57 protein-coding genes and 1 pseudogene (2 of these 58 running past the window's edge) are annotated in these 57,671 nt (G+C 33.7%); 21 read left to right on the forward strand and 37 right to left on the reverse strand.

Translation table 11 applies throughout. The annotated features are described in order from the left end of the window. The 12 genes from ribB to folE form a co-directional block, all read right to left on the reverse strand. Positions 1-563, reverse strand: partial view of a 3,4-dihydroxy-2-butanone-4-phosphate synthase gene (gene ribB / locus FQU21_RS04285; protein WP_394348395.1) — the beginning only. The gene continues 598 nt to the left of window position 1, outside the view; only the first 563 of its 1,161 coding nucleotides appear in the window; the start codon lies at positions 561-563; the stop codon falls past the left edge of the window. Between the two features lie 14 nt (positions 564-577). Next, positions 578-2,548, reverse strand: coding sequence for an LptF/LptG family permease (locus FQU21_RS04290; RefSeq protein WP_147676754.1), 1,971 nt, complete (start codon positions 2,546-2,548; stop codon positions 578-580). A gap of 8 nt (positions 2,549-2,556) precedes the next feature. Continuing rightward, positions 2,557-3,192, reverse strand: a complete 636-nt coding sequence (locus tag FQU21_RS04295; RefSeq protein ID WP_147676755.1) for an outer membrane lipoprotein periplasmic chaperone LolA1 — start codon at positions 3,190-3,192, stop codon at positions 2,557-2,559. 18 nt (positions 3,193-3,210) lie between these two features. Next, positions 3,211-5,631 carry an FtsK/SpoIIIE family DNA translocase gene (locus FQU21_RS04300; RefSeq protein ID WP_147676756.1) on the reverse strand — a complete coding sequence of 807 codons (2,421 nt, stop codon included), beginning with the start codon at positions 5,629-5,631 and terminating at the stop codon, positions 3,211-3,213. A 157-nt stretch (positions 5,632-5,788) separates the two neighbouring features. After that, the gene (locus tag FQU21_RS04305) at positions 5,789-6,160 is read right to left on the reverse strand and encodes a diacylglycerol kinase (protein ID WP_147676757.1); all 372 of its coding nucleotides are present in this window, start codon (positions 6,158-6,160) and stop codon (positions 5,789-5,791) included. Beyond that, positions 6,153-6,659 carry a thiol peroxidase gene (tpx, locus tag FQU21_RS04310; RefSeq protein ID WP_147676758.1) on the reverse strand — a complete coding sequence of 169 codons (507 nt, stop codon included), beginning with the start codon at positions 6,657-6,659 and terminating at the stop codon, positions 6,153-6,155. Before tpx ends, FQU21_RS04305 begins: the two co-directional genes overlap by 8 nt. Positions 6,660-6,909: 250 nt before the next feature. Then, complete coding sequence (locus tag FQU21_RS04315) at positions 6,910-7,725, reverse strand: mechanosensitive ion channel family protein (protein ID WP_147676759.1); 816 nt, start codon at positions 7,723-7,725, stop codon at positions 6,910-6,912. An 18-nt stretch (positions 7,726-7,743) separates the two neighbouring features. After that, the gene (locus FQU21_RS17390) at positions 7,744-7,917 is read right to left on the reverse strand and encodes a hypothetical protein (protein ID WP_187269320.1); all 174 of its coding nucleotides are present in this window, start codon (positions 7,915-7,917) and stop codon (positions 7,744-7,746) included. Beyond that, positions 7,917-8,501 (reverse strand): RNA polymerase sigma factor, encoded by a 585-nt coding sequence (locus FQU21_RS04320; protein WP_147676760.1) that lies wholly within the window; start codon positions 8,499-8,501, stop codon positions 7,917-7,919. The genes FQU21_RS17390 and FQU21_RS04320 overlap by 1 nt, the downstream gene beginning before the upstream one ends. Before the next feature lie 266 nt (positions 8,502-8,767). Next, positions 8,768-10,168 carry a dihydrolipoyl dehydrogenase gene (lpdA, locus tag FQU21_RS04325; RefSeq protein ID WP_147676761.1) on the reverse strand — a complete coding sequence of 467 codons (1,401 nt, stop codon included), beginning with the start codon at positions 10,166-10,168 and terminating at the stop codon, positions 8,768-8,770. A 136-nt stretch (positions 10,169-10,304) separates the two neighbouring features. Then, positions 10,305-10,589, reverse strand: coding sequence for a hypothetical protein (locus FQU21_RS04330; RefSeq protein ID WP_147676762.1), 285 nt, complete (start codon positions 10,587-10,589; stop codon positions 10,305-10,307). A gap of 47 nt (positions 10,590-10,636) precedes the next feature. Beyond that, on the reverse strand, positions 10,637-11,224 hold the full coding sequence (gene folE, locus FQU21_RS04335) for a GTP cyclohydrolase I FolE (protein WP_147676763.1): 588 nt from the start codon (positions 11,222-11,224) through the stop codon (positions 10,637-10,639). A 126-nt stretch (positions 11,225-11,350) separates the two neighbouring features. On the opposite strand from folE, the gene FQU21_RS04340 reads away from it, so the two are divergent. Then, positions 11,351-12,013 carry an ABC transporter ATP-binding protein gene (locus FQU21_RS04340; protein ID WP_147676764.1) on the forward strand — a complete coding sequence of 221 codons (663 nt, stop codon included), beginning with the start codon at positions 11,351-11,353 and terminating at the stop codon, positions 12,011-12,013. Here the strand turns inward: FQU21_RS04340 and FQU21_RS04345 are convergent. Further along, positions 12,010-13,176 carry an MFS transporter gene (locus tag FQU21_RS04345; RefSeq protein WP_147676765.1) on the reverse strand — a complete coding sequence of 389 codons (1,167 nt, stop codon included), beginning with the start codon at positions 13,174-13,176 and terminating at the stop codon, positions 12,010-12,012. The two genes, FQU21_RS04340 and FQU21_RS04345, sit on opposite strands and share 4 nt — an antisense overlap. Positions 13,177-13,282: 106 nt before the next feature. Here FQU21_RS04345 and FQU21_RS04350 point away from each other — a divergent pair, with 106 nt between their 5' ends. Further along, entirely contained in the window at positions 13,283-14,047 is a 765-nt protein-coding gene (locus FQU21_RS04350; RefSeq protein WP_147676941.1) for a TIGR02757 family protein, read from the forward strand. 101 nt (positions 14,048-14,148) lie between these two features. On the opposite strand, the gene FQU21_RS04355 is transcribed toward FQU21_RS04350, so the two are convergent. The 10 genes from FQU21_RS04355 to FQU21_RS04400 all read right to left on the reverse strand — a co-directional run bounded on the left by FQU21_RS04355 (position 14,149) and on the right by FQU21_RS04400 (position 24,817). Then, positions 14,149-15,135, reverse strand: coding sequence for a Gfo/Idh/MocA family protein (locus FQU21_RS04355; protein ID WP_147676766.1), 987 nt, complete (start codon positions 15,133-15,135; stop codon positions 14,149-14,151). Beyond that, on the reverse strand, positions 15,113-16,825 hold the full coding sequence (locus tag FQU21_RS04360) for a sodium:solute symporter family protein (protein ID WP_147676767.1): 1,713 nt from the start codon (positions 16,823-16,825) through the stop codon (positions 15,113-15,115). The genes FQU21_RS04355 and FQU21_RS04360 overlap by 23 nt, the downstream gene beginning before the upstream one ends. A 116-nt stretch (positions 16,826-16,941) precedes the next feature. Then, on the reverse strand, positions 16,942-19,467 hold the full coding sequence (locus tag FQU21_RS04365) for a PIG-L family deacetylase (RefSeq protein ID WP_147676768.1): 2,526 nt from the start codon (positions 19,465-19,467) through the stop codon (positions 16,942-16,944). A gap of 122 nt (positions 19,468-19,589) precedes the next feature. Next, positions 19,590-20,657 (reverse strand): magnesium/cobalt transporter CorA, encoded by a 1,068-nt coding sequence (gene corA, locus FQU21_RS04370; protein WP_147676769.1) that lies wholly within the window; start codon positions 20,655-20,657, stop codon positions 19,590-19,592. A gap of 47 nt (positions 20,658-20,704) precedes the next feature. Beyond that, positions 20,705-21,250, reverse strand: coding sequence for a mechanosensitive ion channel domain-containing protein (locus FQU21_RS04375; RefSeq protein WP_147676770.1), 546 nt, complete (start codon positions 21,248-21,250; stop codon positions 20,705-20,707). Positions 21,251-21,311: 61 nt separating this feature from the next. After that, the gene (locus tag FQU21_RS04380; RefSeq protein WP_147676771.1) at positions 21,312-21,908 is read right to left on the reverse strand and encodes a Maf-like protein; all 597 of its coding nucleotides are present in this window, start codon (positions 21,906-21,908) and stop codon (positions 21,312-21,314) included. A 141-nt stretch (positions 21,909-22,049) separates the two neighbouring features. Next, positions 22,050-22,964, reverse strand: a complete 915-nt coding sequence (locus FQU21_RS04385) for a geranylgeranylglycerol-phosphate geranylgeranyltransferase (protein ID WP_147676772.1) — start codon at positions 22,962-22,964, stop codon at positions 22,050-22,052. Between the two features lie 51 nt (positions 22,965-23,015). Continuing rightward, on the reverse strand, positions 23,016-23,546 hold the full coding sequence (locus tag FQU21_RS04390; RefSeq protein ID WP_147676773.1) for a KdsC family phosphatase: 531 nt from the start codon (positions 23,544-23,546) through the stop codon (positions 23,016-23,018). Next, positions 23,527-24,297, reverse strand: coding sequence for a Rossmann-like and DUF2520 domain-containing protein (locus FQU21_RS04395; RefSeq protein WP_147676774.1), 771 nt, complete (start codon positions 24,295-24,297; stop codon positions 23,527-23,529). The genes FQU21_RS04390 and FQU21_RS04395 overlap by 20 nt, the downstream gene beginning before the upstream one ends. A 178-nt stretch (positions 24,298-24,475) precedes the next feature. After that, on the reverse strand, positions 24,476-24,817 hold the full coding sequence (locus FQU21_RS04400; protein ID WP_147676775.1) for a DUF4377 domain-containing protein: 342 nt from the start codon (positions 24,815-24,817) through the stop codon (positions 24,476-24,478). A 118-nt stretch (positions 24,818-24,935) separates the two neighbouring features. Here FQU21_RS04400 and FQU21_RS04405 point away from each other — a divergent pair, with 118 nt between their 5' ends. From FQU21_RS04405 to FQU21_RS04430, 6 genes are all read left to right on the forward strand, one after another. Continuing rightward, positions 24,936-26,165, forward strand: coding sequence for a class I SAM-dependent rRNA methyltransferase (locus FQU21_RS04405; RefSeq protein ID WP_147676776.1), 1,230 nt, complete (start codon positions 24,936-24,938; stop codon positions 26,163-26,165). 125 nt (positions 26,166-26,290) lie between these two features. Then, a complete protein-coding gene (locus FQU21_RS04410) occupies positions 26,291-27,238 on the forward strand; it encodes an NAD(P)H-dependent flavin oxidoreductase (RefSeq protein ID WP_147676777.1) in 948 nt (315 codons plus the stop codon). A gap of 283 nt (positions 27,239-27,521) precedes the next feature. Then, positions 27,522-27,974, forward strand: a complete 453-nt coding sequence (locus FQU21_RS04415; protein ID WP_147676778.1) for a cold-shock protein — start codon at positions 27,522-27,524, stop codon at positions 27,972-27,974. A 115-nt stretch (positions 27,975-28,089) separates the two neighbouring features. Beyond that, on the forward strand, positions 28,090-29,004 hold the full coding sequence (locus FQU21_RS04420; RefSeq protein WP_147676779.1) for an EamA family transporter: 915 nt from the start codon (positions 28,090-28,092) through the stop codon (positions 29,002-29,004). Then, positions 28,994-29,839: a DMT family transporter gene (locus FQU21_RS04425; protein ID WP_147676780.1), complete on the forward strand. Its 846-nt coding sequence runs from the start codon at positions 28,994-28,996 to the stop codon at positions 29,837-29,839. Before FQU21_RS04420 ends, FQU21_RS04425 begins: the two co-directional genes overlap by 11 nt. Before the next feature lie 65 nt (positions 29,840-29,904). Continuing rightward, a complete protein-coding gene (locus tag FQU21_RS04430; RefSeq protein WP_147676781.1) occupies positions 29,905-30,969 on the forward strand; it encodes a glycosyltransferase family 9 protein in 1,065 nt (354 codons plus the stop codon). Here FQU21_RS04430 and FQU21_RS17675 read toward each other — a convergent pair. Both FQU21_RS17675 and FQU21_RS04440 read right to left on the reverse strand, forming a co-directional pair. Further along, a pseudogene (locus FQU21_RS17675) lies at positions 30,957-31,721 on the reverse strand (M15 family metallopeptidase). The gene FQU21_RS04430 and the pseudogene FQU21_RS17675 sit on opposite strands and share 13 nt — an antisense overlap. A 10-nt stretch (positions 31,722-31,731) precedes the next feature. Beyond that, positions 31,732-34,116: a TonB-dependent receptor gene (locus FQU21_RS04440; RefSeq protein WP_147676782.1), complete on the reverse strand. Its 2,385-nt coding sequence runs from the start codon at positions 34,114-34,116 to the stop codon at positions 31,732-31,734. Positions 34,117-34,280: 164 nt separating this feature from the next. Between FQU21_RS04440 and FQU21_RS04445 the strand changes: the two genes are divergently transcribed. From FQU21_RS04445 to FQU21_RS04465, 5 genes are all read left to right on the forward strand, one after another. Next, positions 34,281-35,219 (forward strand): YHYH protein, encoded by a 939-nt coding sequence (locus FQU21_RS04445; protein WP_147676783.1) that lies wholly within the window; start codon positions 34,281-34,283, stop codon positions 35,217-35,219. A gap of 327 nt (positions 35,220-35,546) precedes the next feature. Then, on the forward strand, positions 35,547-35,855 hold the full coding sequence (locus FQU21_RS04450; protein ID WP_147676784.1) for a 2Fe-2S iron-sulfur cluster-binding protein: 309 nt from the start codon (positions 35,547-35,549) through the stop codon (positions 35,853-35,855). A 39-nt stretch (positions 35,856-35,894) separates the two neighbouring features. Continuing rightward, entirely contained in the window at positions 35,895-36,236 is a 342-nt protein-coding gene (locus tag FQU21_RS04455; protein ID WP_147676785.1) for a cupin domain-containing protein, read from the forward strand. Between the two features lie 24 nt (positions 36,237-36,260). Continuing rightward, positions 36,261-38,483 carry a nitric-oxide reductase large subunit gene (locus FQU21_RS04460; protein ID WP_147676786.1) on the forward strand — a complete coding sequence of 741 codons (2,223 nt, stop codon included), beginning with the start codon at positions 36,261-36,263 and terminating at the stop codon, positions 38,481-38,483. Between the two features lie 9 nt (positions 38,484-38,492). Further along, positions 38,493-38,882, forward strand: coding sequence for a group III truncated hemoglobin (locus FQU21_RS04465; RefSeq protein ID WP_147676788.1), 390 nt, complete (start codon positions 38,493-38,495; stop codon positions 38,880-38,882). A 451-nt stretch (positions 38,883-39,333) separates the two neighbouring features. Here the strand turns inward: FQU21_RS04465 and moaA are convergent, their stop codons facing one another. From moaA to FQU21_RS04520, 11 genes are all read right to left on the reverse strand, one after another. After that, positions 39,334-40,341, reverse strand: coding sequence for a GTP 3',8-cyclase MoaA (moaA, locus tag FQU21_RS04470; protein ID WP_147676789.1), 1,008 nt, complete (start codon positions 40,339-40,341; stop codon positions 39,334-39,336). Between the two features lie 72 nt (positions 40,342-40,413). Next, positions 40,414-41,325, reverse strand: coding sequence for a bifunctional molybdenum cofactor biosynthesis protein MoaC/MoaB (moaCB, locus tag FQU21_RS04475; RefSeq protein WP_147676791.1), 912 nt, complete (start codon positions 41,323-41,325; stop codon positions 40,414-40,416). Between the two features lie 338 nt (positions 41,326-41,663). Continuing rightward, complete coding sequence (locus tag FQU21_RS04480) at positions 41,664-42,029, reverse strand: four helix bundle protein (protein WP_147676792.1); 366 nt, start codon at positions 42,027-42,029, stop codon at positions 41,664-41,666. Positions 42,030-42,135: 106 nt separating this feature from the next. Then, the gene (locus FQU21_RS04485) at positions 42,136-42,579 is read right to left on the reverse strand and encodes a molybdenum cofactor biosynthesis protein MoaE (protein ID WP_147676793.1); all 444 of its coding nucleotides are present in this window, start codon (positions 42,577-42,579) and stop codon (positions 42,136-42,138) included. An 11-nt stretch (positions 42,580-42,590) separates the two neighbouring features. Beyond that, a complete protein-coding gene (gene moeB / locus FQU21_RS04490; protein ID WP_246124758.1) occupies positions 42,591-43,703 on the reverse strand; it encodes a HesA/MoeB/ThiF family protein in 1,113 nt (370 codons plus the stop codon). A 147-nt stretch (positions 43,704-43,850) separates the two neighbouring features. Continuing rightward, a complete protein-coding gene (locus FQU21_RS04495; protein ID WP_147676794.1) occupies positions 43,851-44,084 on the reverse strand; it encodes a MoaD/ThiS family protein in 234 nt (77 codons plus the stop codon). Beyond that, positions 44,075-44,653: a molybdenum cofactor guanylyltransferase gene (gene mobA / locus FQU21_RS04500; RefSeq protein WP_147676795.1), complete on the reverse strand. Its 579-nt coding sequence runs from the start codon at positions 44,651-44,653 to the stop codon at positions 44,075-44,077. Before mobA ends, FQU21_RS04495 begins: the two co-directional genes overlap by 10 nt. Before the next feature lies 1 nt (position 44,654). After that, entirely contained in the window at positions 44,655-45,395 is a 741-nt protein-coding gene (locus FQU21_RS04505) for a sulfite exporter TauE/SafE family protein (RefSeq protein WP_147676796.1), read from the reverse strand. Between the two features lie 35 nt (positions 45,396-45,430). After that, entirely contained in the window at positions 45,431-45,784 is a 354-nt protein-coding gene (locus tag FQU21_RS04510; protein WP_147676797.1) for a four helix bundle protein, read from the reverse strand. A 44-nt stretch (positions 45,785-45,828) separates the two neighbouring features. Beyond that, the gene (locus tag FQU21_RS04515; protein WP_147676798.1) at positions 45,829-46,167 is read right to left on the reverse strand and encodes a winged helix-turn-helix domain-containing protein; all 339 of its coding nucleotides are present in this window, start codon (positions 46,165-46,167) and stop codon (positions 45,829-45,831) included. Position 46,168: 1 nt separating this feature from the next. Continuing rightward, the gene (locus tag FQU21_RS04520; RefSeq protein WP_147676799.1) at positions 46,169-47,347 is read right to left on the reverse strand and encodes a molybdopterin molybdotransferase MoeA; all 1,179 of its coding nucleotides are present in this window, start codon (positions 47,345-47,347) and stop codon (positions 46,169-46,171) included. A gap of 304 nt (positions 47,348-47,651) precedes the next feature. Between FQU21_RS04520 and FQU21_RS04525 the strand changes: the two genes are divergently transcribed. The 7 genes from FQU21_RS04525 (at position 47,652) to FQU21_RS04555 (ending at position 56,648) form a co-directional block, all read left to right on the forward strand. After that, positions 47,652-48,326 carry a Crp/Fnr family transcriptional regulator gene (locus FQU21_RS04525; protein WP_147676800.1) on the forward strand — a complete coding sequence of 225 codons (675 nt, stop codon included), beginning with the start codon at positions 47,652-47,654 and terminating at the stop codon, positions 48,324-48,326. 353 nt (positions 48,327-48,679) lie between these two features. Further along, positions 48,680-50,074, forward strand: a complete 1,395-nt coding sequence (locus tag FQU21_RS04530) for a CmpA/NrtA family ABC transporter substrate-binding protein (RefSeq protein WP_147676801.1) — start codon at positions 48,680-48,682, stop codon at positions 50,072-50,074. 27 nt (positions 50,075-50,101) lie between these two features. Then, complete coding sequence (locus FQU21_RS04535; RefSeq protein WP_147676802.1) at positions 50,102-51,208, forward strand: ABC transporter permease; 1,107 nt, start codon at positions 50,102-50,104, stop codon at positions 51,206-51,208. A 536-nt stretch (positions 51,209-51,744) separates the two neighbouring features. Then, on the forward strand, positions 51,745-52,590 hold the full coding sequence (locus FQU21_RS04540) for an ABC transporter ATP-binding protein (protein ID WP_147676803.1): 846 nt from the start codon (positions 51,745-51,747) through the stop codon (positions 52,588-52,590). 11 nt (positions 52,591-52,601) lie between these two features. Further along, positions 52,602-53,429, forward strand: coding sequence for an ABC transporter ATP-binding protein (locus FQU21_RS04545; protein ID WP_147676804.1), 828 nt, complete (start codon positions 52,602-52,604; stop codon positions 53,427-53,429). Between the two features lie 146 nt (positions 53,430-53,575). Then, on the forward strand, positions 53,576-54,832 hold the full coding sequence (locus tag FQU21_RS04550) for an alginate export family protein (RefSeq protein ID WP_147676805.1): 1,257 nt from the start codon (positions 53,576-53,578) through the stop codon (positions 54,830-54,832). Between the two features lie 280 nt (positions 54,833-55,112). Next, complete coding sequence (locus tag FQU21_RS04555) at positions 55,113-56,648, forward strand: YifB family Mg chelatase-like AAA ATPase (RefSeq protein ID WP_147676806.1); 1,536 nt, start codon at positions 55,113-55,115, stop codon at positions 56,646-56,648. Positions 56,649-56,785: 137 nt separating this feature from the next. Here the strand turns inward: FQU21_RS04555 and FQU21_RS04560 are convergent, their stop codons facing one another. Then, on the reverse strand, positions 56,786-57,001 hold the full coding sequence (locus FQU21_RS04560) for a hypothetical protein (protein WP_147676807.1): 216 nt from the start codon (positions 56,999-57,001) through the stop codon (positions 56,786-56,788). 350 nt (positions 57,002-57,351) lie between these two features. Between FQU21_RS04560 and FQU21_RS04565 the strand changes: the two genes are divergently transcribed. After that, positions 57,352-57,671 carry the start of a DUF2911 domain-containing protein gene (locus FQU21_RS04565; RefSeq protein ID WP_147676808.1) on the forward strand. The gene runs 532 nt beyond the window's last position, so the window shows 320 of its 852 coding nt (coding positions 1-320); its start codon is at positions 57,352-57,354; its stop codon lies off the right edge, out of view.

A 57,671-nucleotide genomic window follows, 5' to 3' on the forward strand; every position in this document is an offset into this window, starting at 1 on the left:
CGTGCCATGCTACCGTCTTCATTCATTATTTCAACAATAACACCTGCGGGTTGTAAACCTGCTAAGCGTGCAAAATCTATGGCGGCTTCGGTGTGGCCTGTTCGTCTTAAAACACCACCTTCTTTTGCTATTAAAGGAAATATATGTCCTGGACGTGCCAAATCGTGAGGTTTAATGTTAGAATCAATGAGTGCTTTTACTGTTTTAGCTCGGTCACCAGCAGAAATACCTGTAGTTACACCATGGCCACGTAAATCTACCGATACGGTAAAAGCGGTTTCCATAGGGTCGGTATTATTCCTCACCATCATGTTTAAGTCAATTTCTTTACAGCGTGTTTCTGTTAAGGGCGCGCATATTAATCCGCGGCCATGTGTTGCCATAAAGTTTATCATTTCTGGTGTTACTTTTTCGGCGGCAGCCAGAAAATCACCTTCATTCTCTCTGTTTTCATCATCGACCACAATAATTATTTTACCATTTCTAATGTCTTCAATGGCATCGTGAATGGTATTTAATTTAGTGTCTGGGTTGGATACGGGGCTCATAGGTTCTAAAATCATCTATTAAAAATGTGTTATTTCAAAGAATCTAAACAAAATTGTTTTAAATCTTCTTTCAATTTAACGTTTAATAAAGGGTAAGTCATCATATAAAATGGCAACCCTAAAATGAGTAATCCTAAACTAGGACGTTTTGTTTTTTTATTGATATAGGCATAAAAGCTATTCAAATTAATTATAGACTTTATATAGTAAATTATATAAAGAAGAAAGGATACAATACTTAATTGAATAGAAGCTGTAGCTAGTGGTAATAGTTTATTATTTTTAAATACAAAAAATAGGATTAATAATACGGCGCCTGTGGCATACAAAGAAATTGCAAATGTGGAGTGCTCTTTATAATGTTTAGCAATTTTTTCGGAAGCTTCAAATTGCGAATCTATAATCAAGCCTTGCGATTCTTGTAAATCTTGAATGCTATGTCCACGTTCCTTTAATAGGTTTAGCGCTTCAAATCGGCAGTTTTCATCGTGTCCTAGGGTTTCATAATTTTTAATAACATCAACGAGTTCATTCGTTTTATAAGCAGTTAAAAATTTATAATCAACAGCGTTTTTTTCTTTTATTTTGAATATTTTTTTAAGCGGCTCCATAAGGTTTCCTACTTCAAATATACCTTTATCTGCTGTGGCACGTTTTGTTAAATAAATACCTAATGGTAACATGACGAGCGTAGAAAACCAGCTGGCTAAAACGGGATTGAAATTACCTGTTTTCGCAGAGTTTGTTGCAAAAATACCAATAAAGTGATAGGTTAAAAAGAGTAAAATAGCGATGACCATTGGGAGTCCAATACCACCTTTTCTAATTAACGCACCTAAAGGAGCTCCAACAAAGAATAAAATAATACAAGCTACTCCTAATGCGAATTTTTCATGAAATGAAATAACGTGTCGGTTAAATGTTGAATTTGTAATTTTAGATGAAGCTATTTTCTGAGTAATAGTTTGCTTGTTACTGCTAGTTGCTTTTAAAGTAAGCTCTATTAATTCTATTTTTTGCTTAGTATTAAAGACATTTAAAATTGGACCGTTATATAAGGAGTTCTTTTTGGTTTTAGTATTTCTATATATTTTATTAACACTAGACCTGTTAATTAAGTTTTTAGCAAGTCCTTCTTTCTCGTTATATTGTTTTTTTATTAGAGAATCCATAGCCGTATTTAAATCTACTACATCTAGCATGCTGTATTTATCGGTTTGAGATTGCTCATCGATATCAACCTTATTCAGGTCTGATAAATCAATATTAATCGTGTATTTTTCGAATGTACTTTTGGCAAAAGGTTTTCTTGCTTTCTTTTTTCTATCTTTTTCATTAATATCGTGATAGTAATTGCCGTTGAACAATATAAGTTTTAAAACATTAGAATCTTTTTCACTCGCTAACTCACCAGTTTTTGCTTTTATTATGGTAGCGTTTGTTCGTCCATTGACGGCTTTTAAATGAATAGTAACATTCTCTAAATACTGACCATTTTCACCACTTTTCTTTTCAACTTTTATATTGTAGGGAGTGCCTTCAATCGGGTTAAATTGACCTTCAGCAATAGCCATGGCAGGTTTAATTTTCGCAATATTACGTCTAAGGTTATACGAGTTTACTTCCGCCCAAGGAATGACGTTATTGGCAAAGAAAAAGGTAATGATACCAAGGGCTACAATAAAAATACTTAAACCAGACATGGCACGTTGTAATGAAATACCAGTGGATTTCATTGCTGCAAATTCATAATTTTCAGCAAAACTACCAAAAACCATTATTGATGAGAGTAGTATGGTAAGTGGCACAACCAGCGGCATTAGTTTTGGCATAATATAAATTAAGAACTTAGCGATAATATCTATTTCTAAATCTTTACCTGCAAGTTCTTTTATGTAGAGCCAAATGGTTTGTAAAACAAAAATCAGCACAAGTATAATAAATACGCTGAAAAATGTTTTAAAGTAGGTTGTTAGTATGTAGCGGTCTAATATTTTCAAAGGAATACCTAATCTAGTTTGTTGATGTAATAGTCTTGATACTTGTCCGCATCAAAGGTAAATAAGGTTTTCGATAAAGTCTCGTTTGTTTTAAAAGAATTTACGGTAAGTGTGGTTTTTGTATTGTTTTTACCAACTTGAATTAAATTGTAAATATTTTTTGTTTTAGCATCGATACCTAATAAAAGGGTTTTAATTTCAGAATCAGAATCAATAGGTGTTAGTTTTACATATTGAATTTTTCTCCCATTAATATTTTGCTCAATATCAAGGGCGTAGGTGTAGCCGTCTTCATAAAAAGATAACATTTTACTTGGTGTAATGGCATCACTTTCATTATCATTTTCTGAAGAAATAGTCACTTCCTCATCTTCTGGACTAATGCTATACATGGTTTTGCCATCGAAAAGACGCGTAATACCTAGAATATTTAATTTGTATTTTTCTCCTTGTAGTACAATATCTCCTTTAGTCACTTGTTTTAGATTTTCAGCAGTGTTTTCAAGTACATACTTAAAATCTATTGAAATGTTATTGTAACTTTTTACCTTTTTGGAAACTTCATTTAATAATGTTTTTCCTTTATTTTGAGCAAAGGTGTTTACGGAAAGGGTTATTAATAAAAGTGCAATAATTTTTTTCATTATTATGTTCATTTTAAATTATATTTCATTTTCTAAATGCTGATCTAAGGCTATTAAATCTGGAATTAAAACTTGTCTGGCTTTACTTCCTTCAAAAGGGCCAACAATGCCAGCCGCTTCTAATTGATCTATAATTCTACCTGCGCGATTGTAACCTAATTTTAATTTACGTTGCAAAAGCGACGCAGAACCTTGTTGAGCCGTTACAATTACTATAGCTGCATCTTTAAAGAGTTTATCTCTATCGGATATATCTATATCAAGACTTGTGCCACTTTCCTCACCAACAAACTCTGGCAACAGGTAAGCTTCTGGATAAGCTTTTTGTGCGCCAATAAAATCGACAATACGTTCTACTTCTGGCGTATCTACAAAGGCACATTGAATACGAATTAAATCGTTACCTTGAGTATAAAGCATATCACCGCGACCAATAAGTTGATCGGCTCCCGAACCATCTAAAATAGTACGTGAATCTATTTTTGAGGTTACTCTAAAAGCTATTCTTGCGGGGAAATTGGCTTTAATAATACCGGTTATGACGTTTACCGATGGACGCTGTGTAGCAATAATTAAGTGGATACCAATGGCACGGGCAAGTTGTGCTAAACGGGCAATTGGGGTTTCAACTTCTTTACCGGCCGTCATAATTAAATCAGCAAACTCATCGACCACCAAAACAATGTATGGTAAAAATTGGTGCCCATCGTTCGGGTTTAATTTTCTAGCTTTAAATTTAACGTTGTATTCGGCAATGTTTCTACAAAGGGCATTTTTAAGCAACTCGTAGCGGTTATCCATTTCAATACAAAGCGAATTTAAGGTGTTAATTACCTTCGTATTGTCGGTTATAATAGCTTCTTCACTGTCAGGAAGTTTGGCTAAATAATGACGTTCAATTTTATTGAAAAGCGTAAGTTCTACTTTTTTAGGATCTACTAAAATAAATTTAACTTCTGCTGGATGTTTTTTATAAAGTAAAGAGGTTAAAACGGCATTTAATCCAACCGATTTCCCTTGTCCTGTAGCACCAGCCATAAGCAAGTGTGGCATTTTGGCTAAGTCGACCACAAGAGTTTCATTACTAATGGTTTTTCCTAATGCTATAGGAAGTTGCATTTCGGATTTTTGGAATTTCTGCGAAGCAATAGCCGATCGCATAGAAACAATAGTTGAATCTTTATTAGGAACCTCGATACCAATTGTGCCTTTTCCAGGAATAGGGGCAATGATACGGATACCTAATGCGGCTAAAGACAAGGCAATATCATCTTCTAAATTTTTAATTTTTGAAATACGAACACCAGCATCGGGTACAATTTCGTAAAGGGTTACCGTTGGTCCAATGGTAGCTTTAATACTAGCTATACCAATTTTATAGTTGTTTAAAGTTTCTACAATTTTATTTTTATTGCTTTCTAATTCTTCTTGATTTATGGTAATTCCTCCGGTATCATATTGTTTTAAAAGATCTAATGGAGGGAATTGGTAATTTCCAAGCTCTAGAGTTGGGTCGAATAGTCCAAAATCCTCAACAAGTTTGTTTGCTAAATTATCGGTTTCAGAGCGTTCTTCGGGAACTTCAATGATTTTCATTTCTAGATCTTCTTCAAGAACTTCCTCTTCAGCAATTTTAACTTCAAGTGGTGTTTTATCTTCAATAACTACTTTTTCTACTTTGGGTTTTTCGGGAGTTTTATCTTTTTGTAATGATGTTTCTATAGGTTTTTCATCATCTTTAGGAATGTTGAAAGCGGCTTTGATATCTTCGGCTTCTTCTGATAAATTATTATCTAAAGGCACACTTATATCATCTTTCATATCCGATAATTCACTTTTTAAATTACGTTTAGCCGATTTAAATTGATTTGAAATATTTTCAAAAGTAAGCTTGAACCTAATCGCTAAATAGGTAATTAACGCAAATAAGAGTAAAAGTGAAATGCCTATTTTTCCTATATAATCTTGTAAGTAAGTATTAATTTCAAAACCAATAGTACCTCCTAAAATAGCATTCGTTTTTCCGAAGAAACCAAAAAGAATGGATAACCAAATAATGATTAAAATACCCCAGAACCAATGGGTTCTCAATTTTGTTTTGTTTCTGTTTGTTAAAACATAAATACCTGATAGGGACATGAGTCCAGAAAATATAATTGAAGATACACCAAACCCACGTTGAATAAATAAATCACTCAACCAAGCTCCAGATTTACTTAACCAATTTTCGGTTTCAATCTCACGATTGGTAAAGCTTGATAAACTGCTTTGGTCGGCTTCTCCTGTAAAAAAGAAGGAAATAAAAGCAATGAATAATACAAGCCCGAAAATAATTAAAAAGCTACCTAATACTAGTTTTTGTTGATTGGACAATTTAAAACTAGGTTTGATAGTTTTTTTGTTGGGTGCTTTTTGGGTTTTTGTTTTACTTTTCGCCATTAATGCGTTTAGATTTCAAATTGAGATCTTGAATTGAGTTCAAGAATATATTGTTTTTTTAACGACACAAAAATACAAATTACTAACGTTAACGAATCTTTATTTTAAAAAATTGCATTGGAAACTTGTAATTCATTTGATTTGAAAATTTGTGGGTCTAGAAAATTTTAGGAATATAAATAATAAGCCCTATAATAGAAGTGAAAATGGCGGCAATAAATACGGCGCCAGCGGCAATATCTTTAATTAAACCTATTTTTTGATGGTGTTCTGGATGAATAAAATCGGCCATAGCTTCAATGGCTGTATTAACGCCTTCGGCACACATAACTAGTGCTATAGCCAAAATTTGGATAAGCCATTCGGTTGTAGATATATTAAAGTAAAATCCTGCAATGGTTACTATAACACCTAGTGTAAATTGAATTTTAATGCTGGCTTCGGTTTTAAGGAGTAGGATAGCACCTTTAAACGCAAAGCCAACACTTTTTAATCTATTTACTAAAAAAGATTCTTTTTTGTTATGCATTTAACAGCGCTTCTAAAGCTGCTTTGTAATTTGGTTCGTTTACCGTTTCAGCAACTTGTTCTGTGTATATTACATTTGCATTTTCGTCTAAAACAACTACGCTTCTAGAGTGTAAACCTTCTAAAGGACCATCGATAAAATCTAATCCATAAGCTTTTCCGAAGCTTCCTGTTTTAAAATCGGATAAACTCACTACATCATTTAAACCTTCAGCACCACAAAAACGAGCATGTGCAAATGGTAAATCGCGAGAAATACATAATACTTTGGTGTTTTCTAGAGTACTGGCTTCTTTGTTAAACTGACGAACAGAAGCTGCGCAAGTTCCTGTGTCTACACTTGGAAAAATATTTAAAACAACCTTGCTACCAGCAAAATCATTTAATTTTTTTGTAGATAAATCGTTTGCGGTTAAAGCAAAATCTGGAGCTTTTGTGCCTGTTTCAGGAAGATTTCCTGATGTATTTATTGTATTTCCTTTTAATGTTACTGTTGCCATTGTTTTATATTTTTAATTGTGTTGTAAAAATAGGTATTCTATTATTAATATGGTAATAGGCTTATTAATTTAATTTTTATTTGTGATAACTTTATTTCGGTTTGTAATTCTTTAAAAGAAACAGATTAGTTTAATGTTTGAAGTTCTTTATATATAAAAAAACCCTTCTCAAATGAATGAGAAGGGATGAATAGAAAGTGTTTCGGAATACAAAAATAGTAACCAACCAAATTTTAACCCTAACTTAAAATTAATTTTGCATTCTTACTTGACTCTCTACTATGTCTTTAATTGGAATAACCATTTTTCCTGTTTCTGTTTTTAAGGTAACAGATATACCATTAATAGATTCTATTTCTCCTTTAATATCATTAAACTCTATTATTTGACCGACTTCATAAATTTTTCTTGTATAGAAGGTTTTAAATAAATCTCCAACTACTTTTTGTGCACCTAATCCAATCGCTAATGCAAATGCCAATAAAAATGCCGCCAAAACCATGGTTATATTACTGGTAATGATTTCGGTATCAACGCCTGCTTGATTTAATGCGGTTATAGTAATAAATACTAAAATTAGCATAAATACGGCTTGACTAATCATTTTTCCGCCAGACATATCCATAGATTCGAAAAAAGATTGTAGCGATTTTTTCACAAAATTACCAAATAATAAACCTAGAACAAATATGGCCAAAGCAGATATTATTTTCGGTAAATAGCTAATAATACTTTTTATGCCTTCTGATACCATGCTTAGGTTTAGGATATCTGTAATAATCATTATTAAGATGATATAAAGCATCCATTTAATGAATTTTGCAATAATATCTATAACGTTGAAGTTAATTTTTTTATCTCCAAATAAATCAATTTCATTTAGTTTATCATCTAATTTATCGGCCTTGAGAAACCGTAAGGTTTTCTTTATTATTGAAACAACAATTTTGATAATTAAAATACCAATTAATATACCAATAATAGCGCCTGCAATAGTGGGTAAAACATCAATTACGCTTATCCAAATGGTATTTAAGGATTCTTTTAAACTGTCAACAAGGTTCATAATATTAGGGTATTTTGGTTACTTATTTCTACTTTTTATAGTGAGTTCTATTACACTCGATAAATTGTATGAAAACAATTCGGCTAGTTCCATTATGAGCTTAGCCATGGCAATATCACTCATAACCTTGGCCTTAAGTTCTTGTGGAACTTCTTTTAATGGCTTATCTATGTTTAAAAACGGGTTTTCCATTATCCAAGGTTATTATTATAAACGGTTACTAATTTATCTTTAGCCCGTTTAATTCTCATTTTTACAGCACTTTCTCCTAATTCTAAAACGTCTTCTATTTCTTTTATGGTTAAGTGGTCTTGATATTTTAAAAGCAAAATCATTTTTTCCTCTGGAGAAATCAATTCTAATGCAATTTTTAATTTATCAACCTTCATGGCAAGAAAACTGCTGTCATCATCTTCTTCCTCATAAAGGCCTCCTACATTTTCAATATCGGTATAATCTACCGATTGTTTTTCTATTTTTTTCGCGGTATTTCTTGTTACATAATTTACACAATGGTTATAGGTAAAAGCGTATAACCATGTTGAAAATTTCGATTTCCCTTTAAAGCTTGCTAATTTAACAAATAACTTTAAGAAAACATCTTGTGTTAAATCTTTAGCTTCATCTATATCTTTAGCAAACCCCAAACATTTATTATAAACTAGGTTGGCATACCTATCATATAGAATTTCAAAGAGCAAAGTGTCGTTGTTTAGCACAATACTTTTTATCAAATCCTCATCTGATTCGTTTTGTATTTTTGGTATGGTTTTCAAGTTTAGCTCGCGCTAGTTTTAAGGTTATAGAAATTTAGACACCGATTCATTTATAAAGTCACATTGTTTTTTAATTATTTTTTAAGCCGTCTTTGTTTTATGTGAAATGTGCTATTTATAAATTATATATAATGAAAGAATATCCCTGTTAAAGATAAGGGATTTTAATATAAATTGTTCGAAAAAAATTGTTTTTTAAATAATATATATTAAAAAAGGCTGCTAACAAATTGTTAGACAGCCTATAGATAAAAAATTACTTTTATTTAAATGTGTAAAGCTCTATTTTCTGTTGCGGCTAAAGCGGCTTCTTTAATAGCTTCAGTAAATGTTGGGTGGGCATGCGACATACGAGATACATCTTCCGCAGAAGCACGATATTCCATAGCCACAACCGCTTCAGCAATCATATCGGCAGCACGAGCGCCAACCATATGTACGCCTAAAATTTCATCGGTAGTTTCATCGGCTAAAACTTTAACAAAACCATCTAAATCCATGCTGGCACGACTTCGTCCTAACGCACGCATTGGAAATTGTCCTATTTTGTATGCCACTCCTGCTTCTTTTAATTGTGCTTCTGTTTTACCAACGGTAGCAACTTCTGGCCATGTGTAAACCACACCAGGAATTAAATTATAATCGATATGTGGTTTTTGTCCTGCAATAGTTTCGGCTACAAAAGTACCTTCTTCTTCTGCTTTATGCGCTAGCATGGCTCCTTTAATAACATCTCCAATAGCATAAATATTTGGTGTACTTGTTTGTAAATGCTCGTTAACATCTACCAAACCTCGATCTGTTAATTTAACACCTGCTGCTTCTGCATTTAAACCTGCAGTATAAGCATGGCGCCCAACAGATACTAAGCAGTAATCGCCTTTAAATTCTACTTCTTCTCCTTTTTTATTATCGGCTTTAACGATAATTTCATCTCCAACGCGTTCCACAGATTTTACTTTGTGTGATGCGTTTATTTTGAATTTTTGTTTCTTTAAAACTTTATTAAGCTCTTTTGATAAACCGGCATCCATGGTTGGAATAATACGATCCATATATTCGATAACTGAAACTTCGGCCCCAAGACGTTTGTAAACTTGTCCTAATTCTAACCCAATAACACCGCCACCAATTACGATTAAGTGTTTTGGAATTTCTTTAAGTTTTAAAGCTTCGGTAGAAGTGATAACACGTTCTTTATCCAATGTGATAAATGGTAGGGTAGATGGTTTACTTCCGGTAGCTATAATGGTATTTTTAGCTTCAATTTCGGTAGTTTCTTCTCCCGTAATTTTAATATGTGTAGCGTCTATAAAACTGCCTAACCCTTGAAAAACATCAATGTTGTTTTTCTTCATTAAAAAATCAATTCCGCCGGTTGTTTGATCGACAACAGCTTGTTTGCGGTTTATCATTTTTTCTAAATTCACTTTAATATCTCCAGGGATTTCAATACCGTGTTCTTCAAAATGTTTAACGGCATCCTCATAATGGTGAGAAGAATCTAAAAGGGCTTTACTCGGGATACAGCCAACATTTAAACAGGTCCCTCCAAGGGTACTGTATTTTTCAATAATTGCAGTTTTCATTCCTAATTGTGCACAGCGAATGGCTGCTACATAGCCTCCTGGACCTGAGCCTATAATGGCTACATCGTATGAATTCATAATATATTTTTGAAATTTATCATTGTGATTTGAAAATCAAAAATACGAATGTTTTATGGGAAGTCAATAAAAAAAACTATATAAAAGTAGAAGAGCTATTTAAGTGTTTTGTGTGTTTTATTTTTTTTAATATGTGTTAATTGATGTCCTTAAAAATACTTTTCTTAGAGTTGAAAATGTAGGTGTATAACCACATCAATGTAAAGGTTGGAATAATGTCTAAACCAGGAGCAGCTTCTTCAACTAATGAGATTACGGCGGCAATTTTACCTGTTTTTCCTTTGTATAACTTAGTCATTAACCATGCCGATACAGGAGCCCAAACGATATCTGTAAATTCTCCAAAACCTGGAATGGTAAAAGAAATTAGTCCAACAGCATCTAAGAGTATACTTAAGCCTAATTTTTTGTATTTGTTCATTTAATTTGTTTTTGTTAACTACATTAAAACAATAAACATACCAAAAATTATTTTCCTATTAGTTTTAGAAATTCGTTACGTGTTTCAATTTTCTCAAATTGTCCTCTAAACCCAGACGTTGTAGTAATGGAGTTTTGTTTTTGCACACCACGCATCATCATACACATGTGCGATGCCTCTATTACCACAGCAACCCCTTGTGGTTTTAAAGTATCATTTATACAGTCTAAAATTTGTTTAGTTAAACGTTCTTGAACTTGCAAACGGCGAGCAAATACATCAACAATGCGAGGTAGTTTACTTAAACCAACAATATGCCCATTTGGAATATAAGCAATGTGTACCTTTCCGAAAAAAGGTAAAATATGATGCTCGCAAAGGGAATATAATTCGATGTCTTTTACAATAACCATTTCATTATAAGATTCCTTAAACATAGCACCTTTTAAAATTTTAACAGGATCTTGATCGTAGCCTTGGGTTAAAAACTGCATGGCTTTTGCAGCGCGTTCTGGGGTTTTTTGAAGTCCTTCGCGCTGCGTGTCTTCCCCTAATTCTTCTATAATACTTTTGTATTTATTTGTGACGTCTTGGGTTGTTTTTGTACTATATTCTTCAAAGTTATTATAGGCCATCCTTTAGGTTTTTCTATTATTTATCAAAAATAAATATAATTTTTAGAAAAACGTCAATAATAAATTAGGAATCAAAATTGTACAACACAACATAAAGCAGTAAATTCACGGCTATATTTTAATGAGATGATTAGAGCAAAAAATATTCAGAAGTTTTACAGCGATTTACAAGTTTTAAAAGGTGTGGATCTGCATATAAAACCAAGTGAAATTGTTTCTATAGTAGGGGCGTCTGGGGCTGGAAAAACTACACTACTGCAAATTTTAGGGACGTTAGATAAAGCATCATCCAAAGATGATTTTGAATTAATAATAAACAACATCAATATTGGAGGCCTTAATGATAAAGGTTTAGCTAAATTTAGAAACGAACATATTGGTTTTATTTTTCAGTTTCACCAATTATTACCCGAGTTTACGGCTATTGAAAACGTATGTTTACCCGCATTTATAAAAGGAACCAGTAGAAAAGATGCTGAAAAACGCGCAAAAGAATTATTAGATTTCTTAGGATTATCTCATCGTTACACTCATAAACCTAATGAATTATCGGGTGGAGAACAACAGCGTGTTGCCGTTGCGAGAGCTTTAATTAATAGTCCGGATTTAATTTTTGCAGATGAACCTTCGGGGAATTTAGACAGTGAATCTGCCGAAAATTTACACAGTCTATTTTTTAAATTACGTGACGAATTTGGACAAACGTTTGTAATTGTTACGCACAACGAAGAGCTTGCAAATCTAGCCGATAGAAAACTAACTATGGTAGATGGTAAAATTGTAAACTAATTTTTATTCAAAAGCCCAACAAGACCTAATATTGGGCCTATTGCTATACTTAAAAATAGATATTTTATAGCAATTACATCTATTATTATATTGGCAATTTGAATGCTAATAATGGTTGTTGTAAAACCGATAGAATTGACAATTGTTAATGCGGTTCCTTTATGTTTTGGGCTAACATTTTTTGCTATTAATGTTGAAAACAGGGGAGAATCGGCAACAACTACCATACCCCAAAACACTAAAAATAATATAAAAATAGTTTCGGTTGTGATGCTGAAAAATATTGGAGACACTAAACAGCAAAGTCCTGAAAGCATTAATGCTATAGCTCCTATTTTTTTAGAACCATAAATTTGAGATAAATATCCAGAAATAACACAAGCTAAACCTCCCGATGCTATGATTACAAAACTAAGCATGGATATATTAAAGTTGGCCTGAGGATGCAGCTCTAAATAAGCGCTTAATATTATAGGAACAAAAGCCCAAAAGGTATATAATTCCCACATGTGACCAAAATAACCAAAAGCAGCTTTTCTGAAATTTGAAACTTTAAAAACGTTGAAAAACACAGCGCTGTCGAACGCTGTAACCGGTTTTCTATAAGGCCCATCGGGAACTAATAGTACCATGATGGCGCCACCAAACATGGCTAAAGCTGTGGTGGTATAAATAATAAGTTGCCAAGAAAAGGAACCACCGACACCTTTTAAAACATGAGGAAAAGCGGTTCCTAGAACTAATGCGCCCACCAAATACCCCAAAGATTTCCCTAAACCTTTATCGAAATAATCGGCGGCAATTTTCATGCCCACTGGATAAATGCCAGCAAGAAAAAAACCTGTTCCAAAACGAAGAATTAATAAACTTATAATATTGTGGTTTTCTAAAACAATGCCTAGATTAAACAGAGCAGCTATAATTGCACTAGCAAAAAAAACTTTGGATGGTGAAAAGCGATCGGTAATGGTTAAAAGTGCAAAAAAAAACGTACCAATTATAAAACCAAATTGTACGGCAGAGGATAAATGACCTAAAGCCGAGTGATTTAAAGTAAAGTTGTTGACCAAATCTTCAATAATACCATTAGTAGCGAACCATAATGAGGTACAACAAAATTGGGAAAAAACAATAATGAGTAAAATAGACTTGGTTTGCTTCATATGGAAATATAAGTTCTAAATTTAAGCTTTAATTAGAGATTAAGACGCAGGTTAAGTCAATTTATTACAATAGCTTTGTGTTATTATGAAAAATCAATCAAAAGCATTGTCTCAATCGGAGCTTAAAGAATTTTTAGACGCTAAAGTTTACGAGTTTAACAGCCCGGAATTTATTGATAGTGATCCTATTCAAATTCCGCATCAATTTTCGAAAAAGGAAGATATTGAAATCGCTGGATTTTTAGCTGCGACGATTGCTTGGGGAAACCGGAAAAGTATTATTAATAATGCGAATAAGTTGATGAATTTATTGGATAATACGCCTCACGATTTTGTTTTAAATCATACAAAAGCCGATTTAGAAAAACTACTACCTTTTGTGCATAGAACCTTTAATGGCAACGATTGTGTACAGTTTATAAAGTCGTTACAACATATTTATAAAAATCATAACGGACTAGAAGCTGTTTTTGCTAAACATGCCGATGCAGATTTTTTACAAAATTCAATTTCCGAATTTAAACGTACTTTTTTTGAAATAGATCATTTAAAACGCACCGAAAAACATGTGAGCGATCCGTTACGAAAATCGGCAGCGAAACGGATTAATATGTACCTGAGATGGATGATACGTAAAGATAACACTGGGGTGGATTTTGGTATTTGGGAAAGCCTGTCGCCCGCACAATTATCTTGTCCGTTGGATGTGCATTCTGGAAATGTAGCACGAAAATTGGGGTTATTACACCGAAAGCAAAACGATGCCAAAGCACTTCTAGAATTAGATACCAGTTTAAGAACTCTGGATAAAACCGATCCTGTAAAGTACGATTTTGCACTTTTCGGTTTAGGCGTTTTTGAAGGGTTTTAGAAAATAAGAAGTTATAAATGTATTTAAAATAAAAAGTGTTTCAAAAGATTCGTTTACAGAAACACTTTGAAACACTTTTTATTAATTATCGTTTGTACGATTTAATAGTCTAATTTAATAAGCTTTCTTACGGCATCTAAGGTTTTAATCAGTTTCTCGCTAAAATCAAAAGTCATGATATCACTTTCGGTTTTACCGTTTCTAATTAAGTCATTAAAATGAATGGCTTCATAATTATAGCCAATAGTTTTGTAGCCAAAATCTAATGTTTTTTCTTCGCTGTTTGTCGTAACTGTAACGGTTGTTGGCATGTGGAACATGGTATTTACTTTTATCGTTCCGTTTTCACAATAAAAAATAGCTTCGGTTGGCGTATCTTCCAAAAGCGTACTTTTTAGTTTGGCTGTTTCACCTGTTTTATAAGTAAAGGTCATCTCGCAAGTAGAATCAGCGCCATTGTCGAAAAATGTAGCATCGGCTTCCATATTTTCAGGAAGTCCTAAAGTCGATAATGTTGCAAAAATGGGGTAGATGCCAATATCGAGTAAACTACCACCACCAAGGGATTTGTTGAATAATCGGGCTGAATTATCAAAATCGCGATGGAAACCAAAATCGGCTTCCACTTTTAATAGTTTGCCGTAAGTTTCATTTTTCAATTCATTTAAAACAAATTGGTAATGCGGTAAGAAATACGTCCATAACGCTTCCATTAAAAGCACGTTTTTTTCTTTAGACATCGCTATCATATCGCTCACTTCTTGAGAATTCATGGCGAATGGTTTTTCACATAAAACAGCAATGCCATGCTCTAAACAAAGTAAGGTGTTTTCCTTGTGTAAAGCGTGTGGTGTGGCAATGTAAACGGCGTCTATATTGTCGTCTTTTACTAAGGCTTCATAACTATCGTACGCTTTGGTTGCACTATATTTATCGGCAAAAGCATCGGCTTTATCTTGCGATCGAGATGCTACGGCGTATAGCTTGGCGTCTGGAATAGTTAATAAATCGGTAGCAAATTTGTTAGCAATACTTCCTAGGCCAATAATGCCCCAGTTTATGATTTTAATTTCTGATGGATTTTTCATTTGGTATAAGTATTTGAATGATACATGAAATGGCGATTACAATAGCACAGCCCACAAAATTTAACCATAAAAACGGTAAATTAATAACGTTGTTTAGGTTTAAAAAATAGAGAGCAATGACAATAAATTGTGTAATAATAGCACCGATAAATACGGCATTTCCTTTTACAAATTTAAAGAAAAAGGCTAACAAAAACACTCCTAAAACGTTACCATAAAAAATAGAACCAATAATATTTACAAGTTGAATTAAATTTTCTGCCAAATTAGCTACGCAAGCCACACCAATGGCAATGATGCCCCAGCCAAACGTAAACCAACGAGAGGCTTTTACCATCTCTTCTTCGGTTTTTTCACTGGTGTTTCTTTTGTATAAATCAATGGTGGTTGTAGAACCTAAAGCGTTTAATTCACTAGCTGTACTGGACATCGCGGCACTCAAAATTACGGCCAATAGTAGTCCGATTAATCCGCGAGGTAAATTATTCAGAATAAAATGAATAAATACATAATCTTTATCGTTGCTTTCTATTTTTATATTTTCACTTTCGGAAGCTTTGTCAATTAAATCCCGAGCTTCTTTTCGTAAGTCGTCATTGGCTTCATTTGCTGTGGCAATATATTTTGCTGCTTCCGGATTATCAGAATTTATAAAAGATTCAATGATGTTCTGCTTATCATTAAAAATAGAGGTTTGTTCCTTTTGAAGAGTTTTATAGGCTTCAGCATATTGCGAGTTTAAAACAACTTCCGTGGCTGTTGGATTAAAGTTTACCGGTGCTTCATTAAATTGATAAAACACAAAAACCATAACACCAACTAATAAAATGAAGAATTGCATGGGAATTTTTAAAAGGCCGTTAAAAATTAAACCCAATTGCATTTCTTTAACCGATTTCCCCGAAAGGTAACGTTGTACTTGACTTTGGTCGGTTCCAAAATAGGATAGCATTAAAAATGTACCGCCAATAATACCACTCCAAAAGGTGTAACGATTATTCAAGTTGAATGAAAAATCTAAGACCTCCATTTTACCGCTAGCCCCTGCAATATCTAATGCTTTGCTAAAAGTAATATCTTGAGGTAGTTTATCAACAATTAGGAAAAAGGCGACTAGCATACCAATAAAAATAACAATCATTTGATGCTTTTGGGTCACGTTTACAGCACGAGTTCCTCCCGAAACCGTGTAAATAATCACCAAAAGACCGATAACAATATTAAGTGTTAATAAATCCCAGCCTAAAACCACCGATAGAATAATGGCAGGTGCAAAAATGGTAATGCCTGCTGCTAAGCCCCGTTGAATTAAAAACAAAATAGCGGTTAATGTTCGGGTTTTTAAATCGAAGCGTTTTTCTAAAAATTCGTAGGCCGTATAGACTTTTAATCGGTGGTATAACGGAATAAAAACCATACAAATAACGACCATGGCAATAGGTAATCCAAAGTAAAACTGAACAAATCCCATCCCGTCGTTAAAGGCTTGCCCCGGTGTTGAAAGAAAAGTGATGGCACTGGCTTGGGTTGCCATTACAGAAAGCCCAATGGTCCACCATTTTGAGGTGTTTCCACCTTTTAAATAATCTTGTACATTCCGGCTGCCTCGTGTTTGGTATGTGCCGTAAGCTACTATCGCTATTAGGGTGACACAAAGTACAACCCAGTCGATCCAATTTAAAGTTTGCATAAATTAAAAGGCTTTGGTTATAAAATAAAACAGAACGAAATAGATGGCGTTTGCAATTAAAACTAAAGAATATAGTTTGAGCCAAACATATTTTTTGGGTTGTTTTTCTTCCATAATTAATCGTTTATTTTGGCGTCTAATTTTAAATCCTCTTTCCCGATAGAAAGCATGTTGGCAAACAATCGATATGCTCCTGAAACCCCAGCAGGAAACTCTCTAAAAAAGCTTAAACCGGTGTAAATAAAATAACCTTTGCCATGTTTAGCAACCAATAAACTTCCTTTTTTAGCAGATTCTCCTTTATCGTGCATTGATAAAATAGGCGTGAAGGCTGGTGCCCATTTATTTGGAAAGTAAAGCCCACGTTCTTGTGTCCAGCCTTCAAAATCGTGTTGGGTAATTTTATTTGGGTAATTTAAAATGGGATGTTCTGGAGTTATAAATTTTACTTCGGCCGTTTCATCCGTAACTCGATCACGAGAAAGCTCCAACTCAAATGGTGCTAAATTGCTAACTTTTAAACCACGATTTGTGTTGTATTGGACAATCATATTTCCGCCTTGAGCGACAAAATCGAAGAGTAAGTCTTGTTTAAATTTTAAATCTTCAACGGTATTATAAGCTCTAATACCAACAACAACCGCATCAAAATAACTTAAGGTTTCGGCATTGATTTCTTCGGGTTTTAGGATACGGACGTTATATCCTATTTGTTGTAAACTTTCGGGAACCACATCGCCAGCGCCTTGAATATATGCAATGTTCTCGCCTTTCTTTTTAATATCCAAACGCACAATTTTACTTTCACTTGGTAGTAAAACGGTTTGCGCTGGAATATGATCGTAATTAATTTCGATTAATTCTTTCGTGTAATCTTTATCTCCAACATGCACAACGGGATTAATAATACCTTCGCTTTGTGTTTTTGGTGGAATAACTGTAAATATTAAGGTTTGTTCTTCGCCTTTGTTTTTAATAGAAATTTTTTGATTTTTCGGGTAAATGTTCCAATCGCTAGGGTGATTAATTTCTACCGATCCTTCTAAATTATCACGGCCTGCTTTTACAACTACAGAAATATCGTGTTGGTCATCGGAATTTAAAATAATAACCTTTTCTGTAATTTTTGCTGAAACTTCAGGGATAATTTCAAAAGGACGATACAATTCGCCTTTGTCTGGTTTAGAAAAACGATAGACCACGTTTTTAGTAAAGGTAATGGGCGTGTTATTGATAAGAAGATTGAAATCTACTTTGTAAACTCGTGGCGTCTCGGGTAAACCAATTAAACGTGTATCATCCACTTGATACATACCTAAAGTTCCTTTTTTTGTAAGCCAATAAGGTGATGAGGGTTGTTGGTGACTCCCAACTTTAAAGGTTTCTTTGAAGTTAAATTTTGTGTTTTCTTTTAAATTAATATGTTTTGAGATATCTACAGCATTCGCATTTTTAATACTTTCTAAACTGATGTTTTGATTGCTTCGGTTTAAAACTTCAATATTTAAAGTAACCATGTCGTTTTGAGTAGCCCAATAGGTTTTTGCCGATACTTCTAAATACAAACCGGCACACATTTCTATAACCGTTTTTAACTCTTTTGTTTTTAGAGTTTTCCAATGGTCGTCTTCAATATTTTGAAGTAATTGATAGGCTTCCATTAATTTTGGAATATGGACTGATGGATTAGTGAAATTGAAATGATGTTCGACGTCATTTAAAATAGCACCAATGGCTTTACCGCCTTTTACACGATTCCATGAGGTGTCAATGCCTTCGAAAATGTCTTTATTTTCACTTAAAGGATCTCCTTTTAAAAACTCGATATATTCTGTTTGTGATCCGCGCTCTAAGGTGCGACCAAAACCTTGGCATAAATGCTGACTTCGGGCTTGTGCGGCAACTTCGTTGTTCGATAGTCCTTTTAATGGGTAATACACGCCAACATCTAAAGTTAACATCTTACTTTTATCGACTTTATTAAATTTTTCTTCACTGCCGTAAGCCCACCAACTCGTGTTGTAAAACAAACGTTTTGGCTGCCATAAAGACGTTTGGTTTAATTGGTTTGGAAAAGCGGTATTATCATTTGCTAAATCGAAAGCTTCAACGCTTAACATAGCCGAACTCGTGTGGTGACCGTGTGTTGTACCTGGTGTTCTATGGTCGAATCTATTAATAATAACGTCGGGTTTAAACTTGCGAATGGCTAAAACCACATCACTTAAAACGTCGTTTTTATTCCAAATATCTAAAGTTTCGTCGGGCTGTTTAGAATAGCCAAAATCGTTGGCTCTAGAGAAAAATTGTTCACCACCATCAACGCGACGGGCAGCCAATAATTCTTGGGTTCTAATAACCCCTAATAATTCTCTTATTTCTGGGCCAATTAAATTTTGTCCGCCGTCGCCACGAGTTAAAGAAAGGTAGGCGGTGCGCGCCTTTATTTGGTTAGAAAAGTATGAAATTAACTTGGTGTTTTCGTCATCCGGATGAGCAGCAACATATAAAACAGAACCTAAAAAATTTAATTTTTGAAGCGATTCGTAGATTTCTGTCGATGTAGGAGTTTTTGGTTTTTGTGCCTGTAAGAGGGACACTGTTAAAACGAGTAATAAAAAATAGTACTTTGGGCTTTGCATAAAAATAGAGTTAGCTAAAACTCAAATATAACAAAGATTGTAAGGGGATAGATAGTTTTAATGTTTCTTTAACGTATGTTTTTGGTGATTGAAGTTGATTCATTTTATAGGTTTTAAAACGGTTAAAGCCATTTCTTTTTCTTAAAATAAATAAGCATTCCAATAAAAATAGCAATCATAACTCCCCAAAGAACATAATAGGCATTTTGATAGTGAAGTTCCGGAATATTATCGAAATTCATACCGTAAATACCGGCAATAAAAGTTAAGGGGATAAAAATAGACGCCATAATGGTTAGTACTTTCATCACTTCGTTCATTTTATTACTAATGGTGGTCATGTACATATCCATTAAACTCCAAATCATTTCGCGATAAATATCGATGTTTTCTGCCACTTGAATTAAATGGTCGTAAACATCGCGGTAGTAGTTTAAGGTTTGTTTTGAAATTAATGCATTATCCGTTTTTTCAATACGATTGATAACATCGCGAAGCGGAAAAATAGCTCGGCGTACTTTTAAAATTTCACGCTTTAAATTTTGAATGTTTTGGCTGACATCGTCAGTGGCATTTCCGTTGAAAATATCGGTTTCAAAATCCTCAATTTTATCGCCTAATATTTCGATAATGTTGAAGTAGTAATCTACCACGGCATCGATTAGCACATAAAGTAAGTAATCGGAATTCATGGTTCTAACACGGCCTTTGGCGTTTCTTATGCGGTCTCTTACCGCATCAAAAACATCGCCTTCAGATTCTTGAAAAGACAATACATGGTCTTTTCCTAAAATAAAACTAACCTGTTCCGAAATAATTTTTTCATTATTGTCATAGTACAACATTTTAAGTACTACGAATAAATAATTATCATATTCATCAATTTTTGGCCTTTGGGAAATGTTTACAATATCTTCCAAAACAAGGGGATGAAAATCATAATGGGTGCTTAGTTTTTCAATTTGTTTTACATGGTTTAATCCATTTAAATTTATCCAAGTAATAGAGTCGCTACCTTTGTATTGTATGGTTTCCGAAACATCGGTTAAATGTTTTTCAGTAAAGCGTTTTTCATTGTAATCAAAGACTTCAATAAATAGTTTTTCTGAAGATTTATAACCTGTATAAATGGGCGTTCCTGGAACTTGTCCTGCTTTTTTCTTATAATTATGTTTTCTTGTTTTAGCCATAACGGAAAATAGGTATTGGTCTCAAATTTAGTTAGATATAAAATAATTTAAACTGCATCAATACCCTCGTCGAAAGCATTTTCGATGGCATCTTTTTTAATTAAAGTGACCGCTTTTTGAAGCATTAAATTATTAGGGTAAGTTACTAAATTCCCATTATCTAATCTTAAATGAATTTGAAACGCACGAATATCTTCAATTATAGCTTGTATAGGGAAATCTTTATCATGTATTTCAATTTTGTCGCCCACTTTATAAGGGAAGTTGAAAAACATAATAATGCCCGAAGTAATATTACTTAAAATAGACCAAATGGCAAACATAGCAATCCCGATAACGGCAAAAACGGAAGAAAAAATAACCGCCAAATCTTCGAATTTAGCACCAAATATAAAAGATTCAATTAAAACGGTAATTAATAGCAATGTAACGGTAACGTAACGACGAATTAACCGAATTCGAGCGTCGTTAATTCCACTTTTACGTCCTAATTTAGTAATGGCAAAATGAAAAGCATACCGAACAATAAATAACACGATAAGCACAATGGCTGTTTGTATTAATTCGTTTTCAAAAGTTTTAAAAAACGTCATAAGTTTAGGATTAAAATGAGCAGTAAAGATACGTTAGAATCGGTCTCGCGTATTTTTTTATTTATAAAGACTTTTCAGCCATATCGTTAAGCGTTTTGTAAACCAAATGCGTTGGTAAACCCATAACATTAAAATAGGAACCTTCGAGTTTGGTGACACCAATTTGGCCTATCCATTCCTGAATACCGTAAGCCCCAGCTTTATCAAAAGGTTGTGCGGTTTTTATATAGTATAGAATTTCTTCATCTGTAAACCCTTTAAATGTCACTTTTGTGCTGGCATACAATGTTTTTTGAGATTTTTTTGTGGTAAAACAAACCGAAGTAATTACCTCGTGCGTGGCATTACTCAACGATTTTAAAATCTGGAAGGCATCAGTTTCATCCTTTGGTTTTCCTAAGGCTTTATTGTTGTGCCAAACAATAGTGTCGCTGGTAATTAATATATCGTTTTCCCGTAACTCTTCTTTAAAAGGAAGCGCTTTTAGTTGCGATAAATAATCGCTAATTTCAAAATGAGATAATCGGGTAGGGTATTCTTCTACTACAGGTTTTAATCGAATTTCGAAATCTAAACCTAAATTTTTAAAGAATTCTTGGCGGCGAGGTGATCCCGAAGCCAATATAATATGATGATTTTTTAAGCGATCTTTTAACATGTTAATGATTTTTGGATTTGAAGTGATTCATAGGTTTCAAATGTGGTTAGAACTTGCGCTTTATCTTTTGTGAATTTTTAGCCACGAATTCACGAATTAATTAGTATGCTTAGAGAGGTGTTTTAAATTTCACAAAGCAGACTACTTCATATTGAAATAATATATCAATAAAGATAATACACCCAAAAGCATCACTATTTTAAGTAAATTACTAATGAAATAATAATCCTTTTTCGACTTAGCCCTAAACAATTTTGCACTCACTAAAATAAGTGGCCCCACAATTAAAAATATAAAATAAATTACTGCAACGGTATTTTTATATAGCGAATTTACAATATAATAAACAATTAAAAATAACGGAATTAACGATAAAACAAACAAAATATTAGTGGTGCGCTGCCTACCAATTGCAATAGGTAAAGTGTTCATGCCTGCTTTATAATCCCCATTAATATCTTCCAAATCTTTAACAATTTCTCGTAATAAATTTAATAGAAAAGCAAAAAAGGCATAGTCTAAAATTATTTTAAAAAAAGTAAGCTGGATCGCTCTGTTTTCTATGGTAAGTGCTGGGAGTAATTCAAAAATACCGACAATTAAAATACTTAAAGCCACTAAAATTGAAATAATAATATTGCCTATTAAAATTTGTCGTTTTAAATACGTGGCATACACATAAAGTAGTGCTGAAATAATCACAAAAATTGAAAAAAAAGCACTTTTTCCAACCCAATGCGATAGATAAAACCCAGCGCCAACACCAACCATATTTAAAATAATAAAGGCGTTGTAAGCTGTTTTTTCGGAAATAGACTGTCCGATAATCAGCTTATCGGGTTTGTTTATAAAATCTGTTTCAACATCATAAATATCATTAATAATATTTCCAGCAGCCGCAATACAAATAGTAGCAAAAATTAAAAGAAATATCCCAAAACCATTCAAACTTATAGCCACCCCAAAAGGTTCCAAAAGCGCATATTTTATTAGCAATTGCACCAAAGCAATTAGTAATAAATTCTTCCAACGAATTAGGTTTAAAACGCTAAGCATCTTTCAGTTAAAACCATATAATTAAAGATCGAAGCAGTTTAAAACTAAAAACTAGTCAAATTGCGCCGAGTAAAAACCATTCCAGTTGCCTTGCACTTTCATAACCTGTTCAATAACATCGCGAACGGCACCTTTTCCTCCTTTTTTATGCGAAATATACTTAGAAATACTCTTAATTTCTGGCACAGCATCTTGTGGACAACAGGGTAAACCAATCTCTTTCATCACGGGGTAATCGGGAATATCATCACCCATATAAAGCACGTTTTCAGATTTAATATCATTAGCCGAAAAATAATCATCCAACTGCTCAATTTTATTCTTCGCACCCAAATAAATATCCTTAATCCCTAAGCCTTCCAAACGAATGCGGACCCCTTCATTTTTTCCACCAGAAATAATACACATATTATAGCCTTTATCCACTGCAGCTCTAATAGCGTAACCATCTTTAATATTCATGGTTCTTAGCATGTCGCCGTTTGTTAAAACCGTTACACTTCCATCGGTAAGCACACCATCAACATCAAAAACAAAGGTGGTAATGTGTTCTAAATACTCTTTATAACTTTTTTCTTCCATGTGTTTTTTGTATTGATGCCGTTAGCAGTTCGTAAATCTTTTTATGGTCAGTATTAGCTTCCAAAAGCTTCAAATGTTTTTTAATCGTTTTTTTGTCGTTGCGTTTTGCAGGGCCTGTTTGTGCTCTAAAAGGCGATAAATCCTCAAGTTTTCTAGCCGTTTCTTTAATTAAAGGTTTCAGCATATCAAATTCAGCACCTTCACTTTCCGTAATTTCATGCCCAATACGGTATAACTGATTCGTAAAATTATTCACAAAAACAGCCGCCAAATGGAGTACACGACGTTGGTCGCTATTAACGCGTTGCGTTGGGCCGCCCAAACTTACCGCCAATTCTTTTAAAAGCGCATAACTTTTTTTATGAATGGTTTCAATACAAATAGGCACTTCAGAAAAATCCAATATAGTGCCTTTTGTAAAACTTTGTAGCGGATATAATACACCTCGTTTATGTTTTTTATCCAAATCGTAAACACCAACACTACCCGAAGTATGCACAACCACACGGTTTTCAAAAGGAAGTCTTTCCGATAATTCTGCAATGGCATCATCACTAACCGCCAAAATATACACATCGGCAACCTTTAAATCGTCCAAACTATCGGTAATATCAACCTCGTGGCTATATTCCAAAATAGCATCTAAACTTCTGTTGTACCATTGAGAAACCGTTACATTTTCGGCTACTCTAAACCCTCTATACAAATGGCTGGCAACATTACCAGCACCTAAAATTACTACTGAAATCATTTTGCAAAAATACTAACAATTACCAAATAGAAATTAATAAATACAAATAATTTGGGCGTGCCCCAAGGGTCGGGCTTTCACTACTCGCTCCCTTCCGTTGGTCGGGGAGCTCAAACAGGCCGTTCAATCCCTCACGCAACTATCTGCCAATTTTAAGGTATAGCATTATATTTTTTTACTATTCAGCTGCCGTTTTACTAATAACTTCATTTAAAACATAACGTATAGAACTACCATCGGCGGGTGGGTTTTTTATTGTAGATTTAAATACACTAATTCGATAAACGTAACCCGTTTCGTACTGATGGTCAAAACCTTCAATCCCAGAATAAAGGTATTGCCAAGCATCATCATTAATAACCTCAGGTTCTTGAATTCTATAACAAGTTTGTTTATCAATCCCTGTACAAGTTACGCGCTCGGAATCTACCCAGTATAAAACAGTGGTTTGGTGCTCGTTATCCGAACATGAAAAATATAATAAAGAAAGTAGTACAATTAACAAAGTCGCTTTTTTCATCAGTAATTCGTGTTTTGTTGTTTTGCTATTTTTGTACTAATATATAATTTTATTTCAATCCGTAATTCTTAATTAAATCAAAAAGAAAACAAGTACTTTTACCTCAAATTTTAAAAGCATGCCATTTTCCGATAAAATAAAATCGAATTACAAACCAAAACGTTTAGCTGTAAAGCTAAATGCAAAGGGCGAGCAGTTTGTAATGCAAGGACACCCATGGGTATTTTCAAATAATATTACTAAAATAAATGATAATGCCAAACCGGGCGATTTAGCCATTATTTTCGGTAAAAATAAAAACCGTGTTATTGGTTTAGGCTTGTATGATGCGAATTCGCCAATTCGAATAAAAATGCTACATAGCAGTACCGAGAAAGCAGAAATAAATGCGGCTTTTTTTCAGAAAAAAATAGAAAAAGCATACGCAAAACGTAAATCATTATTAAAAACAAACACCAATAGTTACCGCTTGCTTTTTGGTGAAAACGATGGTTTCCCAGGATTGATAGCCGATGTTTATGCTTCGGTTTTGGTGGTTAAAATATATTCCGAAATTTGGTTGCCTTATATTGAAACTATCATCCCAAGTTTACAAGAAACTTCGAAAGTAAAGACGGTAGTTATTCGTTTAAGCCGAAGTTTAGAAAACTCAAAAAAACATAAGTTAGAAAATGGCGATGTGGTTTTTGGGACTTTAAAAAACGAAGTCGTTCAATTTGTAGAGCACAACGTTAATTTCTCTGCAAACGTCATAAAAGGACATAAAACAGGCTACTTTTTAGATCATCGTCCGAATCGAAAACAAATAGGCGAGTGGAGTAAAGATAAAACGGTACTGGATGTGTTTTCTTATGCTGGCGGATTTTCGGTGCATGCCTTATATAATGGCGCGAACGAAGTCACCAGTTTAGATATTAGCAAACAAGCCTTGGAAATTGCTTTAGAAAATGGTAAACTAAATAAATACAAAGGCAAACATAAAACCATTGCTGGCGATGCTTTTGAGGAGCTTAAAAACCTAATTAAAGCCAAAGTTACTTTCGATGTTGTGGTTATCGATCCGCCAAGTTTTGCAAAACAAGCCAGCGAGATAGAACTCGCCAAAAAGAAATATGCCCAACTCACAGAATTAGGCGAAAAACTTACCGCAAAAAATGGTTTATTAATGTTAGCCTCATGCTCATCTAGAGTATTAGCACAAGCGTTTTACGATATTAACAGTCAGGTTTTAGCAGCAACAAAACGGAACTATAAAATTCTTTTAAAAACCCAGCACGACACCGATCATCCTATTGGATTTCCGGAAGGGGCGTATTTAAAATCGGTGTATTATCGATTTATTGATTAGTTCTTGATTCTTGATTCTTGATTCTTGATTCTTGATTCTTGATTCTTGATTCTTGATTCTTGATGAGAAATCTAATCTTATGCATGCATAATATTTCCTATATTTGTACAAATCAATAAAACGAAATGGAAACTAAACTCACCACACTTCTTCATATTAAATACCCTATAATACAGGCACCTATGTTTTTGGTATCGAATACTGCCATGGTTATTGAGGCTATGAAAAGCGGTATTGCAGGTTGTATTCCGGCATTAAATTATCGCACTTTAGAGGAGTTAAAATCTGCCATTCACGAATTGAAAGCAGCCAAAGTAGCAGGAGGTGCTTTTGGTTTCAATTTAATCGTCAATAAATCGAATATAAAATATAAAGAGCAATTGCGTGTGCTATGTGAGGAGGGCTGCGATTTTATAATCACCTCTTTAGGAAGTCCCGAAGAAACCATTAATCAAGCGCATAATGTAGGTATAAAAGTATTTTGTGATGTAACTGATTTACATTTTGCTCAAAAAGTTGAAGCTTTAAAAGCCGATGCCGCTATTGCTGTAAATAATGAAGCGGGTGGGCATCGTGGTAACATATCTCCCGAAAAATTAATAAAGGAATTAAAAACACACCTATCAATTCCGGTAATTTCTGCGGGAGGCGTAGGCTGTAAAGCCGATATTGAAAAAATGTTGGGATATGGCGCCGATGGCGTATCGGTGGGAAGTCCGTTTATTGCTTCGGTAGAAGCGGGAGTGACCCAAGAATATAAACAAGCTTGTGTGGATTATGGCGCTGATGATATTGTGATGACCGAGCGTATTTCTGGAACACCCTGTACGGTAATTAACACGCCGTATGTACAGAAAATTGGAACAAAATCGACTTGGATTGAATCTGTTTTAAACAAGAATAAAAGTTTAAAAAAATGGGTTAAAATGATTCGGTTTTCAATCGGGATGAAAGCCACCGAAAAAGCAGCTAAAAAAGCGACATACAAAACGGTGTGGGTTGCGGGACCAAGTATAGCGCATACAAATTCTATTTTACCGGTGAAAGCTATTATAGAAAAGTTAGTAAACTAGGTTGAAGTTGAAAAAAACGTGCAAACGCATAAAAAATACAGGTTTTAACAAGAGCCTTTGCAGACGCGTGCGTTAGGGATTGAGCGGCCTGTTTGAAATCCTTTTTGTTTTTGAAAAAAATAAAAAGATTGAGTAGTGAAAGCCCGACCCTTGGGTAACGCCAAAAAAACGATAAAATAAATGGTTTGCCTTTGTTTTAGTCCTTTTAATATTATCGCATCACAAAAATAAAACGTACCTTTACAGCCTATTAATTCTAAAAAAAAGGAGTATACCATAAACTATGGCAAAATCGCAAGTAACATTTAACAAAATTGAAAAAGAAAAAAAACGTTTAAAGAAGAGAGAGGAAAAGCAGAAAAAAAGGGAAGCTCGTAGAGCAGAGGCTAAAGAAAACCCTCAAGGTATCCAATTTGCTTATGTAGATTTTAACGGAAATTTAACCGACACTCCACCAGACCCAGCAATGCGTGAAAAAGTGGAGGCGGAGAGTATTGAATTAGGAATTCCTAAAAAGGAAGACCGTATTGAAGAAGAACCAGTAATTAAAGAAGGGAAAGTATCATTTTTTGACCATTCTAAAGGTTTTGGTTTTATTATAGACAGCGTGAATCAAGAGAAATATTTTGTTCATGTTAGTGGTTTATTGGACGATATTGAAGAAAACGACAAAGTTACTTACGATCTTGAACGTGGTCAAAAAGGAATGAATGCCGTTCGAGTAAAGAAAATATAATACTTCGTTAAAAAGTTCTTATTAAAGAGCTTATTACGTTTTATTTAAAGTAAATTTTGAAATAATCCTCAACAGGGGTACCTGTGAGGATTATTTCTTTTTAAAAAGGTTTTTAATGGCTGTTTCTCGTAAAACAATTTCTATCATATTGGCGTTCTTTGCCATCTATGTTATTTGGGGGTCAACATATTTACTGAATAAAATTGCGGTTTCAGAATTACCACCGTTTATGTTAGCATCAATGCGGTTTATAATAGCGGGGGTGCTTATTTTTATTATAGCTAAAATTTTAAAAGTGGATATTGCTATCAGCTTCAAGCAACTTAAAAATACTATTATTGCTGGATTCTTATTTTTAACCTTTGGCAATGGTGTTGTCGTTTGGGCTTTAAAATTTGTAGATAGTGGCTTTACAGCTTTAGAAATTTCTGCTCAACCACTCGTTGTGTTAATTTTAATGCGCATTTTACAGGGCAAAAAAATTTCAGCTATGTCTTATATTGGTGTGGCATTAGGTTTTTTGGGTATATTTTTATTGGTAAGTCAAAAACAACTCATTAGTAAAGACGGACAAATTTTAGGTATGATCATGATTTTTATCTGCATGCTAAGTTGGGCTTACGCTAGTATATTTGTGGGTAAAGCGGATTTACCTAAAAATTATTTTGTGAATACGGGTTACCAAATGCTCTCTGGTGGTATTATGCTCGCCATTGCTAGTTTATGTTTTGGAGAAACCTGGACATCACCAACCACTTGGAGTACTCCGGTGCTTTGGGCCATGTTACTCCTTATTATTTTTGGAAGTATTATTGCGTTTACTTCTTTTAATTATTTGTTGAAAGAAGTTTCCCCAGAAAAAGTAGCTACTTCTACTTATGTAAACCCTGTGATTGCTTTGTTTTTAGGCTGGTGGGTTTTAGATGAAAACTTAACCACACAATCTATTATTGCGGCCGTTATTTTATTAACAGGCGTATATTTTATTAATTCTAAACGAAAATTTAAACCTAGAACTATTGGACGTTAAAAAAGCCATTCAATTCATGTTGATTAGCACGTTGGCTTTTGCTTGCATGAATACTACGGTAAAATATTTAAGTCGTTTTAATGCGTTTCAGATTGTATTGTTTAGATCGGCAAGTTCCTTATTTTTTACTTTTGGGTTTTTATTAAGAAACAAGATTTCATTTGCTGGAAATAATAAAAAATTGTTGATTTTACGCGGTTTAGTTGGTGCAACGTCTATGAGTATGTTTTTTATGTCTACCAAATATTTGCCCATTGGTAGTGCGGTTTCTTTGCGTTATTTAGCCCCTGTATTTGCGGCTATTTTTGCAATTATTATACTTAAAGAAAAAATTAAACCGCGACAATGGTTGTTTTTTGCATTGGCTTTTGGAGGTGTTTTAGTTTTAAAAGGATTCGATGAAGAGGTGAGTGGCTATGGCTTGACTCTGGTTTTTATTTCCGCCGTATTTAGTGGGCTAGTCTATATTATATTGAGTAAAATTGGAAAAAGTGAACATCCAGTAGTTGTGGTAAATTACTTTATGATTATATCGACTATGGTTGGCTTAATTGGTGCTATAAATAATTGGGTGATGCCTGTTGGTAAAGAATGGTTTTTACTCGGTATATTAGGGGTGTTTGGCTATTTTGGACAAGTATATATGACTAAAGCTTTTCAAACAGCATCAACAAGTCAAGTGGCGCCATTAAAGTATATTGAAGTTGTTTTTACCTTAGTTTTTGGTACCTTTATTTTTGGTGAAATTTATACGTTTTGGAGTTTACTTGGTATTGCTTTAATTATTGGCGGACTCGTTTTAAATATTTTATATAAAGAAAAACATAAGAGCTAATTGTTTTTTGCCTAGTAATGGGCTTATTTGTAATTTCGCAATCTTATTTTTAGATAATTAATTAGATGAGTTTTAAAACAGAGGTCAATCGTGTAAGAAGAAGGATAATGCGCAGCATCACTAAAAATGTGGGCAGTTCTTATACAGAGCCTCAAAAAGGCAGTCTTAAAATTGAAGATGTTAAACGGGTTTTAATCATCCGTCCAAATCATCGATTGGGAAATCAATTATTATTAACGCCTTTGGTGCAAGAAGTGCTTAATACCTTTCCTAATTCCGAAATTGATTTATTTGTAAAAGGCGGCGTTGCTTATCCTGTTTTTGAAAATTATAGCCGAGTATCTAAAATTATTCAGCTTCCAAGAAAACCATTTAATAATCTTTTTAAATATGCCAAAAGCTGGATTTCTGTAAAATCGAAATCTTACGATTTGGTTATTAATGGCGATAAAAACTCATCGTCTGGGCGTTTATTAACCAATTTAGCCAAAGCGAAACTTAAAATTTTTGGTGATGTAGATCTTGATATTCAGAAAAATTTCAGCGATCATATGCATATTTCAAAATATCCTATCTATAATTTACGATCGAATTTAAAACGCTTAGGGTTTCCCGAAAATAATAAGCCATTACCGCTTTTAGATATCAAATTGAGTGCTTCTGAATTTGAAAAAGGCAAAGTGATTCTAGATGATATTATTAAAAATCACAAAAAAACCATCTGTATTTACACCAATGCTACGGGCGATAAATGCTATTCTGAAACCTGGTGGGAAACATTTTATGAGCGTTTAAAAACAGAATATCCCGATTTTAATATTATTGAAATGTTACCTATTGAAAACATTTCGAAAATAAACTTTAAAGCACCTAATTTTTATAGTGAAGATATTCGGGAAATGGCAGGTATTATAAAAAACACGAGTATTTTTATAGCAGCCGATAATGGTGTTATGCACTTAGCAAGCGCGGCTTTAACCCCTTGTGTTGGATTCTTTTCTGTAACCGATGAAAATATCTATGCACCTTACGGAAATGGAAGTGTAGCGCTTAATACCAACCATACCAATATTGATGATTGGATTAAAGCAGTGAATGGTATTTTACATTGGCACAATTACCAGAAATAAATGCCATTCACATAGTTTTTTATAACATCAATAGTTTTTGCTTGTTCCGAACCTTTAAAACCAGTGATGTCTTTATAGCTTATATTTTCATTATAAAAAGTTAAATATTTTTCAGATAATGGCATGTAGGACCAATGCCATTTTTCCATGTTATAACCTGTTCTGCCGTTTATCTTACTGGTGTAAACTTGATTGAAACCATAGGTTTTTGCATGTTCTAATAACCAATTATAGAGTTTTAGTCCTGTTCCTTTTTCAAAATAAGTATTGTTTAAATTATTCAAATCCATATCGGTTCCCCAATGATGACGCGAGGATGTTGGCATGGAACTGTATTCTAAAATTTTTAAAGCCCGTGTTTTAGGTTCTAAATTTGCATATTTTGCCCATTAGCGTTCCCAAATTCGCTTTTGTTCATAGAAGTTTCGAGTTCCAGAAATAATTTTCAAATAGATTCCATCGGCCTTGGTGGCTTCATACATTTTTATAAAAGCATCATAACATGTTATGTTTAAATAGAGGGGTTTAGACGCATGTTGTTCGTTTACTTTTATAAAATTTTGATGTGTTTTATAATCGAATTTACCAAGTACAAAATCTTTGGTAATACTGGTGTCGATTTTCTGTTTTGGCAAGGCTATAGGAACTTGTTCAACGACTAGATTTTCTACAAGCTGTTTTTGTTTTTTATCTTGACATGCGCTACATATCATTATAAGGATTATAGAAAAAGATACTAAGTGGTTCTTCATATTAAAAAAATTAACGGTGGCGTTGACCAGAAAATTCCATGGCTTCTCCTTTACCAAACCCGTAGCTTACACCAAAGGAAACAAAACGTCCACGTTTACGACTGTTGTATAAATAGTAGTCGTCTTGTACGGTTTCAGATTGATTAATACGCGAGGCAAAAACATCACGGATACTCATATTTAGTATCACTTTTCCTTTGAGTATTTTTTTTCGAAGTCCCAAACCGGCATAGAGATTATCATAAACTTCGCCTTGTAGACTTTTGAATTTAGATTGATAATCACCAGATACTTCTAAATCGAAATCCAATGGTAATTTAAATTGAGACGTTAAGCTAGAAGTCCAGCGGTTGCCTGTATAATCGAAAATTTCTGTTTCAAAAACACCTTTTCGATCAAAATAATTAATATTGAATTCGCCACTCATCGTAAACCAATTTGCAGGACTGAATTTCCCATTAACCTCAAAACCTGTGGTGTTACTAGTTCCAATATTTTCTGGTCGCGAGATGCTAATATCATCGGCATACTCGGTAATATTTTCTATAACATCGGTGGTGTAACGGTTGTATAAGCTGAAGTTTAATGAGGCTTTTCCTATTTTATGAATACTTGTTAGCTCGTAAGAATTGGTGTATTCTGGTTGCAAATCTGGATTTCCTGTAGAAATACTATAGTTGTTTTTAATATTAGAAAACGGATTTAACGATCTTAAATTTGGTCTATTAATACGACGAGAATACCCGGCTTGTAACGAAAAATTATCGCTTATGGTATATGAAGTGTGCGCACTTGGAAATAGGTTGGTATAGTTTTTAGAATGTTTTTCATTCGTGGTTTCTAGCAGGGTTTCAATTTGAGTATCTTCCAATCGAATTCCTATTTTAACACCCCATTTTTCGTTTTCGTAAGCGGCCGTTGTGTAAAGACCCAATACATTTTGGTCGAAATTAAAAATATTGGTTAAATCGGTATTATCTACCCAAACACCGTCATCAAAATCGCTAACAGCAAAATCGTTTGACACTTGATTAATAACATATTGTGAGCCGGTTTCAATGGTATAATGTTCTAAAAAAGGGTGAACATAATCTAGTTTAAAGGTATAATCGGATAATTCATAATTGGTTCGGGTGTTTTGTTCTGCATCGGCATAATCACCAATACTTGTGGTGTTTATAAAGTTTGATGTTTGATCTTTTTTAAACGAACTGCCTAAGGCGCTAAACAGTAAACTTTGGTCTTTATGGCGTTTAAAATCCTTTTTATATTGCAATTCATAACGCAGTTTTGGATTGGTTGCCTGCGTTTTTTCATCACGTAACCAAGCGTCGGTAACGGTGTTATTGGACCTATTTAAACCTATATAATTTTGTTGGGAGCTTTGATCTTCATTTTCGTAAGCATAAGAACCGGAGAGCGTAATCACATTTCTATCATTAATATGATAATCGGTTCCAATTAAAAAATTACTAAATTTTTCATCGAATTCACTGTCGCCCAAACTGGATATTTCAGTATTATCAATTAAGTCTCTATTAATACTTTCTGTTTCGCCAGGGTAGGTGCGTAGGCCAAACCCGATCTGACTAAAAAGGTTAAATTTTTCTGTTCTTCGGTTTAAACTTAAACCAAAACTATTACTGTTTGGAATACCAGCGTTAAGTGAAACCGAACCGTTTAATCCTTTTTTATCCGATTTTTTAATCACAATATTAATAATGCCCGAAGTTCCAGCGGCATCATATTTTGCAGAAGGATTGGTAATCACTTCAATTTTTTCAATCATATCTGCTGTAATCGTTCCAAGCGCGTTACCATCGGCACTTGCTAAAACAGAAGGTTTTCCGTTAATTAAAATTTGAACACCCGAATTTCCGCGTAAGCTAACTTCACCTTCAATACTTACGTTTACCGAGGGTACGTTATTTAAAACCTCTAAGGCTCCAGCGCCAGTAGCACTTAAGTCGGAGCCAACATTAAAAATACGTTTATCTAGTTTAAATTCGGTTTGCGATTTTTCAGCGCGAACTAATACCTCACCCAAAGCTTCTAAATCTTCAGAAAGGGAAATAGTTTTTAAATTAATTTTACGATTTTCGATTTTAAAATCTTTAAAGGTCTTGGTTGTAAAGCCTAAAAAACTGATTTCTATATAAAAGTTGGATGCTTTTACATCTATTGAAAAAACACCATTTTCATTGGTTATTGTTCCTGTTATTGGTTGGTTTGTACCAGAATCTAGTATTGAAATGGTAGCGTATTCAATGGGGAGTTTACTGTCGGTTTCTATGACTTTTCCGGTGATTTCTATTGTTGAATTTTGAGCATTGATAAGTAAGCATCCTAAAAAAAATAAGAGTATAACAATGGTTTTGTGTAATTTTATATACATAAAAGTTATAGATAGTGTTTTTACAAATATAAAATGTAACCGAACTATGTTATGTTAATTTTTATGTTAATGTTTCGTAAGAAATTCTATACTTTTAAAAATAAATAGATTGTCGCACAACTTTTTATGGTTTTTCTAGTCTAAATATTAAAACAATTAAAAAAATGAATTATAAAACAATTTTAAGCATTGGCATGTGCGCTATTTTTTATGGCAGTTTTGCTCAAGAAAATAATAGCCTTATCGAAGAAAAAAAGGAGGTATCCATACCTAATTATTTTGGTAATTACACTATAAATAATGAGGCCTTTGGGACCAAAACAACGGTGGAAATCGATGGTGATTTTCGGGTTATTACAACCAATGCTTTGCCCAATCATGAAACAGGAGAATTTCCTAGAAAAGGGAATCCGAATACTATTTCGGCACAAAGCAAAACGTATAAAATTCCTTTAAATCCAACTTTTACAGGCACAGCAAAATGGGCTAGGGAGCCTGGGATGGCTTTAAATGGTGTAAAGTTTGAACCTGAAACCGCCGAAATGGTGATATGTGATAGTGGTGAGAATTTTAGAGTTGAAGCGGTGCAAGATTTAATTAATTTAGGATTGGATTTTAACAACGCCCATGTGCAACCAACAGGGGAGTACCATTATCACGGTATCTCGGAAGCCTTGCTAGCTGCTTTTGATACCGGTGAAGATTTAGTGCATCTTGGTTTTGCTAAAGATGGATATCCTATTTATTATTCTAAAAGTGGCGCTTATAAACCAAGTTATCAAATTATTGACGATACGTATTCGGCGACAGATTGTACGTATTCTAATCCAAAACAAAGTATGGATGTAGAATTGGATGGTCATGATTTTGATGGTACTTTTGTATCCGATTGGGAATATGTTAAAGGGAAAGGCGATTTGGATGCCTGTAATGGTATTTATTTAAATGGTTCTTATATGTATATTATTACAGACGACTATCCTTATGTGGGACGCTGTTTAATGGGCGAGTTTAAGGAGGATAGACCACAAGGACCACCACCAGGACAGCGCCGAAATGGACAACGACCACGGCGTGGGCAAGATGAAAACCAAAGGCGTTAAGTGAATATATAATAAAAATTAAAGAGCTATTTCTATTTAGAAGTGGCTCTTTTTTTTTGAATTCGTTAAAAAATCCGAGGTGATAATAAAGTATATTACTTCATGACTTTTTATTAAGGATAATTTTGTCTTTTATTAAAATGTAGTATATTTGTCGCTGAAATAAGGGCCTACTAATTTGGGTTAAGAGGGTAGATTAATATAGTGAAAACAGGAATTTCTGTGACCATTTAAACCAATAAAAGATAAAAAGGTCTTTTTATTTTTTATCAGAAATGTAAAAGTTAATAGTATAAATTAAACAGTATAAAAGTAAAACAGTTCCACATGAGTATGCCAAGTTTGTACAAAGTAACCCTAATTGATACGGCAAATGAAAGGCATGTTATTCATTTTAAACGTTTTGAATATCCAAATCTTATGGAATTAATTATCGATAACACTTACGATGATATTGGGGATTGTAAAGGACGTGCTATGTGTAAAACGTGTTTGGTAGAACCCATAAACCCGAAAGAAGTAACAGGTATAAATTTTATAAATATTCCAGAAGACACGGACTATGTATTGGCTTGCCAGATTATAGTTGATAAACATATTAATAATTGCAGTTTTAAAATATTAGATAGAGATTAAAAACCAGGAGCTTAAAAAAAGCTTTAAACGAAAAGAATTATGAAAATAGCATCATTAACAGAAGGCATAACTTATAATGAAGAGAAACCACAAATAACACTTTTATTAAAAACAGAGACTACCAAAGAAATTAGAATTGCATTTAAAAAAGGACAACTTATGAAAGCGCACAAAGCACCGTTTCCCATAGTTGTAGAAATTTTTGAAGGTGAAATTGAATTTGGAGTAAACGGCGTAAAAAACATATTAAAAAAAGGGGCATTAATAGCGTTAGACGCCGATGTGCCACACGATTTAAAAGGATTAGAAGATGCTATTGTTCGACTATCAATTTCTATCGCAGATAAAGTAAAACGTGTAGAAAACGTTACTAATTTATAATAACAACTAATAAAATCAATCACAATGAAAAAAGTTTGGATCGCATTTTCAAGCGTCGTAATTCTGTCCTTTATCGCCTTAATTTGGGTAGGTACAGAAGTCTATCAAAAACAACCACCAATACCTAAAACCGTAATAATAAAAGAAACGGGAGAAACTGTATTTACAAAAGAAGATATTCAAATAGGACAAAATGTTTGGGAATCTATAGGAGGTATGGAAGTCGGTTCCATTTGGGGACATGGTAGTTATGTTGCACCAGATTGGAGCGCCTATTGGATACACAAAGAAGCCGTTTTTTTACTGGATACTTGGGCTAAAAAAGATTTTAATACCAACTATGAAAATTTAAATGAAGAGCCAAAAGCGGCTTTAAAAGCACGTTTAATTAAAACTGTAAAAACGAATACGTATAACGTTTTAAATGAAAGTGTTACTATTACAAAAGATCGCTACGATGCTATTGTGAATAATTCAAAATACTATGCCGATATTTTTTCTAATGGACACGAAAAATACGCCATTCCAAAAGGGGCGTTAGTAGATGAAGAAAAGCTAGAAAAATTAAATGCTTTTCTATTTTGGACTTCTTGGGCAGCAAGTACAAACCGACCAGAGAAAGAGTATACATATACTTCCAATTGGCCACACGAACCTTTAATTGATAATACCATTACGCCAGATTCTCAAATTTGGTCTGGATTTTCAGTTGTGTTGTTAATTCTTTTTATAGGGATATTAACGTATTATTATTTAAGAAATCATGAAAAAGGTGATGCTATTATGCATCCTAAAGAAGATCCTTTAGATCGGTTAGTACTCGTAAAATCTCAAAAATCAATATTGAAATACTTCATTGTTATTTCATTATTAATTGCATTACAAGTGGTTTTAGGCGCTTTAACGGTGCATTATACGGTGGAAGGGCAAGCTTTTTTTGGAATTGATTTGGCTAGTTTTTTACCTTATTCAGTAACCAGAACTTGGCATACGCAATTGGCGGTATTTTGGATCGCTGCAACTTGGTTAGCTACGGGATTATTTTTAGCTCCTATGATTAGCGGTAAAGAAATGAAATTTCAGGTCTTTGGAATTAATTTCCTTTTCGGTGCTTTATTAGTTATTGTTTTGGGATCGCTAATAGGTGAGTGGTTAGGTGTTCACCAGTTTTTAGATTTAACCACCAATTTCTTTTTTGGACATCAAGGATACGAGTATATGGATTTAGGGCGTTTTTGGCAAATATTCTTAGGAATCGGGCTCGTTTTATGGGTGTTTATGGTTGGAAGACACGTGGTATATGCAATTAAGAAAAACGACGATTCTAAACATTTGCTTATTATTTTATTAATTTCGGTTATTGCTATTGGGATGTTCTTCTTTTCAGGATTAATGTATGGCGAAAATAGTAGTTTACCAGTCATTAATTATTGGAGATGGTGGCTAGTTCACCTTTGGGTAGAAGGCTTCTTTGAAGTTTTCGCAACCGTAATTATTGCCTTTATTTTCTCAAGAATGAAGATTATTTCAGCAAAAACAGCAGGGCGTGCTTCTATTGCATCGGCAACTATATTTTTAGCAGGAGGTATTATTGGTACACTTCACCATTTATATTACTCGGGAACTCCCGTGCAAGCCATCGCTTTGGGAGCTACATTTAGTGCGTTAGAGGTGGTTCCTTTAACTTTAATGGGGTTCGAAATTCGTGAAAACTGGAATCTTCTAAAAGAATATAAATGGATGCAAAAATATAAATGGCCTATTTATTTCTTTATTGCTGTTTCTTTTTGGAATATGCTGGGAGCTGGGGTGTTTGGGTTCTTAATTAATCCACCAATTGCCTTGTATTATATTCAAGGTTTAAATACCACAGCAGTGCATGCGCACACGGCTTTATTTGGTGTTTACGGCTTGCTAGGTATGGGATTCATTATAATTTGTTTACGTTTTTATTCCAATCGCGAATGGCATTCAACCAAACTAAAACGTGCTTTTTGGCTATTAAATATTGGGTTAGTGGCTATGGTAGTATTTAGTTTATTACCTGTAGGAGTTATTCAGGCATATACGTCCATCACTAAAGGATATTCCTTTGCGCGTAGTGCCGATTTATTATACTCACCAACGGTACAGACTTTAAAATGGTTGCGAATGATAGGAGATGTTATTTTCTCTGTAGGAATATTTTATTTCTGTTGGTTTACCATTCAAGAAACCATTTACTGTTTTAAAAGAAAATCGAATTAATTCGGAAAAATGAAGCAAATAAAGAACAGAGCCGACGTTTATAAACTAGTATCGAAGTTTTATGCTGTGATTAGAGCAGACGATTTGTTAGGGCCTATTTTTAATCATCATTTAAAAGATGAACAATGGCCGCCGCATATTGAAAAATTAACCGATTTTTGGGTAACGAGTTTATTTGGGGAAGTCTGTTTTAAAGGAAACCCTAGCCTGGCACATATTAAGGTTGATAAACATTTAAATCTTGGTATGCAGCAAGATCATTTTAAGCGTTGGTTGAAGCTTTGGGCAGAAACCATTGATGGTTTATTCGAAGGGGATTTAGCTAATCGGGCTAAAGAAGCTTCGCAACGTATGGCTATGGGGCAATTTGCTTATGTTTGTAAACATAGAGCAGGATAAATATTGTAACTTTTAAATTAGTTAAAAGGCAGAATGAAAAAGGGAGACAACCTAAAAAGGTAATCTCCCTTTTTGTGTTGTCATCTTGAAAAAAGCACTTTTTATCCAGTTTAAAACAAAAGTATAAAAGACTTAATCGATAGAAATATTCCTTTTACCGACACTAAATGGTTATTCGTCTAACATACTCGATTTTACGAATAAAAATTGATCAAATTTGAAAATAACTTCTATACGTTTAAGGTATAGTATTCTAGATCGTTATGTTCATATATAAATAGAGTATTTTAGGAAAAAGAAGATATTATAAAATACTTTACTATTAAGCGGGCTTGGTCTCTCCATTTTAGTTTTTATTACTAAAATGTTCTTGAGCTCGTTAATACCTAGGAAGTCGTTTTACGACTTCTTTTGGTATTTTACAATTTGAATAAATGTGATACTTCATTTTTTAACCACCAATGGTAATCATACTTCTATTGTTATTATGCAATTTGGGTTCTTTTAATTTCTTTAAAGTATCCATACCTCCACGGACTTTAAACTTGGCCTGTACGGCTTTTTGAATAATAGGTTCTATGGGATTTCCTTCACGAAGTGTTGTCAGTAAATCTGATTCTCCAGAAGAAAATAAACAGTTTTTTAATTGCCCATTAGCTGTTAAACGCAGTCGGTTACAGGAATCACAAAAGGGATTTGTTACGGAGCTAATAACTGCAAAACTACCTTTATATCCTTTTATTTTGTAGTTTTTAGAGGTGTCATTTGGAGCGTCTTGCAGACGTAGAATTTGTTCTTCGGAAAAGGAAGCATGCACTAAAGACATCACATCGGCGTATGATACCATTTTGCTCATATCCCATTTATTTCCATCAAAAGGCATAAATTCTATAAAGCGAACGGAAATTGGTAAATCCTTGGTGAAATGAATAAAATCGATAATTTCATCTTCATTAAAATCTTTCATCAATACCGCGTTCAATTTCACATGAAATCCTTCTTTAACCAACAATAATATGTTGTTATAAACTTTTTTGAATTCATTACGACGAGTAATATGTTTAAACTTTTCAGCATTTAAAGAATCTAAACTTACGTTGATTTTTTTAACACCATATTTTTTAAGTATATCAATAAACTTATCGATAATAACAGCATTTGAAGTGATGGACAATTCCACAGGAAGTGAAGCTAATCGTTCTAAAATAATGGGAATATCCTTTCTAATTAAAGGTTCGCCACCGGTTAATCTAATTTTTGTAACCCCATGTTTTACGAACGTTTTTGCAATCTCATAGATTTCCTCGTAAGTCATTAAATGTCTTTTAGGAGACAACGGAACACCTTCGGCAGGCATACAATAAGTGCAACGTAAATTGCAACGTTCAATTAACGAAATTCGTAAATAAGCGTGATCTCTACCATGTAAATCTTGTAATACAGGAATTTCGTTTTTCATTCTAATGCTTTTAATTTATTCTGTAATTTTTCAAACTTGGAAAACCAAATTATTTATTTCAACCATCAACCATTAATCATGTCTAGCACCTTTCAAAATTCTAAAACTATGCAATACTGCTGGAAAAATAGCATCCATAGATTCTTTAGCACCATTTGTTGAACCCGGTAGGGCTAAAATTAAAGTATCGTTTATAGTACCAGCAACACTTCGAGAAAGCATAGAAAAAGGTGTTCTGTCTTGTCCGTAATTTCTAATGGCTTCTTCAATACCCGGAATACGTCTGTCTAGTAGGGGAATTAAAGCTTCGGGAGTTACATCGCGCCCGGATAGTCCTGTGCCTCCCGTATAGATTACCATATCAATACCTTGCGATTCAAAGTATTTTGCTTTGGTTTGAATATCATCAATTTCGTCAGGAATAATAACGTATTCGGCTATTTTTATATCGCAAGATTCTAGTTTTGCTATAATCGCTTTTCCTGCTTTATCTTCTTTATGTCCAGCCGAAATAGTATCTGAACACACCACAACAGCTGCTTTTAAATCTTTTCTAAAACGATCTCTAAAATCCGATTTACCGCCTTTTTTCTCTAATAATTTAATAGCGTGAATCTCGATGCCTTTATCAATAGGTTTCAGCATGTCGTACATATTTAAGGCCACCACACTAGCGCCGTGCATGGCTTCCACTTCAATACCTGTTTTGTAAATGGTTTTTACGGTAAATAGTACGGTGATCTCTAGTCCGTTAATGGCGTATTCTACACCTGTAAATTCAATAGGCAAAGGGTGGCAATCTGGTAAAATATCTGGTGTACGCTTTACACCCAAAAGTCCGGCAGCTTTGCTCATGGCAAAAACATGACCTTTAGGTACCGTGTCGTTTTTTATAGCTTCTATAGTTTCGGGTTTACTCACTTTTACAACGGCTTGGGCGGTTGCAGTGCGTAATGTGTTGTTTTTATGGGTGATGTCTACCATTTTTTTCTTTTGTTATGATGTTTAAACGTTGATTTGTTTAAGTGTTTATGGATTACGAATTGTTATTTGTTTTTCGATTCAACGCTTTAACAATTAAGCGATTTAACACTTTTTGTTTATTTATATGATGTTTAATCGTTGATTTGTTTAAGTGTTTATGGATTACGAATTGTTATTTGTTTTTCGATTCAACGCTTTAACAATTAAGCGATTTAACAGTTTTTCATTATTTATATGATGTTTAATCGTTGATTTGTTTAAATTTTTATGGATTACGAATTGTTATTTGTTTTCGCTTCAACGCTTCAACGCTTCAACAATTAAACAGTTCAACACTTTTAACTATTTAACTGAGATTTTCGTAATGCATTTAATTTATTAGCAATTTTTTCAATTTCCGTTCGTAAAACTTGATAATCACTTACTTTTATAAAGCCTAATTCTTTAGAGATAATAATTTGATTTAAAACCTCCATTAATGAACTATAGGCAATTGTTGAAAAATGAGCTTTATCCTTATTGGTCTGTCGAGAAGTTCCTTCAGCTAAATTTGAAGAGACAGAAACAGCAGCTCTTCTAAGTTGACTTGTTAGTCCAAATCTTTCTTCACTAGGAAATTCTTTTGTTAATATATAAATGAGTTTTACTAATTCTTTTGAATCAATCCAAACATTTAATTTTTCAAAGGAAAATGTATATGCCATATTTTATTTTTTACAATTAAACAATTAAACAATTAAACAATTAACCGATTACACAATTACACAAATAAACAGTTAAACAATTAGACGAATAAACAGTTCAACATCATTAAGAATTAACTTTCCACTGATGCGTTTCATCCTCAAAAATCTCTTTTCCAAAAACAGGAACATCAGCTTTTATAGCTTCCACAATAAACTCTAAAGCTTTAAAAACCACTTTACGTCTTGGTGATGATACAAATACAAATAGACAAATTTCGCCTGCTTTTACAGTGCCTAAACTGTGATAAATATGCATACACGTTAAGTCGAATTTTTCGAAAGCCGATTCTCTAATCTCGTGGAATTTAGCATTGGCCATATCGTCGTAAGCGGTATATTCTATAGCGGCTACCGTTTTATTATCGATAACATCGGCACGTACTTGACCTAGAAATATATTGTGTGCTCCAATGCTTGTTTTTGTTTGATGTTTAGCAATCGAATTCCCAATAAATTCCGATGAAATTGCGCCTTGTTGAAATACGTTTTTTGGTTTTTTAGGTTCCATTATTCTATATTTTAGACTGTTTTAGTTTTAATAATTTCTACGAGTTCCAAAGCATTTTCTTTTAAACTGAAGCAATTGGTTATTTTAAATGCTTTCAAAATAGAAACGGCTTTTTTACTTCGTAATCCCGATTTACAAAAGAGGTAATATTCTTTATTTATATTTATTTTATGTATGTTGTTTTCTAATTGTGATAGCGGGATATTTATCACATTTAAGCTTTCAATTTTAGGGGTTTCATGAGTTTCACGAACATCGATAAATAAACTGTTTTCTAAATTTTGAATACTTTTAATAGAAACGGGTTCGTCTTTCAATTCACAATTGAAATGGAAAGTTTTAGATTGAAACTTTTCTTTTTCATCTAAAACCGACTGAATTGCCATTTCATTTCTTATTATTTTTAAGGTTGACGTTTGAAATGTTAACGCATTATAAAACAGGAGCTGTCCCGAAAGTACGTTTCCAATCCCTAAAATAATTTTTAAGACTTCATTAGCTTGCATGGTGCCAACAATACCCGGAAGCACGCCTAATACGCCAATTTCGGAACAATTGGGAACGCTATCTTTTTCCGGTGGATTTGGGAATATGCAACGGTAACTTGGTCCGTTATTATAGTTGAAAACTGCAACCTGACCTTCAAATTTATAAATCGCCCCAAAAACTAAAGGTTTGTTGGTGATAATACAGGCATCGTTTACTAAATATCGGGTTTCAAAATTATCGGAGCCGTCAACAATAATATCGTATTTTTCGAATAGGTTTATGGCGTTGCTATAAGTCAGTTTTTCAGGGTAAGCGTTTATTAAAATGGTATGGTTTAAATCTTCTAAACGTTGTTTTGCAGCAATCGCTTTGTTGATTCCTAGAGTTGATTTCCCGAACAACACCTGACGTTGTAAATTGGATAATTCTACTACATCAAAATCTATAATACCAATAGTACCAACCCCTGCGGCAGCCAAATATTGTAAAATAGGGCAACCCAAACCACCAGCGCCAATAACTAAAACCTTGGCTTGGTTTAGTTTATTTTGACCTGTTTCTCCAATTTCGGAAAGGATAGTATGTCGGTTGTATCTGCTTTGCATTAATGTATTGGTTTCTAATTTAGTTGTCATTTTTTGCCACGAATTCACGAATGAATATAGCTTCGTTTTATGTTACGGATCTCACGAATCAGACTTGTAGTCTGCCAACCAAAACGATAGACTTACCATCTACAATGGCTTAGTTTATGTTGAAAAATAGCATGAAAAACTTAAACATTATCCACCTGAAAATGGTGGTAATAATGCAATAGTTTCACCTGTTATTTTGGTGTCCTCCGAAACCAATTCTTGATTTTGGGCCACTTGAAAATCTTTGTGTTTTAGATTTTCATATTTTGAATGTAAAACGCATAAAAGTTCCGATACATCATGTCCGGAAAACTCGATGTATTCCTCGTTAATTTGAGTCACTTCAGCAATTTGTCCAAAATATTTTATACTTATTTCCATGCTTTTAATTGTTTTAATTCATCTTTAGTATTGACGTTTGTTGTAAATATATTTTCAGAAGCTTCTATTGAAATACTTTTAACATTGCATTGGTTTACAGCAAACTGTAATTTACGTTCTCCTTGACTTAAAAGTTTTTTGAACACAGTTTCGCAAGACTTTTTATATACAGCAATGAGTGGCATTTTTCGACCGATACTTTCTATTTGAATCACTTCGGAAGTATTATCAATACCTGAGATTAATCGGGTTAAAACATCAGAATTTATTAAAGGAATATCACAACTCAATACTAAATTGTATTCGGTTTTAGATGCTTTTAAACCCGAATAAATCCCTGCTACTGGGCCGGCGTCTTCAATAAGGTCTTCAACGCGTTTCAAGTCAAAAGTATCATAATTATCATGATTTGAAACAATGATAATTTCTGAGACTAGTGGGGTTAAAGCGTCTATACTATGTTGCGTAAACGATTTGTTATTCAGCATTAAAAAACCTTTATCTGTTCCCATTCGAGAGCTTTTTCCGCCGGCAAGAATAATACCTGTTATATGTTTTTTATCCATCATATTATGTGAAAAATAATTTGCCACAGGCAATGATTAATACAAAGGCTAAAATATAGCGCAATTGCATGTTGTTTATTTTTTTGCTTCCATAATAACCGCCAAGAATACCTCCAATTAAAGCGATGGCGACTAATAAAAAGGATGCTTTTTCAATGGTTACGCCACTATATAATTGTCCTACCAATCCTGATGCTGAATTCACCCAAATAAATAAGGCCGAAACGGCTGCGGCTTCCTTCATTTTACCCCAATGAAATAATAGAATAACCGGACTTAAAATAATGCCGCCACCAATACCTATGAGTCCTGAAAAGAACCCGATAATACCTCCAAAAAGTAAACCTTTCCAAAGTGTTATGTCTTTTATAATATGGCTTTCTTTTCCAAAAACATTCAACATTTTTAGTATGGCGAAAATTAATAGTACAGCTAATATTTTTTTATAAATAGACGCATCAATTTCTATAGTGCCTCCTAAAAAAGCAAAAGGAATGGAGCTAATAGCAAAGGCGAGAAAGAGTTTTTTATTAAAAAAACCTGCTTTAAAATAATAGTAAAATGAAATACCTGCCACAAATAAATTAAGCAGTAGGGCCGTGGGTTTCATGGTTTCTGGAGCAAACGAAAATAAGGCCATTAAAGCTAAATAACCACTCGCGCCGCCATGGCCTACACTGGAGTACAGGAAGGAAATGATGGGGAGAATTATTAGGAATAGTGTTATGTTTTCGGTTTGGAGCATAAAAGAGTACTTAAAGTGTCTAAAGTATTTAAAGTTTAAAGTTTGTTTGATATGGAAGTAAAAAGTGCTAAAAGTTCTTTTGCTTCTTTCGTTATAGGATTTAGGTTTTTATCATCAACCCAATTTAAATCCCTAATTATTTCTAACCAATATTCTGTTTCGCTGGCTTCACTTTCCGATATTTTTATTTTGTTTTTAAAACCCCTTTTACTTCTCGACCTATTTGCTTCACGGTAATTGGCACCTATGCTTTTGCCAGATTTTGTTATTTGGTTTTTAATAACTTTTCCTTCAATCGAATTTGGTAATACAGCAGATAATTTGATAATAGATATCCCGAACAGTCTTGTTCTATATTCTAATTTTCTAGCAAATTCTTTATTATCCATGTATTTAAACTTTAGGCATTTTAAGTACTTATAATTTTAGACACTTATAATAATTCAAGTTTTTGAACTTGTTCATCTAAAAACGTCCAGCAGTTTTGGTTGATTTCATCGAAAACAGTAATTAGCTGTTTGCCATAATCTGTGAGTTCTGCACCGCCGCCACCTTTTCCGCCTGTACTGTTTATGGTTACGGGTTTTTTAGCCGATTTGTTAACAGAATCGATTAAAGACCATGCCTTTTTATACGATAAACCTAAGCTTTTTGCTGCTTTAGAAAGCGAACCTTCTGTTTCAATGGCTTTTAATAATTGCACACGGCCTTCACCCAAAAGCACATGGTTATCGGATTCTATCCAAATGCGACTTTTAATTTTGTAACTCATGTTATTGTGGTAAAATTATGGTGTTAACTGATTTTCCGATTGTGATTTCATGTTCATCTTCATTCATAAATACCAAAGCATTAGCTAAAGCAAAGGTTTGCTGCATGGCTGAACTTTGTCCTTCCAAAATTTCAACTTCACCGTCATTATAAATGGCTTTTAGAAATTGTGGACGATCTCCTTTTTTTATAAAATTTGATGTTGATTTAGCGTGAACCCTTGGCAATTCTGTAGCATCACGATTCATCATGTTTTGCAAAGCGATATATACATAAACATAAAAACAGGTTAATGCTGCTGCAGGGTTTCCGGGTAGAGCAAAAATTTGAGTAGTTGCATTTTTTCCGTAGAACAATGGTTTGCCTGGTTTTTGTTTTACTTTATAAAAGAGCTCTTCAACATGTAATTCCTGAAGGGCTTTCCCAACAAAATCGTAATCGCCAACGGATATACCACCGGTAATAATCACAAGGTCGTTTTCATCAATGGCTTCTTTTAATGTATCCACCGTTTTTTCATAATTATCGGGGACTTTATTTAGGGTAATATCGTAGAATTTTAAATTGTACAACGCAGATAAGATCATTTTAGAATTACTTTCATAGATTTTTCCGTAGCTCAATGCGCTTCCAGGTTTAACCAATTCGTTGCCCGTAGTCATAAGTGCTATCGCGGGTTTTTTGTAAACGGAAACCGTAACAATACCTAAAGACGATAAAAAGCCGATAGCGGCCGGGGTTAATTTTGTGCCTGCTTTTAAAGCTAAATCCTTTTTTTTAACTTGTTCACCTAAAGGTCTAATATTTTGATTCTTAGAAACGGTACCTTCAATATGAATTTGTGATTTTTCAGCATGAACTTTTTCTTGCATAATCACAGCGTTTGCCGAATTTGGCACGGCAGCTCCGGTAAATATACGTACGGCTTCACCTGGGTTTAAAATCGGTTGTTGGTCATCGCCAGCCTGAATTTCCCCAATTAATTGATAAGTTGCGCTATCATGGATATTTAAAGCATAACCATCCATAGCCGATTGATTGAAAGGTGGCATATTTATAGGAGACATCACATCTTGAGAAAGAATATACCCACCTGCTTTTTCTACTAGTTTTATAGTAGAGGTCATTAAAGGTTTGCTGTTTGCTTTAACCGTTGAAATGGCTTGTTCTATGGTAATCATATTAAATAGCGTTATGTATTTACAAATATAACGAAAGCGTTTTATTAAGAATGAATAAAAAGTTTTATTCTAAAATTTTACGATTTGTTTAATTTTTAGCTTTAGATATTCCATTATTCTATCTTGAAATAAAAATAACTCGGAAAGCGACAAAAATACTTAATTAGGATTAATAATTAAGTATTAATACTTATATTTGTTTTTTAGAACAAAAACTTTATTGAATACTATTCAAAAACATACGGCACCTGCTTATTCAAGAACTAATAAAGCTTCTGCTTTGGCTTGCTCTACATGTTTAAATATGAACTGCCTAATAAAGCGTAATTTAAATCATCTATTAAATTCTGAATTCACTGAGGCTAAGCGCAGCATAAAATGTAAAAAAGGTCAGCAATTTATAATGGAGGGCGCACCCGTAAACGGATTGTTTTTTATTATGCAGGGCACGGTTAAAGTCTTTCGTACCGGTATTAATGGACGGGAACAAATAGTTCGTTTTGCTAAAGATGGAGAGATTATTGGTCATCGTGGCTTTGGAACGGAAGAGTTCTATTCTATTGGAGCGATAGCCCTTCAGGATACTATTTTATGCTATATTTCTAAAGATATTTTACAGCGAGTATTGCAAGAAAGTCCTAAGTTTAGTTATGATTTAATGCTTTTTTATGCCAATGAGCTAAATAGAAGTGAATCTAAAATTAAGACTATTTCTCAAATGACGGTTCGTGAACGGGTGATTGACACCTTATTATATATTCATAGAAAATTTGGAGATTTACGTGGTTATCTCAACTTGCCATTAAGCAGAAAAGAGTATGCCGATTTTGCCGGAACCACAGAAGAGCAAGTTATTCGTGTGTTTTCTTTATTAAAGAAAGAGGGTTTAATTTCTGCTAAAGGAAAAAAGATAGGTGTTCCTAATGTGCAAGCTCTAAAAAATGAAATTAGCGAACATAACTATTTCTTAGATAGTTAAGACTGATTTTTATTGTATTTATCTACTTTTTACTGTATTTCTTTATTTCAAGTTAAAATGGCCTTATGCTATTTTTAACTGTACTTCGTTTAACGTTTTAATGCGATCAATTTTTATAACTACGCATTTTTATACGTAGTTTTTACCTAAAATATTTTTAGTTACGTAGTTTGTTTTTGTTAATCAACATGCTGTAAACATGTGTTTTAGTTCTATTTTATGGATTTTAGCAGGTTATAATATGTTAAAAAAGATGTTGCTATATGGGGAATGTCATGTAATAAATTAGGTTCTACTTATATATTTGCAACAAGTAAGTATTAATACTTAGTAATTAATTAAAACTATTCAACATGAAATCATTATTAACAAAATCCGCTTTAGTTCTTTCTTTAGCGATTGCATTAAGTGCTTGCGGGAGTAAAGAGAAAAAGAAAGCAATAGCAGAAACGGTTGTAGCCGAAGTTTCTAAAACAAAAACATTAGATATTGAAAAACCTCAATTAACATTTGGTTTTATCAAATTGACAGATATGGCACCTTTAGCCATTGCAAAAGAAAAAGGATTTTTTGAAGATGAAGGTTTATTTGTTTCAGTTGAAGCGCAATCGAATTGGAAAAATATTTTAGATCGTGTGATTGATGGTCAGTTAGACGGTTCTCACATGTTAGCAGGTCAGCCAATTGCTGCAGGAGCAGGATTTGGACGTCAAGCGGATTTAGTAACTCCGTTTTCTATGGATTTAAATGGTAACGGTATTACGGTATCTAACGATGTTTGGTCTAAAATGAAAGCGCATGTACCAACAGGAGAAGATGGAAAACCTGTACACCCAATTAAAGCAGAAGCTTTAAAGCCGGTAATTACAGAATACAAAAACTCTGGTAAGCCTTTTAAAATGGGAATGGTTTTTCCGGTATCGACACATAATTATGAAATTAGATATTGGTTAGCAGCAGCTGGAATTCACCCAGGAATGTATACGGCAGATAATGTTCAAGGACAAATTGATGCTGAAGTTCTACTATCTGTAACACCTCCGCCACAAATGCCAGCAACTTTAGAAGCAGGAACTATTCACGGATATTGCGTAGGTGAGCCATGGAATCAACAAGCCGTATTTAAAGGTATTGGAGTTCCTGTAGTAACAAATTACGATATCTGGAAAAATAACCCAGAGAAGGTTTTTGTAATGACAAAAAAGTTTGTTGAAGATTACCCGAATACGGCTATTGCAGTTACCAAAGCTTTAATTAGAGCTGGTAAATGGTTAGATGAACCAAGTAATAGATCAGAGGCTGTAAAAATATTATCCATGTCTCAATATGTTGGTGCGCCAGAAGAGGTTTTAGCCAATTCTATGACAGGTACTTTTGAGTTCGAAAAAGGTGATAAGCGTGATATGCCAGATTTTAATGTATTCTATAAGTACAATGCAACATACCCGTTTTATTCTGATGGTATTTGGTTCTTAACGCAAATGCGTAGATGGGGACAAATTCCTGAGGCTAAGCCAGCAGCATGGTATGCAGAAACGATTAATAACATTTACAGACCAGATATTTGGACAAAAGCAGCGAAGCTTTTAGTTGAAGAAGGAAATATTCCTGCAGCAGATATTCCAACAACCGATGGCTATAAACCAGCAACAGCAGATTTTATTGATGGAACGACTTACGATGGAAAAGATCCAATTTCTTACATCAACAGTTTTAAAATAGGAAATAAAGATAAAGCGATACAATAATTAGTAAAGCCAATAAATAAAGAAGTCATGAAACAAAGTATAACATTAGGAAAAGTAACCAATTTTATAGGTCTAGGTTTTTTAAGCACATTAAAAGATTTATTTACCGGTAAGCTGGAAAGAGAAGATTTAAAAAACCTCCTACGTAAAACAATTGTTCCACTGGCTTCTATGCTATTATTTATTGGGCTGTGGCATTTGGGTGCAAAATCTTTGTACAACATTGAAGCGGAACATAAAATTGAAAAAGCCCTTACAGATCAAGGACAAGAAGCTGCCGATGCTTTGCAAGCCTGCATAGCATCGGGAGATTCTAGCTGCCAACCTAACACGTTGCCATCGCCGAGTCAGGTTTGGGATTCTTATAAATCCTTATTAAGAGACCATAATATTATAAAAGCAGATAAAGCGGCATTTATTGAAAAAACAGCGGTTTTAAATGAGAAAAGATTGGCAGAAGGCAAGGATGCTATTACGTATACAGGGCGTCCATCATTTGTAGATCAAATATTTAGAAGTTTAAAAACGGTATTTGCTGGTTTTTTATTGGCCTTATTTATTGCGGTGCCTTTAGGGATTTTCATCGGGTTGAGTCCAACTTTAAAAAGTGCTTTTAACTGGTTTATTCAAATATTTAAGCCTGTTTCGCCAGTGGTGTGGTACCTACTTGTTTTTATGATTGTAAAAACATTATTGATAGATTCTAACGAAGACAGTTCGTTTACCATATCCTTTATAAGTGTTGGTTTATGTTCTATGTGGGCTACTTTGGTTAATACGGCAATGGGTGTAGCTACTGTAGATAAAGATTATATTAATGTTGCTAAAGTATTGAAGTTAGGCCCTTTTCAGAAAATATTTAAAGTGGTGCTTCCTTCATCTTTACCATTAATATTTACAGGTTTAAAAATCACATTATCAGTAGCTTGGATGGTTTTGATTGCTATTGAGTTATTGGCGCAGAGTCCTGGTTTAGGGTTGTTTGTTTGGGAAGAATTCCAAAACGGAGCTAACGATTCTAATGCAAAAATTATTGTAGCCATGTTTGTTATTGGAATCATTGGCTTCTTATTAGATAGAATTATGCTAACCATACAAAACTGGGTGTCATTTGATAAAACAGAAGGGATTTAAATTATGTTGAATTGTTTAATCGTGCAGTTGTGTATTCGATTCAACAGTTAAACACATTAACGATTCCACAAATTAATGAAGCTAGTAAAGAAATATGTTGAATTGTTTAATCGTGTAGTTGTGTATTCGATTCAACAGTTAAACGTATTAACGATTCCACAAATTAATGGAGCTAGTAAAGAAATATGTTGAATTGTTTAATCGTGTAGTTGTGTATTGGATTAAACAGTTAAACGTATTAACGATTCCACAAATTAATGGAGCTAGTTAAGTAAAAGTGTTGAATTGTTTAATCGTGTAGTTGTGTATTCGGTTCAACAGTTAAACACATCAACGATTCCACAAATTAATGGAGCTAGTAAAGAAATATGTTGAATTGTTTAATCGTGTAGTTGTGTATTCGATTAAACAGTTAAACGCATTAACGATTCCACAAATTTAAAGACGTTAGTAAAATATATAAGTTGAATTGCTTAACTGAGTAGTTGTGTATTCGATTCAACAGTTAAACGCATCAACAATTAAACATTTTTAAAATGGCATATTTAGAATTAAATAATATTTATAAAACTTACGGTAAAGGCGAAAACGAACCGGAAGTATTATCGAACATTAATTTATCGATAGAAGAAGGTGAGTTTGTTGCTATTGTAGGGTTTACGGGGAGCGGAAAAACAACTTTGGTAAACTTAATTAACGGTTTAATTACCCCAACTAAAGGTGAGGTTTTGTTTAAAGGCGAGCCGGTTATTGGAACTAGCCATGAGCGTGGTGTGATTTTTCAGAATTACTCATTATTGCCTTGGTTAACGGTTGGACAAAATGTGTATATGGCCGTGAAAGAGGCTTTTCCTAAAAAAACTAAAGCTGAGTTACATGCTATTGTTGCCGATTATGTAGAGATGGTGAGTTTAACGCCTGCTATTAATAAACGGCCTAAAGAATTATCGGGTGGTATGCGCCAACGTGTATCGGTTGCTAGAGCATTAGCTATGAAACCAGAGATGATTATTATGGACGAACCACTTGGTGCTCTAGACGCATTAACGCGTGGTAATTTACAAGATGAAATTTTAAATATCTGGGGTAAAGATAAACGTACAGCGCTGTTAATTACCAATGATGTGGATGAAGGTATTTATATGGCAGACCGTATTATTCCGTTACGTCCGGGACCAAATGCCACTTTAGGACCTGAGTTTAAAATAGATATTGAACGCCCTAGAGATAAAACGGAAATGAATGATAATCCGAATTTCAAAAAAACAAGAAATGCTATTATTGAGTATTTAATGGATATTGGAAACGAAAGGAAAACCGAGGCTAAGGAAGCTATTGTGCTTCCGGATTTAAGTCCTAAGGATTTTGTTAATCAATTTTAAAAGGAAAAGACATGAGTGTTATAGTTGAAAATAAACAGGGGCATACCTTTGAAAACCATGTTTTCCCATCTAACGATGTGATGCTGGATTTAAAGCATTTGAAAAAAGTGTATCCGACTCCAAAAGGCGATTATGTGGTTTTGGAAGATTTAAATCTACAGATTAGAAAGGAAGAGTTTGTGACCATCATTGGCCATTCGGGCTGTGGAAAAACAACCATGCTTTCTATGATTGCGGGATTAAATCCTATTTCGGGTGGTCATATATCGGTTTTAGGAAAACATATAAAAGGACCAGGACCGGATAGAGGGGTTATTTTTCAGGCGCCTAGTTTAATGCCTTGGATGACGGCTTTACAAAATGTGCTACTTGGTGTCGATAAAGTGTTTCCGCATGCTACAAAAGCTCAAAGGCATGATATTGCGAAGTACTATTTACAGAAAGTAGGCTTGGAGGATGCTTTTGATAAGAAAGCGTCAGATCTATCTCAAGGGATGCAACAGCGTGTAGGTATTGCGCGTGCGTTTGCAATTAAACCTAAAGTATTATTGCTGGATGAACCTTTTGGAATGTTAGATTCATTAACACGAGGTGAGTTGCAAGATATTTTAATTGAAATTTGGAATAAAGAAAAAATTACAGCCGTAATGATTACGCACGATGTGGATGAAGCGATCTTTTTAGCCGATCGGGTGGTGATGATGACGAGCGGTCCTAAGGCGAAAATTGGTGATATCTTAAATATTGATTTTGAGAGACCAAGAACACGAAAATCGGTATTAGAGCATGATGATTACTATAAATACAGAAAACACTTAATAGACTTTTTAGAGCATTAAATAATTAAAAAGATAATTTTATCCTTTATTATTAAAATATGAGATATGTCATAAACTCAATAAATGTTCAACTATATATTTGAAGAAATTAACAAGAAAAAGATAACTATAATAAAATCACTAATTAACTTTTAAAACCAATAAAAATGAAAAAACAATATATATTAATAGGCTTGATGGCATTGATGGTTCAATTTGCGCAGGCACAGTTTACTTTAGATGGTGAATTTAGACCAAGAACAGAATACCGTAATGGTTTTGGTGGCATTATTACCGATGCTGCAGATCCTGGTTTTGGGATTTCTACTAGAATACGTTTAAATACTGGTTACGCTACCGAGGCTTATAAGTTTTACATAAGCTTACAAGATGTGATGGTTTGGGGAGAAAACAGACAGATTTTACCTTATGACCAAAACAACTCCTTTGCGGTTTTCCAAGCTTGGGCTGATATTAAATTAGGCGAAGGGTTTTCTACTAAATTAGGACGTCAGGTGATTTCTTATGACGATCAGCGTATTTTTGGAGGATTAGATTGGGCACAACAAGGGCGTAACCATGATGCGGCTTTATTGAAGTATAAAAAAGGAAAATTTTTACTAGATATAGGGTTGGCCTTTAATCAGGACTACTCAAACCCAACAGGCTTTCAGTCAAGTTCAACAGCATATAGCACAGCAGGTTTCTTTTCATATAAAACCATGCAATATGTTTATTTAAAACAATCTTGGGATAGCTTTTCTGGAAGTTTATTATTATTAAACAATGGTTTCCAAAAATATGAAGCCGATGGTTTGACTCCAGATGGCGTAAACAGTATTCAAACTTTAGGAACACATTTAGATTATAAAAGTGGTGATTTTGGAGCAGCTTTAAATGCTTATACACAAATGGGTGATACTGTTGATGGTGCGTATTTATTGGGGCTTGAATTCACTTATAAAGCGTCTGCCAATGTGGGGTTAGGAGCAGGAATAGAAGTTATTAGCGGTAATGATACGACAACCACCGATACGGAAGCATTCTTCCCTTTATACGGAACCAACCATAAATTCAATGGATTTATGGATTATTTCTACGTCGGGAATCATGGTAATAATGTTGGTTTAGTGGATATTCACGTGAGTGCAAATTTCAAATTAAACGAAACCTCTAGCTTAATGGTTAAAGCGTTAAACTTTAGCGGTGAGCAGGAATTAGCAAGTGGAGAAAAATCTTTAGGAACAGAGATTGATTTAGTGTACTCGAAACAATTTAAAGGCTACGGATTAAAATTAGGATACTCTCAAATGTTTGCTAGCGATGGTATGTACGAATTAAAAAATGTAACAGAAGCTGCTGCTGCAGATATGCAAAACTGGGCATGGGCCATGTTGGTTATTAAACCTAAATTTTTAAACTAAGTTACTTAATAGCAAAATTAGTAATAATTTGAAATCCCGCTTTTTGCGGGATTTTTTTAGTCTTGTAAATATGTTTTCAAAAGTGCTGGAGGTGTTGTTTAATGTTTGTAAACTATTTTAACGTATGATATGGCCCACGCTAAATAGTTGTTTGCGCTTGATGAAGATGTTTTGAGATTATAAAAAAAGTATTTTTTTTATAAAGAAAGGTTTTAATTGGAAATCAATTAATTATAGAATTAAAAATACATTTCTTACATTTAAGGATAAATTTTAATTTATGCTTAAAAAAGTTTTTGGAAGCGCCGTTTTTGGAGTAGAGGCTACAACCATTACGGTGGAGGTAAATGTGGACAAAGGCATAGGGTATCACTTGGTGGGTTTGCCTGATAATGCCATAAAGGAGAGTAACTTTCGCATAGCGGCAGCGCTTCAGAATAATGGATATAAAATTCCCGGAAAAAAAATCATCATTAATATGTCGCCAGCCGATTTGCGAAAAGAAGGCTCTGCTTACGATTTAACTTTGGCCATTGGTATTCTTGCTTCAACAGATCAGATTAAAGCAGAAAATTTGGACAAATACCTGATTATGGGGGAATTGTCTCTAGATGGAACTTTACAGCCTATAAAAGGCGCCTTGCCCATTGCTGTAAAGGCGAGAGAAGAAGGTTTTAAAGGTTTTATTTTACCTATTCAAAATGCGAAAGAAGCCGCTATTGTTGATAATTTGGAAGTTTATGGTATTGAAAATATTAAACAGGTTATCGATTTTTTTGATAAAGGCATTCCTTTAGAGCAAACCATAATTAATACCAGAGAAGAATTTGAAAAAAACTTAGATTTCCCTGAGTTTGATTTCTGTGACGTGAAGGGACAAGAAGGCATAAAACGCTGTATGGAAATTGCAGCTGCTGGCGGACATAATATTATTTTAATTGGTCCTCCGGGAGCAGGAAAAACTATGTTGGCTAAGCGACTACCGAGTATTTTACCACCTATGACCTTGCACGAAGCTTTGGAAACCACCAAAATACATTCGGTTGTTGGTCGTGTAAAAGATACCGGATTAATGGCGCAACGGCCGTTTAGAAGTCCACATCATACCATTTCGAATGTAGCCTTAGTTGGTGGCGGAAGTTACCCGCAACCAGGTGAAATTTCATTATCGCACAATGGTGTTTTATTTTTAGACGAATTACCAGAATTTAAACGCGAAGTTTTAGAAGTGATGCGCCAACCTTTGGAAGATAGAGAGGTTACCATTTCCAGAGCGAAATTTACAGTAACTTATCCATCATCGTTTATGTTAGTGGCCAGTATGAATCCAAGTCCTAGTGGTTATTTTAACGATCCAAGTGCTCCAGTAACATCCAGTCCTGCAGAAATGCAACGTTATTTAAGTAAGGTTTCTGGACCGTTATTAGATAGAATTGATATTCATATTGAAGTGACTCCAGTGCCTTTTGAAAAACTATCGGATGATAGAAAAGGGGAGACCTCGGTTGATATTAGAAAGCGTGTAACCCAAGCTAGAGCATTACAAACGCAACGTTTTGCAGAGTCGGATACCGTACATTATAATGCACAAATGAATACCAAGCAAATTCGGAAACATTGTGTTTTGGATGAAGGCTCAAAACAATTATTAAAAACAGCCATGGAACGTTTAAATTTATCCGCACGAGCTTACGATCGTATTTTAAAAGTGTCTAGAACCATTGCCGATTTGGAACATTCGGATAAAGTTGAAGGTTCTCATATAAGCGAGGCTATTCAATATCGTAGTTTAGATCGAGAGGGTTGGTTGGGATAGGATTTTGTTTTTGGAAGATGAAAAAAATAATGAACTACAGCTAATCATAGTAGCATTATAATCGCATAAAAAAACCAGTATTTAAATATATTTAAATACTGGTTTTTTTGAAAGAAATAAAGATCTTTCGTACCTAATTATGGTCTCCCTTTAAGTCTTTTTTCAATTTTTTGTTTTACAACCGTTAAACGTTTCATTAAGTCCATAATTTCTTGGTCTTTGTCAACCTTATAAATATCATTTAGACTTAAAATAAGGTCTTTAACTTCTCTAGAGGCTTCTATGCGTTCGCTGGTGGTTTTAAATGTATGTTTGCGTTGTTCAAATTCAACTGCTTTTTCAATAAGTTCCATAAATAATAATCGTTTTTCAAATAATTTCTCGAAGTAAACAAATTGTAGTTTATCCTCAATTGCACAATATAACAAAAAATTACAAACTTCTTGATTTTAGAGCAATAATTTAGCTAAAATTTAGTAAATACCAGTTAAAATAGACATTTATTTTAGGTATTAATTATTTTTCAAAACAGATTTCATTTTTTTGTTCGGTTTTTATAACAATATTTTTAGAGAATTCTTGTGTTTTAAAGTGAAATTATAGTTACTTAATAACCTGTTTATTTTATGGTTTTGTTAACATAAAAACATGAAAGTATATGTAATTTTATAAGCTATAATTAAATAAAAAAAAAGACTTAAAAATGAAAAAATTACTATTAATTTTATTAACTGTTACAACAGTATATAACGTGGGTGCACAAATTGAAACACCGCAACCAAGCCCTAAAGCCAAGTTTGAACAAAAAGTAGGTTTAACTGATGTTACAATTGAGTACTCTAGACCAGGCGTTAAAGGACGTAAAATATTTGGAGGTTTAGAAAGCTTTGGAACTGTTTGGAGAACAGGAGCAAACGCAAATACAATTATAACATTTAGTGATGATGTAGAAATAGCAGGACAACCACTTAAAGCAGGTGCTTATGCTTTATTTACAAAATTAATCTCGGCTACCGAGTGGGA

Origin of the sequence: Algibacter pacificus, from assembly GCF_008033385.1 — a bacterium.
Lineage (GTDB): Bacteria > Bacteroidota > Bacteroidia > Flavobacteriales > Flavobacteriaceae > Algibacter > Algibacter pacificus.

Bases quoted from the DNA above. Each gene is read 5' to 3' on its own strand.
- FQU21_RS04295 (WP_147676755.1), bottom strand. From the start codon at position 3,192: ATGAAAAAAATTATTGCACTTTTATTAATAACCCTTTCCGTAAACACC.
- FQU21_RS04300 (WP_147676756.1), bottom strand. From the start codon at position 5,631: ATGGCGAAAAGTAAAACAAAAACCCAAAAAGCACCCAACAAAAAAACT.
- FQU21_RS04305 (WP_147676757.1), bottom strand. From the start codon at position 6,160: ATGCATAACAAAAAAGAATCTTTTTTAGTAAATAGATTAAAAAGTGTT.
- tpx (WP_147676758.1), bottom strand. From the start codon at position 6,659: ATGGCAACAGTAACATTAAAAGGAAATACAATAAATACATCAGGAAAT.
- FQU21_RS04315 (WP_147676759.1), bottom strand. From the start codon at position 7,725: ATGAACCTTGTTGACAGTTTAAAAGAATCCTTAAATACCATTTGGATA.
- FQU21_RS17390 (WP_187269320.1), bottom strand. From the start codon at position 7,917: ATGGAAAACCCGTTTTTAAACATAGATAAGCCATTAAAAGAAGTTCCA.
- lpdA (WP_147676761.1), bottom strand. From the start codon at position 10,168: ATGAATTCATACGATGTAGCCATTATAGGCTCAGGTCCAGGAGGCTAT.
- FQU21_RS04330 (WP_147676762.1), bottom strand. From the start codon at position 10,589: ATGAACAAATACAAAAAATTAGGCTTAAGTATACTCTTAGATGCTGTT.
- folE (WP_147676763.1), bottom strand. From the start codon at position 11,224: ATGGCCTATAATAACTTTGAAGAATATAGTACAAAAACAACCCAAGAC.
- FQU21_RS04340 (WP_147676764.1), top strand. From the start codon at position 11,351: ATGATTAGAGCAAAAAATATTCAGAAGTTTTACAGCGATTTACAAGTT.
- FQU21_RS04345 (WP_147676765.1), bottom strand. From the start codon at position 13,176: ATGAAGCAAACCAAGTCTATTTTACTCATTATTGTTTTTTCCCAATTT.
- FQU21_RS04355 (WP_147676766.1), bottom strand. From the start codon at position 15,135: ATGAAAAATCCATCAGAAATTAAAATCATAAACTGGGGCATTATTGGC.
- FQU21_RS04360 (WP_147676767.1), bottom strand. From the start codon at position 16,825: ATGCAAACTTTAAATTGGATCGACTGGGTTGTACTTTGTGTCACCCTA.
- FQU21_RS04365 (WP_147676768.1), bottom strand. From the start codon at position 19,467: ATGCAAAGCCCAAAGTACTATTTTTTATTACTCGTTTTAACAGTGTCC.
- corA (WP_147676769.1), bottom strand. From the start codon at position 20,657: ATGGCTAAAACAAGAAAACATAATTATAAGAAAAAAGCAGGACAAGTT.
- FQU21_RS04375 (WP_147676770.1), bottom strand. From the start codon at position 21,250: ATGACGTTTTTTAAAACTTTTGAAAACGAATTAATACAAACAGCCATT.
- FQU21_RS04380 (WP_147676771.1), bottom strand. From the start codon at position 21,908: ATGTTAAAAGATCGCTTAAAAAATCATCATATTATATTGGCTTCGGGA.
- FQU21_RS04385 (WP_147676772.1), bottom strand. From the start codon at position 22,964: ATGCTTAGCGTTTTAAACCTAATTCGTTGGAAGAATTTATTACTAATT.
- FQU21_RS04390 (WP_147676773.1), bottom strand. From the start codon at position 23,546: ATGGAAGAAAAAAGTTATAAAGAGTATTTAGAACACATTACCACCTTT.
- FQU21_RS04395 (WP_147676774.1), bottom strand. From the start codon at position 24,297: ATGATTTCAGTAGTAATTTTAGGTGCTGGTAATGTTGCCAGCCATTTG.
- FQU21_RS04400 (WP_147676775.1), bottom strand. From the start codon at position 24,817: ATGAAAAAAGCGACTTTGTTAATTGTACTACTTTCTTTATTATATTTT.
- FQU21_RS04405 (WP_147676776.1), top strand. From the start codon at position 24,936: ATGCCATTTTCCGATAAAATAAAATCGAATTACAAACCAAAACGTTTA.
- FQU21_RS04410 (WP_147676777.1), top strand. From the start codon at position 26,291: ATGGAAACTAAACTCACCACACTTCTTCATATTAAATACCCTATAATA.
- FQU21_RS04415 (WP_147676778.1), top strand. From the start codon at position 27,522: ATGGCAAAATCGCAAGTAACATTTAACAAAATTGAAAAAGAAAAAAAA.
- FQU21_RS04420 (WP_147676779.1), top strand. From the start codon at position 28,090: ATGGCTGTTTCTCGTAAAACAATTTCTATCATATTGGCGTTCTTTGCC.
- FQU21_RS04430 (WP_147676781.1), top strand. From the start codon at position 29,905: ATGAGTTTTAAAACAGAGGTCAATCGTGTAAGAAGAAGGATAATGCGC.
- FQU21_RS04440 (WP_147676782.1), bottom strand. From the start codon at position 34,116: ATGTATATAAAATTACACAAAACCATTGTTATACTCTTATTTTTTTTA.
- FQU21_RS04445 (WP_147676783.1), top strand. From the start codon at position 34,281: ATGAATTATAAAACAATTTTAAGCATTGGCATGTGCGCTATTTTTTAT.
- FQU21_RS04450 (WP_147676784.1), top strand. From the start codon at position 35,547: ATGAGTATGCCAAGTTTGTACAAAGTAACCCTAATTGATACGGCAAAT.
- FQU21_RS04455 (WP_147676785.1), top strand. From the start codon at position 35,895: ATGAAAATAGCATCATTAACAGAAGGCATAACTTATAATGAAGAGAAA.
- FQU21_RS04460 (WP_147676786.1), top strand. From the start codon at position 36,261: ATGAAAAAAGTTTGGATCGCATTTTCAAGCGTCGTAATTCTGTCCTTT.
- FQU21_RS04465 (WP_147676788.1), top strand. From the start codon at position 38,493: ATGAAGCAAATAAAGAACAGAGCCGACGTTTATAAACTAGTATCGAAG.
- moaA (WP_147676789.1), bottom strand. From the start codon at position 40,341: ATGAAAAACGAAATTCCTGTATTACAAGATTTACATGGTAGAGATCAC.
- moaCB (WP_147676791.1), bottom strand. From the start codon at position 41,325: ATGGTAGACATCACCCATAAAAACAACACATTACGCACTGCAACCGCC.
- FQU21_RS04480 (WP_147676792.1), bottom strand. From the start codon at position 42,029: ATGGCATATACATTTTCCTTTGAAAAATTAAATGTTTGGATTGATTCA.
- FQU21_RS04485 (WP_147676793.1), bottom strand. From the start codon at position 42,579: ATGGAACCTAAAAAACCAAAAAACGTATTTCAACAAGGCGCAATTTCA.
- moeB (WP_246124758.1), bottom strand. From the start codon at position 43,703: ATGACAACTAAATTAGAAACCAATACATTAATGCAAAGCAGATACAAC.
- FQU21_RS04495 (WP_147676794.1), bottom strand. From the start codon at position 44,084: ATGGAAATAAGTATAAAATATTTTGGACAAATTGCTGAAGTGACTCAA.
- mobA (WP_147676795.1), bottom strand. From the start codon at position 44,653: ATGATGGATAAAAAACATATAACAGGTATTATTCTTGCCGGCGGAAAA.
- FQU21_RS04505 (WP_147676796.1), bottom strand. From the start codon at position 45,395: ATGCTCCAAACCGAAAACATAACACTATTCCTAATAATTCTCCCCATC.
- FQU21_RS04510 (WP_147676797.1), bottom strand. From the start codon at position 45,784: ATGGATAATAAAGAATTTGCTAGAAAATTAGAATATAGAACAAGACTG.
- FQU21_RS04515 (WP_147676798.1), bottom strand. From the start codon at position 46,167: ATGAGTTACAAAATTAAAAGTCGCATTTGGATAGAATCCGATAACCAT.
- FQU21_RS04520 (WP_147676799.1), bottom strand. From the start codon at position 47,347: ATGATTACCATAGAACAAGCCATTTCAACGGTTAAAGCAAACAGCAAA.
- FQU21_RS04525 (WP_147676800.1), top strand. From the start codon at position 47,652: ATGAACTGCCTAATAAAGCGTAATTTAAATCATCTATTAAATTCTGAA.
- FQU21_RS04530 (WP_147676801.1), top strand. From the start codon at position 48,680: ATGAAATCATTATTAACAAAATCCGCTTTAGTTCTTTCTTTAGCGATT.
- FQU21_RS04535 (WP_147676802.1), top strand. From the start codon at position 50,102: ATGAAACAAAGTATAACATTAGGAAAAGTAACCAATTTTATAGGTCTA.
- FQU21_RS04540 (WP_147676803.1), top strand. From the start codon at position 51,745: ATGGCATATTTAGAATTAAATAATATTTATAAAACTTACGGTAAAGGC.
- FQU21_RS04545 (WP_147676804.1), top strand. From the start codon at position 52,602: ATGAGTGTTATAGTTGAAAATAAACAGGGGCATACCTTTGAAAACCAT.
- FQU21_RS04550 (WP_147676805.1), top strand. From the start codon at position 53,576: ATGAAAAAACAATATATATTAATAGGCTTGATGGCATTGATGGTTCAA.
- FQU21_RS04555 (WP_147676806.1), top strand. From the start codon at position 55,113: ATGCTTAAAAAAGTTTTTGGAAGCGCCGTTTTTGGAGTAGAGGCTACA.
- FQU21_RS04560 (WP_147676807.1), bottom strand. From the start codon at position 57,001: ATGGAACTTATTGAAAAAGCAGTTGAATTTGAACAACGCAAACATACA.